The 57,088-nt window shown below is 43.2% G+C and carries 61 protein-coding genes, 1 tRNA gene, 1 other RNA gene, 2 pseudogenes, 1 riboswitch and 1 other annotated feature (2 of these 67 only partly in view); of the genes and pseudogenes, 51 read left to right on the top strand and 14 right to left on the bottom strand.

The features are described 5' to 3' along the window. From ACF1X7_RS02545 to ACF1X7_RS02535, 3 genes are all read left to right on the top strand, one after another. Positions 1–297: the 3' portion of a PqqD family protein gene (locus ACF1X7_RS02545; protein WP_004270588.1), read on the top strand. The gene continues 57 nt to the left of window position 1, outside the view; the window shows 297 of its 354 coding nt (coding positions 58–354); its start codon lies beyond the left edge, outside the window; its stop codon occupies positions 295–297. A gap of 52 nt (positions 298–349) precedes the next feature. Next, the gene (locus ACF1X7_RS02540) at positions 350–1,771 is read left to right on the top strand and encodes a C69 family dipeptidase (RefSeq protein ID WP_039098202.1); all 1,422 of its coding nucleotides are present in this window, start codon (positions 350–352) and stop codon (positions 1,769–1,771) included. Positions 1,772–1,848: 77 nt separating this feature from the next. Continuing rightward, the gene (locus ACF1X7_RS02535) at positions 1,849–2,700 is read left to right on the top strand and encodes a YitT family protein (RefSeq protein WP_107504436.1); all 852 of its coding nucleotides are present in this window, start codon (positions 1,849–1,851) and stop codon (positions 2,698–2,700) included. A 69-nt stretch (positions 2,701–2,769) separates the two neighbouring features. Here the strand turns inward: ACF1X7_RS02535 and ACF1X7_RS02530 are convergent, their stop codons facing one another. Together ACF1X7_RS02530 and ACF1X7_RS02525 are read right to left on the bottom strand one after the other, a co-directional pair. Beyond that, positions 2,770–3,444, bottom strand: coding sequence for an ABC transporter ATP-binding protein (locus ACF1X7_RS02530; protein ID WP_039098203.1), 675 nt, complete (start codon positions 3,442–3,444; stop codon positions 2,770–2,772). A 1-nt stretch (position 3,445) separates the two neighbouring features. Continuing rightward, positions 3,446–4,501, bottom strand: a complete 1,056-nt coding sequence (locus ACF1X7_RS02525) for an ABC transporter permease (RefSeq protein ID WP_411162400.1) — start codon at positions 4,499–4,501, stop codon at positions 3,446–3,448. A 133-nt stretch (positions 4,502–4,634) separates the two neighbouring features. Between ACF1X7_RS02525 and ACF1X7_RS02520 the strand changes: the two genes are divergently transcribed. Continuing rightward, positions 4,635–5,201, top strand: a complete 567-nt coding sequence (locus tag ACF1X7_RS02520; RefSeq protein WP_411162399.1) for a TetR/AcrR family transcriptional regulator — start codon at positions 4,635–4,637, stop codon at positions 5,199–5,201. A gap of 45 nt (positions 5,202–5,246) precedes the next feature. On the opposite strand, the gene ACF1X7_RS02515 is transcribed toward ACF1X7_RS02520, so the two are convergent. Further along, positions 5,247–5,462: a DUF2187 family protein gene (locus tag ACF1X7_RS02515; RefSeq protein ID WP_004270858.1), complete on the bottom strand. Its 216-nt coding sequence runs from the start codon at positions 5,460–5,462 to the stop codon at positions 5,247–5,249. 199 nt (positions 5,463–5,661) lie between these two features. On the opposite strand from ACF1X7_RS02515, the gene ACF1X7_RS02510 reads away from it, so the two are divergent. Both ACF1X7_RS02510 and ACF1X7_RS02505 read left to right on the top strand, forming a co-directional pair. Beyond that, positions 5,662–6,501 carry an HAD family hydrolase gene (locus ACF1X7_RS02510; protein ID WP_411162398.1) on the top strand — a complete coding sequence of 280 codons (840 nt, stop codon included), beginning with the start codon at positions 5,662–5,664 and terminating at the stop codon, positions 6,499–6,501. A gap of 63 nt (positions 6,502–6,564) precedes the next feature. Continuing rightward, positions 6,565–6,637, top strand: a tRNA-Thr gene (locus ACF1X7_RS02505). Between the two features lie 93 nt (positions 6,638–6,730). On the opposite strand, the gene ACF1X7_RS02500 is transcribed toward ACF1X7_RS02505, so the two are convergent. Genes ACF1X7_RS02500 through ACF1X7_RS02490 form a run of 3 tightly spaced genes read right to left on the bottom strand, consistent with a single transcriptional unit; the run spans position 6,731 to position 8,728 of the window. Then, entirely contained in the window at positions 6,731–7,711 is a 981-nt protein-coding gene (locus ACF1X7_RS02500; protein WP_004270857.1) for a polyprenyl synthetase family protein, read from the bottom strand. Positions 7,712–7,729: 18 nt separating this feature from the next. Then, entirely contained in the window at positions 7,730–8,263 is a 534-nt protein-coding gene (locus ACF1X7_RS02495) for a Gx transporter family protein (protein ID WP_056967134.1), read from the bottom strand. An 18-nt stretch (positions 8,264–8,281) separates the two neighbouring features. Further along, a complete protein-coding gene (locus ACF1X7_RS02490) occupies positions 8,282–8,728 on the bottom strand; it encodes a NusG domain II-containing protein (protein ID WP_039098207.1) in 447 nt (148 codons plus the stop codon). A gap of 232 nt (positions 8,729–8,960) precedes the next feature. Between ACF1X7_RS02490 and ACF1X7_RS02485 the strand changes: the two are divergent. The 8 genes and pseudogenes from ACF1X7_RS02485 to rplA form a co-directional block, all read left to right on the top strand. Beyond that, positions 8,961–9,500 (top strand): annotated as a pseudogene (locus ACF1X7_RS02485) (FMN-binding protein); the annotation flags it as partial. Positions 9,501–9,673: 173 nt separating this feature from the next. Continuing rightward, complete coding sequence (locus ACF1X7_RS02480) at positions 9,674–10,570, top strand: UbiA family prenyltransferase (protein WP_411162397.1); 897 nt, start codon at positions 9,674–9,676, stop codon at positions 10,568–10,570. A 75-nt stretch (positions 10,571–10,645) separates the two neighbouring features. Next, positions 10,646–10,795, top strand: a complete 150-nt coding sequence (gene rpmG, locus ACF1X7_RS02475; protein ID WP_004270843.1) for a 50S ribosomal protein L33 — start codon at positions 10,646–10,648, stop codon at positions 10,793–10,795. Positions 10,796–10,810: 15 nt separating this feature from the next. Further along, entirely contained in the window at positions 10,811–10,984 is a 174-nt protein-coding gene (gene secE, locus ACF1X7_RS02470; RefSeq protein WP_004270855.1) for a preprotein translocase subunit SecE, read from the top strand. Positions 10,985–11,082: 98 nt separating this feature from the next. Continuing rightward, positions 11,083–11,631 (top strand): transcription termination/antitermination protein NusG, encoded by a 549-nt coding sequence (gene nusG / locus ACF1X7_RS02465; protein ID WP_004270842.1) that lies wholly within the window; start codon positions 11,083–11,085, stop codon positions 11,629–11,631. A 290-nt stretch (positions 11,632–11,921) separates the two neighbouring features. Beyond that, positions 11,922–12,785, top strand: a complete 864-nt coding sequence (locus ACF1X7_RS02460; protein ID WP_052202662.1) for an alpha/beta fold hydrolase — start codon at positions 11,922–11,924, stop codon at positions 12,783–12,785. A gap of 123 nt (positions 12,786–12,908) precedes the next feature. Then, complete coding sequence (rplK, locus tag ACF1X7_RS02455) at positions 12,909–13,334, top strand: 50S ribosomal protein L11 (RefSeq protein ID WP_004270859.1); 426 nt, start codon at positions 12,909–12,911, stop codon at positions 13,332–13,334. 98 nt (positions 13,335–13,432) lie between these two features. Continuing rightward, entirely contained in the window at positions 13,433–14,122 is a 690-nt protein-coding gene (gene rplA, locus ACF1X7_RS02450) for a 50S ribosomal protein L1 (RefSeq protein WP_004270847.1), read from the top strand. A gap of 57 nt (positions 14,123–14,179) precedes the next feature. Here the strand turns inward: rplA and ACF1X7_RS02445 are convergent, their stop codons facing one another. The 4 genes and pseudogenes from ACF1X7_RS02445 to ACF1X7_RS02430 form a co-directional block, all read right to left on the bottom strand. Then, a complete protein-coding gene (locus ACF1X7_RS02445) occupies positions 14,180–14,269 on the bottom strand; it encodes an adenine deaminase C-terminal domain-containing protein (RefSeq protein ID WP_311732651.1) in 90 nt (29 codons plus the stop codon). Further along, positions 14,232–15,911, bottom strand: a complete 1,680-nt coding sequence (gene ade, locus ACF1X7_RS02440) for an adenine deaminase (RefSeq protein WP_311732652.1) — start codon at positions 15,909–15,911, stop codon at positions 14,232–14,234. Before ade ends, ACF1X7_RS02445 begins: the two co-directional genes overlap by 38 nt. A 12-nt stretch (positions 15,912–15,923) precedes the next feature. After that, positions 15,924–17,281 (bottom strand): annotated as a pseudogene (locus ACF1X7_RS02435) (NCS2 family permease). A 198-nt stretch (positions 17,282–17,479) separates the two neighbouring features. Then, entirely contained in the window at positions 17,480–18,664 is a 1,185-nt protein-coding gene (locus tag ACF1X7_RS02430; protein ID WP_039098209.1) for an acetate/propionate family kinase, read from the bottom strand. A 150-nt stretch (positions 18,665–18,814) separates the two neighbouring features. Next, positions 18,815–18,932, top strand: a sequence feature (ribosomal protein L10 leader region). A gap of 46 nt (positions 18,933–18,978) precedes the next feature. Here ACF1X7_RS02430 and rplJ point away from each other — a divergent pair. The 17 genes from rplJ (at position 18,979) to ACF1X7_RS02345 (ending at position 32,166) form a co-directional block, all read left to right on the top strand. After that, positions 18,979–19,482, top strand: a complete 504-nt coding sequence (gene rplJ, locus ACF1X7_RS02425; RefSeq protein ID WP_411162396.1) for a 50S ribosomal protein L10 — start codon at positions 18,979–18,981, stop codon at positions 19,480–19,482. 63 nt (positions 19,483–19,545) lie between these two features. Beyond that, positions 19,546–19,914, top strand: coding sequence for a 50S ribosomal protein L7/L12 (gene rplL, locus ACF1X7_RS02420; RefSeq protein WP_004270851.1), 369 nt, complete (start codon positions 19,546–19,548; stop codon positions 19,912–19,914). Positions 19,915–20,310: 396 nt separating this feature from the next. Further along, the gene (gene mprF / locus ACF1X7_RS02415; protein ID WP_254671685.1) at positions 20,311–22,923 is read left to right on the top strand and encodes a bifunctional lysylphosphatidylglycerol flippase/synthetase MprF; all 2,613 of its coding nucleotides are present in this window, start codon (positions 20,311–20,313) and stop codon (positions 22,921–22,923) included. A gap of 19 nt (positions 22,924–22,942) precedes the next feature. Then, positions 22,943–23,548, top strand: coding sequence for a class I SAM-dependent methyltransferase (locus tag ACF1X7_RS02410; protein ID WP_039098212.1), 606 nt, complete (start codon positions 22,943–22,945; stop codon positions 23,546–23,548). 73 nt (positions 23,549–23,621) lie between these two features. Beyond that, positions 23,622–23,966, top strand: a complete 345-nt coding sequence (locus ACF1X7_RS02405; protein ID WP_039098213.1) for a hypothetical protein — start codon at positions 23,622–23,624, stop codon at positions 23,964–23,966. A gap of 215 nt (positions 23,967–24,181) precedes the next feature. Continuing rightward, positions 24,182–24,679 (top strand): tRNA adenosine(34) deaminase TadA, encoded by a 498-nt coding sequence (gene tadA, locus ACF1X7_RS02400; RefSeq protein ID WP_039098214.1) that lies wholly within the window; start codon positions 24,182–24,184, stop codon positions 24,677–24,679. A 28-nt stretch (positions 24,680–24,707) separates the two neighbouring features. Then, an RNA gene (ffs, locus tag ACF1X7_RS02395) (signal recognition particle sRNA small type) lies at positions 24,708–24,805 on the top strand. Between the two features lie 145 nt (positions 24,806–24,950). Next, the gene (gene dnaX / locus ACF1X7_RS02390) at positions 24,951–26,669 is read left to right on the top strand and encodes a DNA polymerase III subunit gamma/tau (RefSeq protein ID WP_039098215.1); all 1,719 of its coding nucleotides are present in this window, start codon (positions 24,951–24,953) and stop codon (positions 26,667–26,669) included. Positions 26,670–26,697: 28 nt separating this feature from the next. Continuing rightward, the gene (locus ACF1X7_RS02385) at positions 26,698–27,006 is read left to right on the top strand and encodes a YbaB/EbfC family nucleoid-associated protein (RefSeq protein WP_004270281.1); all 309 of its coding nucleotides are present in this window, start codon (positions 26,698–26,700) and stop codon (positions 27,004–27,006) included. 24 nt (positions 27,007–27,030) lie between these two features. Further along, the gene (recR, locus tag ACF1X7_RS02380) at positions 27,031–27,627 is read left to right on the top strand and encodes a recombination mediator RecR (RefSeq protein WP_039098216.1); all 597 of its coding nucleotides are present in this window, start codon (positions 27,031–27,033) and stop codon (positions 27,625–27,627) included. 16 nt (positions 27,628–27,643) lie between these two features. Continuing rightward, a complete protein-coding gene (locus tag ACF1X7_RS02375; protein WP_004270283.1) occupies positions 27,644–27,898 on the top strand; it encodes a YaaL family protein in 255 nt (84 codons plus the stop codon). A 187-nt stretch (positions 27,899–28,085) separates the two neighbouring features. Beyond that, the gene (gene tmk / locus ACF1X7_RS02370; RefSeq protein ID WP_411162409.1) at positions 28,086–28,730 is read left to right on the top strand and encodes a dTMP kinase; all 645 of its coding nucleotides are present in this window, start codon (positions 28,086–28,088) and stop codon (positions 28,728–28,730) included. A gap of 16 nt (positions 28,731–28,746) precedes the next feature. After that, the gene (locus ACF1X7_RS02365) at positions 28,747–29,076 is read left to right on the top strand and encodes a cyclic-di-AMP receptor (protein ID WP_039098217.1); all 330 of its coding nucleotides are present in this window, start codon (positions 28,747–28,749) and stop codon (positions 29,074–29,076) included. Between the two features lie 3 nt (positions 29,077–29,079). Further along, positions 29,080–30,066: a DNA polymerase III subunit delta' gene (holB, locus tag ACF1X7_RS02360; RefSeq protein ID WP_039098218.1), complete on the top strand. Its 987-nt coding sequence runs from the start codon at positions 29,080–29,082 to the stop codon at positions 30,064–30,066. Positions 30,067–30,103: 37 nt separating this feature from the next. Next, a complete protein-coding gene (locus ACF1X7_RS02355) occupies positions 30,104–30,454 on the top strand; it encodes a DNA replication initiation control protein YabA (protein WP_004270274.1) in 351 nt (116 codons plus the stop codon). A gap of 76 nt (positions 30,455–30,530) precedes the next feature. Then, a complete protein-coding gene (gene rsmI, locus ACF1X7_RS02350) occupies positions 30,531–31,409 on the top strand; it encodes a 16S rRNA (cytidine(1402)-2'-O)-methyltransferase (protein ID WP_411162395.1) in 879 nt (292 codons plus the stop codon). 10 nt (positions 31,410–31,419) lie between these two features. After that, positions 31,420–32,166: an acyl-[acyl-carrier-protein] thioesterase gene (locus tag ACF1X7_RS02345; protein WP_064777475.1), complete on the top strand. Its 747-nt coding sequence runs from the start codon at positions 31,420–31,422 to the stop codon at positions 32,164–32,166. Positions 32,167–32,464: 298 nt separating this feature from the next. Here ACF1X7_RS02345 and ACF1X7_RS02340 read toward each other — a convergent pair whose 3' ends face one another. Further along, on the bottom strand, positions 32,465–33,439 hold the full coding sequence (locus ACF1X7_RS02340; protein WP_064777474.1) for an asparaginase: 975 nt from the start codon (positions 33,437–33,439) through the stop codon (positions 32,465–32,467). Between the two features lie 137 nt (positions 33,440–33,576). Then, positions 33,577–33,674, top strand: a riboswitch (THF riboswitch). A gap of 38 nt (positions 33,675–33,712) precedes the next feature. On the opposite strand from ACF1X7_RS02340, the gene ACF1X7_RS02335 reads away from it, so the two are divergent. The 4 genes from ACF1X7_RS02335 (at position 33,713) to tsaD (ending at position 36,639) form a co-directional block, all read left to right on the top strand. Beyond that, a complete protein-coding gene (locus ACF1X7_RS02335) occupies positions 33,713–34,246 on the top strand; it encodes a folate family ECF transporter S component (RefSeq protein WP_004270284.1) in 534 nt (177 codons plus the stop codon). A 100-nt stretch (positions 34,247–34,346) separates the two neighbouring features. Continuing rightward, positions 34,347–35,072: a tRNA (adenosine(37)-N6)-threonylcarbamoyltransferase complex dimerization subunit type 1 TsaB gene (gene tsaB / locus ACF1X7_RS02330; RefSeq protein ID WP_411162394.1), complete on the top strand. Its 726-nt coding sequence runs from the start codon at positions 34,347–34,349 to the stop codon at positions 35,070–35,072. A gap of 37 nt (positions 35,073–35,109) precedes the next feature. Further along, entirely contained in the window at positions 35,110–35,601 is a 492-nt protein-coding gene (gene rimI, locus ACF1X7_RS02325) for a ribosomal protein S18-alanine N-acetyltransferase (RefSeq protein ID WP_052202664.1), read from the top strand. Between the two features lie 9 nt (positions 35,602–35,610). Next, positions 35,611–36,639, top strand: coding sequence for a tRNA (adenosine(37)-N6)-threonylcarbamoyltransferase complex transferase subunit TsaD (tsaD, locus tag ACF1X7_RS02320; protein WP_064777471.1), 1,029 nt, complete (start codon positions 35,611–35,613; stop codon positions 36,637–36,639). Positions 36,640–36,686: 47 nt separating this feature from the next. On the opposite strand, the gene helD is transcribed toward tsaD, so the two are convergent. Then, on the bottom strand, positions 36,687–38,981 hold the full coding sequence (helD, locus tag ACF1X7_RS02315) for an RNA polymerase recycling motor HelD (RefSeq protein ID WP_039098113.1): 2,295 nt from the start codon (positions 38,979–38,981) through the stop codon (positions 36,687–36,689). A gap of 362 nt (positions 38,982–39,343) precedes the next feature. Here helD and trpS point away from each other — a divergent pair, with 362 nt between their 5' ends. The 3 genes from trpS (at position 39,344) to ACF1X7_RS02300 (ending at position 42,730) form a co-directional block, all read left to right on the top strand. Beyond that, the gene (gene trpS, locus ACF1X7_RS02310) at positions 39,344–40,360 is read left to right on the top strand and encodes a tryptophan--tRNA ligase (RefSeq protein WP_411162393.1); all 1,017 of its coding nucleotides are present in this window, start codon (positions 39,344–39,346) and stop codon (positions 40,358–40,360) included. Positions 40,361–40,569: 209 nt separating this feature from the next. Continuing rightward, a complete protein-coding gene (locus ACF1X7_RS02305; protein WP_004270282.1) occupies positions 40,570–41,931 on the top strand; it encodes an MATE family efflux transporter in 1,362 nt (453 codons plus the stop codon). Next, on the top strand, positions 41,924–42,730 hold the full coding sequence (locus ACF1X7_RS02300) for a DNA/RNA non-specific endonuclease (RefSeq protein ID WP_004270275.1): 807 nt from the start codon (positions 41,924–41,926) through the stop codon (positions 42,728–42,730). The genes ACF1X7_RS02305 and ACF1X7_RS02300 overlap by 8 nt, the downstream gene beginning before the upstream one ends. Before the next feature lie 224 nt (positions 42,731–42,954). On the opposite strand, the gene ACF1X7_RS02295 is transcribed toward ACF1X7_RS02300, so the two are convergent. After that, positions 42,955–43,872 (bottom strand): aldo/keto reductase family oxidoreductase, encoded by a 918-nt coding sequence (locus tag ACF1X7_RS02295; protein ID WP_004270373.1) that lies wholly within the window; start codon positions 43,870–43,872, stop codon positions 42,955–42,957. 138 nt (positions 43,873–44,010) lie between these two features. Between ACF1X7_RS02295 and ACF1X7_RS02290 the strand changes: the two genes are divergently transcribed. Next, on the top strand, positions 44,011–44,646 hold the full coding sequence (locus ACF1X7_RS02290) for a pentapeptide repeat-containing protein (protein WP_004270376.1): 636 nt from the start codon (positions 44,011–44,013) through the stop codon (positions 44,644–44,646). Between the two features lie 221 nt (positions 44,647–44,867). Here ACF1X7_RS02290 and ACF1X7_RS02285 read toward each other — a convergent pair whose 3' ends face one another. After that, entirely contained in the window at positions 44,868–45,407 is a 540-nt protein-coding gene (locus ACF1X7_RS02285; RefSeq protein WP_004270362.1) for a dihydrofolate reductase family protein, read from the bottom strand. A gap of 137 nt (positions 45,408–45,544) precedes the next feature. Here ACF1X7_RS02285 and ACF1X7_RS02280 point away from each other — a divergent pair, with 137 nt between their 5' ends. The 12 genes from ACF1X7_RS02280 to ACF1X7_RS02225 all read left to right on the top strand — a co-directional run. Further along, a complete protein-coding gene (locus ACF1X7_RS02280) occupies positions 45,545–46,510 on the top strand; it encodes a hypothetical protein (RefSeq protein ID WP_065825320.1) in 966 nt (321 codons plus the stop codon). A gap of 252 nt (positions 46,511–46,762) precedes the next feature. After that, positions 46,763–47,461 (top strand): NAD-dependent protein deacylase, encoded by a 699-nt coding sequence (locus ACF1X7_RS02275; RefSeq protein WP_375710860.1) that lies wholly within the window; start codon positions 46,763–46,765, stop codon positions 47,459–47,461. Positions 47,462–47,465: 4 nt separating this feature from the next. Further along, positions 47,466–47,753: a chorismate mutase gene (locus ACF1X7_RS02270; protein ID WP_004270383.1), complete on the top strand. Its 288-nt coding sequence runs from the start codon at positions 47,466–47,468 to the stop codon at positions 47,751–47,753. Between the two features lie 218 nt (positions 47,754–47,971). Further along, positions 47,972–48,484: an NUDIX domain-containing protein gene (locus ACF1X7_RS02265; RefSeq protein ID WP_411162392.1), complete on the top strand. Its 513-nt coding sequence runs from the start codon at positions 47,972–47,974 to the stop codon at positions 48,482–48,484. Then, the gene (locus ACF1X7_RS02260) at positions 48,484–48,804 is read left to right on the top strand and encodes a hypothetical protein (RefSeq protein ID WP_253732384.1); all 321 of its coding nucleotides are present in this window, start codon (positions 48,484–48,486) and stop codon (positions 48,802–48,804) included. Before ACF1X7_RS02265 ends, ACF1X7_RS02260 begins: the two co-directional genes overlap by 1 nt. A 10-nt stretch (positions 48,805–48,814) precedes the next feature. After that, positions 48,815–49,660, top strand: a complete 846-nt coding sequence (locus ACF1X7_RS02255; protein ID WP_065825324.1) for a DUF72 domain-containing protein — start codon at positions 48,815–48,817, stop codon at positions 49,658–49,660. A 130-nt stretch (positions 49,661–49,790) separates the two neighbouring features. Then, entirely contained in the window at positions 49,791–51,836 is a 2,046-nt protein-coding gene (gene metG / locus ACF1X7_RS02250; protein ID WP_004270356.1) for a methionine--tRNA ligase, read from the top strand. A 227-nt stretch (positions 51,837–52,063) separates the two neighbouring features. Continuing rightward, positions 52,064–52,840: a TatD family hydrolase gene (locus ACF1X7_RS02245; protein WP_253732382.1), complete on the top strand. Its 777-nt coding sequence runs from the start codon at positions 52,064–52,066 to the stop codon at positions 52,838–52,840. Then, positions 52,837–53,406, top strand: a complete 570-nt coding sequence (gene rnmV, locus ACF1X7_RS02240; protein ID WP_004270377.1) for a ribonuclease M5 — start codon at positions 52,837–52,839, stop codon at positions 53,404–53,406. The genes ACF1X7_RS02245 and rnmV overlap by 4 nt, the downstream gene beginning before the upstream one ends. A 1-nt stretch (position 53,407) precedes the next feature. After that, positions 53,408–54,301, top strand: a complete 894-nt coding sequence (gene rsmA / locus ACF1X7_RS02235; RefSeq protein WP_039098101.1) for a 16S rRNA (adenine(1518)-N(6)/adenine(1519)-N(6))-dimethyltransferase RsmA — start codon at positions 53,408–53,410, stop codon at positions 54,299–54,301. 84 nt (positions 54,302–54,385) lie between these two features. Next, complete coding sequence (locus ACF1X7_RS02230; RefSeq protein ID WP_004270360.1) at positions 54,386–54,637, top strand: Veg family protein; 252 nt, start codon at positions 54,386–54,388, stop codon at positions 54,635–54,637. Between the two features lie 174 nt (positions 54,638–54,811). After that, a protein-coding gene (locus tag ACF1X7_RS02225) for a YhgE/Pip family protein (RefSeq protein ID WP_411162391.1) crosses the window boundary here: on the top strand, positions 54,812–57,088 show its 5' portion. 648 nt of this gene lie beyond the right edge of the window; 2,277 of the gene's 2,925 nt are visible here — the first part of the coding sequence; the start codon lies at positions 54,812–54,814; its stop codon lies off the right edge, out of view.

Raw genomic sequence — 57,088 nt, 5'->3', positions numbered from 1 at the left:
CAAGTTCAGTTTAAGTTACAAGCTGGCCAGGTCACCATTATTCGGCCGCAGAATCACTGGATTCAACGGACATTACGGCGTTTGCATGTGAAGATTCCGCTAGAAACACAGCTGGAACTTGATGATTATGGTAGTTTTGTCTTTAGGCATGTGAATGGAAAACGTAGTGTCCACCAGATTGGACAAGCACTGGCAGGACAGTATGATGAAGCCGGTGAATACCTGTATGAACGATTACTCGTGTATTTGAATCATCTAGAACACACAGAACATTTGATCCGGCGGGTAACCGACTAAGTTTTATTAATCAATTAGTGAATCACATTTTTAATAAAAAGGAGTTTTTCAAATGACAGACAGAATCGAATTATCAGCATGTACTTCAATGATGGTAGGGAAGAATGCGTCAATTGATGGCTCTACGATGATTTCGCGAAATGAGGATCGCTTCTATGCAATCCATCCTAAACGGTTCTTCGTACAACCAGCAGTTCATGATCGACATGAGACATATGTTTCAAAATATAACGGCTTAACCATGCCGTTACCGACGGACGGTTATCGTTACACATCAACCCCCAACGGCGATTTAAGTGATGGTTTAAATGAAGAAGACGGGATTAATGAAAAAAATGTCGCCCTCTCCGCAACTGAAAGTGTTTATGCCAACGAACGGGTATTAGCTTATGATCCGTTGGTCAAGCAAGGTTTAGCTGAAGATTCAATGTGTACGTTGGTTCTGCCATACATCGATTCTGCACGTCAAGGGGTTCAATTGATGGGGGATTTGATTGCTAAATACGGTTCAGCTGAAGGTAATGGCGTTCAATACAGTGATCAAAATGAAGTTTGGTATCAAGAAATTGTTACTGGGCATCACTGGGTTGCTGTTCGGATTCCGGATGATTGTTATGCAGTTGCCGCTAACCAAATTGCCATCGAAGATGTCGACTTTAATGATCCAGAAAATTACATGTGGTCAGAAGGTATTCAAGAATTCGTCAGTGAAAATCACTTGAATCCGAGTGAAGCTGAATGGAACTTCCGTAAGATTTTTGGGACGGATACTGAATTAGATCGTCACTATAACACACCACGGGTTTGGTATGCACAACGCTATTTGAACCCTGAAATCAAACAAGAACCTGAATCGAGTGACTTGCCTTTCATTCGCAAGGCTAACCGTAAAATAAGTGTGGAAGATGTTCAATATGTGTTAAAATCACATTATAACGAAACTATTTACGACCCACTTGGTAATGGGACAGAAGAACAAAAGACGATTTATCGGTCAATTTCACTTTCACGGACGCAAAACTCACATATCTGTCAGATTAGAAACAATGTGCCAGATGCTGTGCGTGGTGTTCAATGGTTAGGTTTTGGGGTACCAACATTCTGTCCACACGTACCATTCTTTACGAATGCGATGGATACGGATGAAAGTTATCGCGAACTACCAGCGAAGATGCAGTTGAAGAATGCTTACTGGTTATATGAAGCATTAGCAATGATTGTTGAATCACACTACGGGGCCTTTAAGAAAGCTGATATTGACTACCAAAAAGCATTATCAGAATGGGCAAGAACTAAGATTGCTACGGTGGATGCTGCTGTAAAGGCGGAAGCGAATGCCACTGATTTCTTAACCCAGCAAAATCATGAAATTGCTACACATTACCATGAAGCAACAACCGATTTGTTAGCGCAATTGGTGACAGAAGGAACGCAACTTTCTAAGTTGACCTTCGTCATGGATAAGAACCTATAGCCAAGTGCGCACTTTAATCATTTGTCACACTCTTCCAAGGGGGGAGTGTGGCTTTTTTAATCGATGGAGGTGCTACAGTGATTGTTTTAAAAGGAAATTCGAAAAAAATTATTATCGCGATGGTATACGGTTTTTTGGCGGCGGTGAGTGTTAATCTGTTCTTGATTCCGGCGAAGACGTATTCGAGTGGGGTCACGGGGATTGCCCAATTACTAACCTCGTTAGTCAGCTATATGGGCGGCTCATTAAGTGTTGCGATGTTGGTCTTTATTTTGAATGTGCCATTATTGATTCTGGCATGGTTCAAGATTAATCATCAGTACGCGATTTTTAGTATCGTCGCTGTTTTTACGAGTGTTCTTTTCTTGAAGATCATTCCAGTACCTGTTCACCCAATTGTCACCGAACGATTTGCAGGTGCCTTGTTCGGGGGTGCATTGATTGGTTTAGGGGTTGGCTTGTGTTTTAAAGCGGGTTTTTCAACTGGTGGCACGGACGTCATTGTGACGTTAGTTGGGCGCTTAACTGGCAAACGGGTTGGTGTTGTGAATAATATCATCAACGGAATGATCATTCTTGCAGCGGGTATCTTCTTTGGTTGGGGTGCTGCCTTATACAGTATCGTCGAAATCTTTGTTTCAAGCTTGTTGATGGATTATATCTATATTCAACAACAAAAGGTGACTGTGACGATTTTTACCAAGCGACCTGAAGAATTGAAGAAGCGAATGCGTGACTTTATTCATGGTGCGACTGAATTAGATGGAACTGGTCTGTATACCAACCAAGAAACAACAGTGATCATGACAGTTGTTTCAAAATACGATCTAACGGAATTAAAACGGGTCGTTAAGGATGCCGATCCGAATGCCTTTGTTAATATTCAATCCACAATGAACTTGTGGGGTAAATTTGAAAACGTCGAATAATAGTAGCTATCCTCTGGAACTAAAAAACGGTCCTTTCAACAACGCTAAGTTGTGAAAGGGCCGTTTTTTTTATGTGGTTTGGCGAAGTTGACCGTCTTCGATACGCCAAACGTGATCGACGAGATCTAAAACCCGTTCGTCATGTGTTACCATGACAGCTGCGCGTTTTTGTTCATGAACTGCATCGCGAATTAAGTGGACAATTTCACGACCACGTTGCGCATCTAAACTGGCGGTTGGTTCGTCTGCTAAAATGAGTGCAGGTTGATTGATAAGTGCCCGAGCAATGGCAACCCGCTGCTTTTCACCACCAGAAAGCATAGCGGGATAACTATGTAATCGATGGCCTAATCCAAGTTGTGTCAGTAATTGTTCAGCGGCGGATTGATCGCGACGACGGGCGATTTTTTGTAAAAAAGTCAGCTGCTGAGTGACCGTTAGGTAGGGAATTAATTCTGAACTCTGAAAAATAAAACCAATTGATTCGCGGCGGATTTGTGTTTGACGATTACGATTGAGTGTTGCAAGTTCTTGACCGGCCAAGGTAACACGACCGGCTGTGGGTTGCAAGAGCGCGCCCATAATCGTCAACAAAGTACTTTTACCAACACCGCTGGGACCAACGATGGCGCTAAATTCACCTGGCTGAATCGTGAAGGAGACATCTTTTAAAATGTGATTAATTTGATCACCATCGGGATAATCTTTGGTGATGTGTTCGAGTGTTAAAATCGGTGCTGACATATTAATGACCTCCAATAGCTGTGATCGGGTCAATCCGAATCACTTGAATAAGGGATAATAGGGCGCTTAGGATGGCGACGGCTAAAAATAGAACGCTGGTGCCGATGATCGTTGGTGCTGTGAGCATAAACGGCATGCTGGCAGGCATTGACTGGGCGATGACACTAATGATACCGCCAGCCAAAAGAATCGCCACTGCCGTTAACAAGCCAATCTCAGAGATGATGTGCTGGCTGAGATAGCGTGTGGTTGTGCCCAATGCTTTTAAGGCTCCAAAGTCCCGTAATTTCTGTAGGGTAATGATATAAAAGAAAATTGCGAGGACAAACAGTGAAATGACGTATAAAAAGCCGATCATCAAGTACAATGAACTTTGTTCTGCAGAGTAGCCAGGGATGTTATCAATCAAGGTTTGTTTGCTGATCACTTGGTAGTGCTTGTTAACCGACAAGGGCCGTTTGCTAGCAAACGCGTTATAGGTCGTCTTTTGCGTTGGAAAAATGGTTTGCCACTGGTGGTGGTTTAAATAAATAACAGGCGTATGGGCATAAGCCATCTGCTTGCTAAAGCCGCCGATTTTAAATTGCTGACCAGTGGTACTGTCTTTAAAGGTGTCGCCTAATTGGTAACCATTGGCTTGTGATTTGCTGCTGACCACCACTTTTTGGGTGGCTTGGTTGGACAGCTTTTGACCTTGGGTGACTTTGGGTGTCATGAAGCTCGTAGCGTCAACTGCAATGTAGGCAATGTCAGTTTTTGTTTGTTTTTTAGGCCGCTCGATGGTGGCTTGGGTGACGTTGATGGGTGTCAGTGATTGGTGTTTGAGAGCTTGCCAATCAGATTGGGTGAGTGCCGAGCGACTCAACCGACTTTCCGAACCGGCTTGTAAAACAAAATGCGTCGCCGGCGTATTTTTAATAGCCGCGCCACTATCGTTTGCTAAACCGGCAGCTAGTCCAGTGATGAAGAGTACTAGGAAAACGATTAAAAAGATGATAAAACTCAGTGCGCCAAATTTTAACTTATTATGGCGTAATTCTTGGATTGTTAGAAACATATGCCGACCTCCGATGACTTGTTATTAAGGCTACTATAACGATGGTTAGTTGATTCAACAATAATCAATCTAAGTGTTTCTGTGTTATAATGCACACAAGTTAGTCAATTGTGATGTAAATGGAGGCTGAAAGATGGTTAATCTGCAAGACAGACGGGTTAAACGGACACATAAGTTAATTCGCACAAGTTTTATTGAGCTCCTGCTAAAACACCCAATTAATGAGATTACAATTCAGATGATTGCCGACTGGGCTGATATTAATCGGCGGACGTTTTATTTGCATTATACGGATATCTACGATCTTTTAAGCCAGACAGAAGATTTTACCTTAAATGAGTTCAGCCAGTTGCTAGAACGTTTTGAGTTGCCTTCTGAACCACAGATTGTTGGCCAAACTTTCTTTAGATGGGTCTTATCATATGTGCAAGACAACGAGTCTATGTTACGGGTATTGTGTCGTAATCCCGATTCACAGTTAATGAATAAATTAGTTGCGTCGACCGTGACTCACGGCAAGCGGGTGATTCCATTTCAGCAGCCGGAAAACGCTGATTATATTTTGAATTATTGTTGTTGGGGTCTAATCAGTGTTTTGCACACTGCATTGTTTAAACCAGCGTTTGACGCCCAGCAATTGGCGCTCGTTGCTGAACAGTTATTGAATGCTTCTTTACAAGTCAGCGAAATTAAAGCATAGAAAAAAGCCCACCGGTAAATAAATGTCGGTGGGCTTTTTTCTATTTTATTTTGCTTTAGCAGCTTTTAATTGCTTGAGGTTAACAACGATCTTGTTGTTTAATTCCGAAACGTTGGCCTTGTCGGCTGCATCGAAATCCGTAATGCTAATTAAAGCGGAGTTTTCATATACTTTTTCAACAGTTCCTGTAAATGCACCATCTAGGTCTTCGTTCACTTTGCCGGTTACTAAATCACCGATATTGAGATTTTCTTTATCCATAGCCAAAAACTCCTTCAGACATTATTAAAATTACCAAATAAGGTGATAATAAACTATGTCATGGTAAATAGCAAGACTTACTGCTATAAATTAATCGTTTGATTGTGAATGAAACGAAATTGGTTATTTAATTCCCCATCTAAATACGCTAAAACGAAGGAGTGTTACCGGTTACAAATCAAAATTGAGGGGAATTCATATGGAACCTTACTTAGTTTTTTCAAATATTGATGGAACGTTGGTCCTTGACCATCAAATCGTGACACCTTTGACCAAACGCGTGATTCGAACATTACAAAAACGCGATGTGATTTTCTATATTGCCACCGGCCGAATGTACAATCTTGGCCGGGTAATTTCGCGGCAAATTAACGATGATGTCCGGATTGTGGCTTCTAACGGTGCTGTCTTTGAAAATGGCCATCAGATGAACAAGCATTATTTAGGTAAAAAAGCGCTCAAAGCTGCTTACGAAGCATGTTTAGCAGATCCCAATTTATCTGCGCACTTTTTTACCACTGACACAGCTTACTATACCCAAGAAATCCCCAGGTTTGTTGCGCGCGATGCGGGGAATTTATTGTTGAATGCCGATATTGATAATCAACTGGTGACTGATTTAGAAATGTTATTGAATTTAAGTGATCAGATTACTAACGGGATTATCATTGGTTGCGGTCATCCAGAGAGTTTAGCAGCCGCTAAACAACGATTAATGGATCAAGCTGTGATGAGCTTGTCTTCTTCTGGTCCAGACAACATCGAGATGATTTCAACCGGGATTGATAAAGCCACTGCAATTCGCCAGATTCAAATGATTCATGGAATTGATGCCGATCATACAATTGTCTTTGGGGATGGGCAAAATGATTTGGGAATGTTGCAATCAGCGAAGTACAGTGTTGCGATGGACAATGCCTTACCAGAGGTCAAAGCGGTTGCAAATTATGTAACAGAAACGAATACGAATGACGGGGTCGCTAAATTCTTACAACAACATTTTGAATTAGCACTTTCTGATACAGAAGTTGGTCTCTAGGGGCTTGACCCGCTTTTTATTTTTCGATATACTTATATCACGGTTGTTAATCAACCGTGAAATGCTGTTTTAGCTCAGTAGGTAGAGCATCACCATGGTAAGGTGGGGGTCGTCGGTTCAAATCCGATAAACAGCTTAAAAAATTGAGTGTGACTCGAACTGGGTAGGCTTTGAGCATTAAGTCGAGAATAAAAGGCGGACAACATTTCTAACATGTTGTCCGTCTTTTTTAGGCTTTTCTGGTTAATAAACGTTCAGTTAATTGTTGTAGCGTTGTTTTTGCGGGCATGTCGGGTAGTTTCGCAAGACCAGCGAGTGCGCGGTTTGTGTAATCTTGTGCGAGTGCTTGGGCTTTTTCGACACTTCCAGATTGACGGACGATACCTTGAACAGCGTGCACATCGGCATCAGTCATAGCTGCTTGTTTTTCCAAGTAGGGTGCTAATGTTTGGCGATTGGATTGCAGTGCCATGATTAACGGAATCGAGTAGACGCCGCGTCGCATGTCATCGAGAACTGGTTTGCCAAAATCGACATCGGTCTGAGTGTAATCTAAGATATCGTCCAGAATTTGGAAGGCGAGACCGATATTTAAGCCAATTTTCTCGGCTTGGCGGGCAAACTTCAAGCCTTTTTGGCTTTCGTAAGCACCGATGAAGCAACTGAGCGCGAACAGTTGGCCGGTTTTACCGTTAATTTGTTGTAGGTACTGTTCGGGGGTTAAATCGAGATTATATCGGGTTGTCATCTGACTGAGTTCACCGTCAAGAATTTGATCCATCGTTTGGCTGTTAAATTGGATGCTCTTCAAATCGCTCGCATAATTGGCTAGTAACTTGAAGCAGACAACGAATAAGTAATCGCCAGCGTAAACGGCGACATCTTTGCCGAAACGGGCTTGAATCGATTCTTGATGGCGACGTAAATTGGAATTATCAACGATGTCGTCATGAATTAATGTCGCAGTGTGTAGCGTTTCAACAGCGGCGGCTAATGCGATCATCTTCTGTCGATCGACTGCATTAAACTGTGAAAATAATAAGCAGTAAGCAGGACGGAGCAACTTGCCGCCAGCACTAATCATCTTTAAAATGGCGTCGGTGACGGCTTGATTTTTGGTGTGAATGTTGTCTTCAATGAGCGCAAGACTTTGCGCAAGTTCGGTTTCGATTTCTGGATAGTTCTGCCACATGGCATGTACTTTCGCCATAATTAACTCCTTGTTAAATTAAATTTCGTGTTGGGCTTTTAAAAAAGTCAGGGTTTTGACATGTTCGAATAAAAAATTCGCGGCTACGCCGACCGCAATTCCGGCGAGAATACCGAGAAAAGCAAGCACTGGTAGATAGAGGAGGACTTGCCAACTCTGGGCAATGAAACTCGCGACGCAGAGTTGACCGACATTAAAGAGCAGACCACCAGCAGCTGAGATGCCAATCATACTCATAAAGCGGCGGCTAAATTGCTTGAGGAGTACCATGCCAAAGAAACTTAGCGTTGCCCCAGCAATGCTATACATAAAAGTAGAGAGGGTTCCCCCTAGCAAGGCGGATAAAACAGTTCGCATCACCATCAATAAAAAGCAGTCGCTGACCGGTAGGGTAAATAACGAAATGATGGTAATTAAATTGGCTAGTCCCAACTTAGCACCCGGGGCTACGGCAAATGGAAATGGAATCGCGCGTTCGACAAGGCCAATAATAATCCCTTGAGCGCACAAGAGTGCAATATAGATGTATTTACGCGTTTGATCGTTAGTCATCGCTGTACTCCTTTTAAATCAGGCAGAAACCATCCCGCCCGTGTCGGTCCCATCCTTGGCTTTAATTTCAATCAGTAACTTGTGTGGTAAGCAAACAATGGTTTGGCCTGGCTTAGAAATTTTGCCACGCTTAACATCAATCTGATTGAAGCAATTGGCTTCAGTGACCTCAATGGCATGATCGGTTACCTTAATTTTGTTGTAATCACCGCCGGCATCGCGATAAGTGAAGTGGCTATCACCATGGTGGGTGGTTAGGTTCACTTTGTAGACGGTTTTGCCATCGTGTTTGACGTAGGCCGTCAATACCTGCGCGTTTGAATCCGCTGCTTGCGTCGTTTGCCATTCGTGCCAACTAAAAACAGCAACTGGGGCAAACGATAGAATAAACAGGCCGATGACTACTATTATATCACCAGGGCGAATCATTTTGATGTAACGGTTAGCGCGAATTTGTTTAAACATAGGCGTCAGTTTTTCTCTCTAAAATAGCAATAAAAGGGGTTATGACAAAAGCCTGTCTGTCATAACCCCCTCCTTTTGATAGCTGTGAATTGCTTTTATAATGTGCTTTCAAAAGCATTCTATTGCGTTTAGCACTATTAGCCAAACAACTAGCTACGCTAGTTATTCGTCTAATTTTGCTAATCCGCATAGAATAAACGCTTTTGACGCACTCAGTTTTATAACGTGCTTTGAAGTTAACTTTCTGCGTTTAGCGCAAGGTGCAGATGTTTCAAGCATCGAAGTTGTATCAGGCGCAACTCATAGCTCAAATTCATTTAAGAATTACGCACAACAATTAGTGCAAGCTGCTCAAGCTGGCAACACTGAAACAATCGAAATCGACAATGGTGCTAAGATGCAAGATGGCACATATAAGTTAGAAGAAAAGAATTATAGCCATGATTATCGAACAGTCTTCACAATGGTGGTTAAAGACGGTAAAATCACTGAATCTAAATTTGATAACATTAATAAAGATGGCAAGTCAAAAGCTGACGATGCTGCATACAACAAACAAATGAAGAAGATTGCTAAGACTGATCCTAAGGAATACATCGCTAAGTTGAATTCTGAATTCGTCAAAGCACAAGAACCAGGCAAAGTAGATGTTGTTTCTGGTGCAACAGAATCATCACACAGCTTCGTCAACTATGCTGAACAATTAGTCAATGCTGCACAAAAAGAAAATACAGCAACGATTACAGTTGATAACATCGTTTACGGTGAATAAAACGGGACTTCGGCAGTCAGCTGCCAATGAATTAATGGGTAACTGTCTGCTAGAAGGTACGATGAAGCTAGGACAAGTCAATTTGTCCTAGCTTTTTTAATGGAAGGAAGTCCGAGATATCTTTTAAAACGTTTTTAGAATTTGTCCGGATTGAGGTCAAGACGGCGAGTGTCTTGCCCTTAATCTTAGGGATTGTTTATTGTTGGTACGTTAATGGCCAGCTGAATCCAGTGACGACAATTGTTTATTTTGTCGCCCAGTTTTCGATTGTATTATTTGTGACTGGCTTTAATAATGTGATGGATTACTACAAAGCAGTTGATCTGGATTATCGGGCACAGACGAATATCATTGGGCGCAAACATTTGTCGCCAACCAAGGCACTGCATTTAATGCTCTATTTTTTATTGTTCAGCATGGCGGCTGGAATTTGGTTGGTTTGGCAAACGAACATTTTATTACTATTAATCGGTGGCGCCTGTATTTTTGTGGCCGTCTTTTACACGTTCGGGCCAGTTCCGCTATCGCGGATGCCGGTTCGTGAATTGTTGAGTGGTGTGACAGAATCATTTGGTGCATTTTTTATCATGGTCTATGTCAACGTACCAAGCGATAGCATCATGGCGCTCCATTTTGATTGGCCGACGTTTACCCTTAAAGGTCAATTACCAACATTGCTTAGTTTATGCCTAATCGGTGTGATTATTGCAATCCCCACTTCGAACATTATGTTGGCGGATAATATCTGTGATCTAGATCAAGATCGGCGCAATGAACGTTATACACTGCCGCATTATTTAGGAACAACCTGGGCGTTGCGGTTGTATAATACGTTGATTTGGTTCTCACTAGTGGCCGTTGTTGTGGCAGTGATTACGAAGGTCTTACCGATTGAATCGTTACTATTGTTATTATTGATTCCTGTCATTTTGCGCAATAATCGCCGGTTTAATACACGGCAACTGAAGGATGTCACCTTTATTACCGCGATTCAAAATGCGATGGCGATCAATATTAGCTTGATTGTCAGCTTGTTATTAGCGATTGTCCGCACGACCTGGTGGGGATAATCCACCACATTGACAGTTTGGTCAACACATGATAAAATAAATAGGGTAAACGTCAATTAGAGAGGGGCTTTTCATATGGGTGTTAAGAAAGTCGCCTTAGCCTGTACTGTCTGTGGCTCACGTAACTACTATGTTGCTGAGAACAAGAATCGGACAGAACGTCTAGAGTTAAACAAATTCTGTAAACATTGTGGGCAATACTCACAACACAAAGAAACGCGCTAATTAGGAGGAAATAAGATGATTAAGTTTTTTAAGAGTGTTGGTCAGGAAATGAAAACTGTTAGTTGGCCAGATGCCAAACAAACACGTAAAGATACATCAACAGTCGTCATGACCTCCGTTTTATTCGCCATTTTCTTTGGCGTTGTTGATTTTGCAATCTTAAAAGTACTACAATTATTTATCTTTTAGAACTGGCTTAATTAAGTCGGATTTGCTATACTGATGGCAAGCAAAAAACTTCGCGTGGTCGGAGTTTTTTTATTTTGGTATTTAAAAGGAGAATTCACATGGTTGAATCAATCGAAAAAAGTTGGTATGTCTTACACACATATTCAGGTTACGAAAATAAAGTGAAGGCAAACTTGGAATCGCGTGCCCAATCAATGGGGATGGAGAACAATGTTTTCCGCGTTGTGGTGCCTGAAGAAGAAGAACATGAAATCAAAAACGGTAAGGACAAAGTCGACATGAAGAAGACTTTCCCAGGCTATGTTTTGGTTGAAATGGTGATGTCAGACGAAGCTTGGTTCGTTGTGCGGAATACACCAGGTGTGACAGGCTTCGTTGGTTCACACGGTGCCGGCAGTAAACCAGCCCCATTATTAGACGATGAAATCACACAAATCTTGCGTCAACTTGGCATGAGCACCCGTCATTTGGATGTTGAGTTCAAAGTCGGCGAATCTGTGAAGATTATCGAAGGGGCTTTCGCTGGCCTTGTTGGTCAAATTACAGAAGTTGACGACGAAAAGATGAAATTAAAGGTTAACATCGACATGTTCGGTCGTGAAACAGCAACAGAATTAGACTACGACCAAGTAGACGAACTAGTTTAGAGTGCGACTTCAGGCGGGATGACTGAAGGAGCACGTTTCGAAAAAAGAGTGCGTTTGAAACGGATTGACTCTGAGCATTAACCTAATTTGGCGAATTGGTGCTACAAGCGCCGATTTGACAAATGTAGTTAAGCGCAAGAGTCAGTTTCAAAAAGCACGTTTCAACAATTAAAGTAGGGGGCTAGGATTTGTCCCAAGCCCCAACAAGATAGGCGGCTGAGACGAAAGATGATTTGTCTCAGCCGCTTTTTTTGAACAATCGATAGTGTCTATTTCGAAAGAATGATGTGATGACGATGTGGTATATCATTGATCAAATATTAATTGCAGTGGGCTTAGTCATTTTTTTGTTAGTCTTACTGGCAGGACTGGATTTTTACAAATTAATCCGGGTTTCGGCACATTGGCGGCCGCGCGCACGTTTATATACAAAACAACCAACGCTATTCATTCATGGCTATCGGGGGAATCGCTATTCATTCGGTCACTTACTCGGGCGCCTACAAAAAGCCGGAATTGCTAAGAAGAGCATGGTCATTTGGGTGGGCAGAAACGGTCGATTGCATGTGGATGGAGACGCAGCGTTGCAGGCTAATAACCCAACGATTCAAGTCTTATTTGCTAATAACCGCGCCGATGTGCAAGATCAAGTCCGTTGGTTAGCTACGATTATTGAACACCTAAAAGAAGCGTATGGCGTTACGCAAGTTAATTTAGTAGGGCATTCGATGGGCGCAATTACGGTGTTGCGTTATTTGTTGACATCAGACCATGCCGTGGTGGACAAAGTGATATTGTTGGCAGCGCCAGTTAATGATCCATCAATTGGTCCGGATACACCACTTGTTTTTTGGAGCGAGTTAACCAGTCGTGGACCAGTTAAACGAACACGTAATTATAATTATTTAGCCGTGCGGGCCAAGTATTTTCCAACTGCGATCAGTGTCTTAAACATTGCTGGCGAGTTACTAGGAACTAATCGACACGATGGTTCGGTAGCAGTCGATAGTAGTTTTGCATTGCGTAGCCTATTAAAAGGACACGTGTGCCATTACCAGGAGATGTTAGTTCGTGGACCGGGTGGAGCACATAGCATGTTGCACGAAAATCGTTTAGTTGATCAAGCCATTGATGATTTCTTGTGGCGCGATTAATGGAATCACCTTGCTTTTTCGGCAATTGCTTGGTATATTATTAAGGTATGTTTTCATACACTAGTGGGAGACCAAATATAATGGCCATCTTAACCACATCACGGACTTAAGGAGGTATGTTTCGTGGCTAAAAAAGTAGCAAACATCGTTAAACTTCAAATTCCTGCAGGTAAAGCAACTCCAGCACCACCAGTAGGTCCAGCTTTAGGTCAAGCTGGTATTAACATTATGGGCTTTACAAAGGACTTTAACGCTCGTACAGCTGACCAAGCTGGTTTATTAATTCCAGTTGTGATCACTGTTTATGAAGATCGTTCATTCGACTTTGTAACAAAGACACCACCAGCAGCAGTTCTCTTGAAGAAAGCTGCCGGTGTTCAAAAAGGTTCTGGCGAACCAAACACTAAGAAGGTTGCAACTGTAACTAAAGCTCAAGTGCAAGAAATCGCTGAAACTAAAATGCAAGACCTAAACGCTGCAGACGTTGAAGCTGCTATGCGCATGGTTGAAGGTACTGCAAGAAGCATGGGATTCACTGTCGAAGGTTAATTCATGCTTGACACTTTCAGTCGGATTTTCAATGAAAGTTGAAAAATCAAGTGGGAGGTCAAAAACCGTTCACCACAATTGCAAGGAGGAAAACCCTAATGGCTAAAAAAGGTAAAAATTATTTAGAAGCTGCAAAACAAGTTGATGCTACTAAAGCATACACTGTTGAAGAAGCAATCGACTTAGTAAAGAAAGTTGATTTTGCAAAATTCGATGCATCTCTTGAAGTTGCATATCGTTTAAACGTTGATCCTAAACAAGCAGATCAACAAATTCGTGGTGCTGTCGTACTACCAAATGGTACAGGTAAGACACAACGCGTGATTGTTTTCGCTCAAGGCGAACAAGCAAAACAAGCTGAAGCTGCTGGTGCTGACGTTGTCGGCGCAGAAGATTTAGTTGAAAAGATCCAAGGCGGCTGGTTAGACTTTGACGTTGCCGTTGCTACACCACCAATGATGGCTCAAGTAGGTCGTTTAGGCCGTGTCTTGGGACCTAAAGGCTTAATGCCTAATCCTAAGACTGGTACAGTTACAATGGACGTTACTAAAGCAGTTAACGACATTAAAGCTGGTCAAGTGGCATACCGTGTTGATAAAGCTGGTATCGTTCACGCACCAATCGGTAAGGTATCATTCGATGCTGCTAAATTAGTAGAAAACTTTAAAGCGATGCAAGACGTGATTATCAAAGCTCGTCCTGCTTCAGCTAAAGGTCAATACATTACAAGTTTATCAGTTAGCTCAACATTTGGCCCTGGTGTCAAAGTTGACGTTGCTAGCTTCTAAGTTGGTAATGCAAAAAGCGCTCATCCTTTTGGATGAGCGCTTTTTTTGTTGCTATAATTAAGCATTAATGTCGATAATTTCGAATTTTGTGACATCCACTAAACCTTTGTCAGTAATCCGCAAGTTCGGGATGACGTTGAGTGGCATTGCGCCGAGCTTCATAGTGAGCGGTGACGTGGAGTTTATCGTGGCAAATAGCATTGAAGGCCTTTTGATGTTCAATTAAAGTGTCGATGGGTTCGTTACTCATTAAGCCGCCGATGACAAATGGTAATGTCGCGATGATTTGGCCATCCTGAACAGCAACGCCACCGCCTTGGCTTTCTTTGAGCGCTTCGATGGCAACGACCATGTCAGTGTCGTTGGTGCCGACTACTACGAGGTTGTGACTATCGTGGCCGATGCTGGTGGCAATCGCACCGTTCTTGATGCCAAAGCCGTTAAGCAGGCCAACGCCGACATTACCAGTGAGATGATGTCGTTCAACTACGGCCACTTTAGCGATGTCTTCGTCAGGATGATATTGGAAATCACCGTCTGCAGTGTGAGCGACTGGTAAGACGAGATTTTGCGTCCGACTGATGCTTTGTAAGCCGATCACGTGGGTTTTATCGCTTGTGAGGTTGAGTTTTAATTGGTGAGCGGTGAATGTATCGAGGTGTACGGTTTGTAACAAGTCATCAAAACCAGTAACTGAATCTTCAGTTGTTAGTAGGTATTCGCCGCTGGCAACAACTTTTTGACCATTGATAAAGGTTTGATTCACACTGAATTGTTCGAGATCATCAACCAATAGGAAATCGGCCTTCAAACCAGGTGCAATCCCGCCGCGGTCAGCTAAGCCGGTACATTGGGCAGTGTTGATGGTGGCCATTTGGATTGCCATGATGGGGTCAATCCCGTTTGCGATAGCAACGCGGATACTTTCATCCAAGTGGCCAGTTTCACGGAGGGTTACGGATTGTAAGTCGTCACCGCAGAGACAACAGAAACGTGCGTTTTGCGGCGTCACGCCTTTCAAAAGGGTTGGCATATTCTTAGAGACGGTGCCGTAGCGGAGATAAACATACATACCGCGACTGATGCGATCGAGCATTTCATCGACTTGGGTACATTCGTGATCGTTACGAATACCAGCAGCGGCGTATGCGTTTAAGCCTTGTTCTTTTAAAGCGGGTGAGTGACCGTCGATGAGTTTATTTGCGTTGAGTGAAACGAGTAATTCGTCTAAAACGCCATCATCAGCATTGACAACACCGGGATAATTCATGAATTCGGCAAGGCCGTAAGTGAGGCCTTGGTCATAAGATTGTTGAATCTCATCAGCGGTAATCACAGCACCAGATGTTTCGAGGTTTGGATTAGCAGCAGGCACACACGAGGGCATGGTGTACTTGATATCAAGTGCTGTTTTTTTGGCAGATGCGACCATGTATTCAAGCCCCCGCATGCCAGCGACGTTCACGATTTCGTGTGGGTCGGCCAAGATCGTCGTTGTGCCATGTGGTGTTACAAGTGATCCGAAGACAGCGGGTGAGACATTGGCAGATTCGATATGAATATGCGGATCAATCAAACCTGGCACAACATATTGGCCGCGTGCATCGATAACTTTTGGTGCAAGGTAGTCGTCGCTGATACCGAGGAAGCGACCATTACCAATTGCGAGTGTGCCTTCAATAATGCGGCCATTATAGACATCGACGACCTTTGCATTTTTAATGACCATGTCGGCAGCTTGACGGCCGGCAGCTTGATCAATTAGTTGTTTTAAAGTTGGTTTATCCATGAGTAATCTCCTTTATTTAGCAGGTAATTCGTGCATTGTGAAGAGTAATAATAGGAATAAGAGCGCAGCGACATACATAATCGGATGCACTTTTTACCTTTGCCAGCAGCAATCATGGTGATGGTGTAAGTGATCAGCCCGAATGCTAAATCGTATGAGATATTATAGGTTAATGGGACGCACAGAATAATCATGAAGGCTGCAAAAGAAATTTCGAATTCTGACCAGTCGATGTTGGCAATTGACTTCATCATGAATGAGCCCACGATGATTAAGATTGGGGCAGTCACTTGCGACGTCACAACGGCCAGTAAAGGTGAGAAGAATAAGCTTAAGACGAACATGATGGCGACGACCACGGCGGTGAAATCAGTCCGACCCCCAGCAGCAATCCCAGTTGATGATTCGATGTAACAAGCAGTTGGGGTTGAACCGAAAACGGAACCGGCAATCATTGAGGTTGAATCGGCGAAAAGGGCTTTGCCGACTTCCTTAGGCATCTTGTTGTCCTTGATGAAACCAGCTTGTTGAGCAAGTCCGATTACCGTTCCAGTTGTATCGAAGAAGACGCTGAAGAAAAAGACGAGAATTACGACGGCCATTTGAACATTGAAGACGTTGTGGATGTTCATAATTGAGACGCCGAAAGTGGGTGCTAAGCTTGGAATTGAAGCGATGATGCTGTGAGGCATTGCGATTAGACCAGTCACGACTCCCATGATGGCTGTGGCCGCCAAACCGATGAATAAAGCGCCAGGGACTTTGCGGGCTAATAAAACAATGGTGACGATTAAACCGAAGACGGTCAACCAAACGTGCGGATCTGACCAACTCGTAATGGTGACGAATGATTTAGCACTACCGACGACGATGCCCCCTTGTTTTAACCCGGTAAAGGCGATGAATAACCCAATCCCAACGGCCATGGCGGCTTTTAAATTAGCGGGAATCGCGTTAATCACGACTTCGCGGACTTTTAAGACCGTGACAAGCATGAAAAGGAGGGAAGCGACGAAAACACCGGCAAGTGCTGTTTGCCAAGGAATTCCCATGCCTAAAACGACGGAATAGGCGAAGAAAGCATTGCTGCCGAGTCCGGGTGCAACGGCGATTGGGTAGTTAGCGATGAAGGCCATGGCTAAACAGCCGACCACTCCAGTTAATGCGGTGGCGACAAAGACGGCCCCCTTATCTAGGCCGGCGTCGCCTAATATAGTTGGGTTGACGAATAAAATGTATGACATCGCAATAAAAGTGGTAATTCCGGCGATGATTTCGGTTTTAATGGTCGACCCACTTGCCTTAATTTTGAATTGACGTTCGAACCAGTTCGTTCGTTTTTCTGTTGCAATATCAATATTCTTATCCATTATGCACTTCTGAATTAGTATTTTAAGAACCTTGGCATTATTGTACAACAAAACAATCGTGTTTTTAAGAAGAATATGAAAAATGTTTATTATTTTGTAAATATTGTTCGTGATTTGGTGATGAAAAGGGTTTATTTTATCAAAAAAGAGCCATTAGCGTGAAAAACGCTAATGACTCTCTCATAATTCGCGATTAATTTAGATGGTTGTTAGGACGTGATTAGCAATTGCTAATTCTTCGTTGGTTGGGATCATCAAGACTTTGATGGCTGAATCAGGGGTACTGATTTGACGGGCACCTGAGCCGTTTTCGTTCAATTCAGGATTGATTTGAACACCTAAAACAGCCAGCTTGGCACAGATATCAGCACGTAAACGGGCGTCGTTTTCACCGATGCCGGCTGTGAAAGTGATGACGTTCGCACCACCGAGTTCAACGTGGTAGCTCGCGATGAACTTCACAGCAGAAGTGATGAACATGTCGTAGGCGAGTTTAGCCCGTGGATTGGTAGCGCGTGTTGATTGAATATCGCGCATGTCAGCGGAAACGCCTGAAACGCCGAGAATCCCTGATTTGGCGTTCAAAAGCGTGATGACGTCATCGGCACTCTTATCCAATTCGTTCATTAAGAATGGGACGATGGCCGCATCTAATGAACCAGCACGAGTGCCCATTGGAACGCCTTCTAACGGTGTGAAGCCCATTGATGTATCGACAGGCTTACCATTTTGGCTGGCCGTAATTGAAGAACCGCCACCCAAATGAAGTGTAATTAATTTTAAATCGGCAACGGGTTCTTTCAAAAAGTCAGCTGTTGCTTGTAAGATATAGCTGTGACTAATGCCGTGTTCGCCATACTTTCGGATTTGATAGTCTTGGCTGTATTCATAAGGTAAGCCATAAAAACTAGTTTCATCTGGCATATCGAGATAGAATTGACTATCAAAGACAGCCACTTGAGGGACATTAGTTGGTAAAATATGCATCAAGGTTTCAATGCAGTCAACTTGCACGGGATTGTGTAAAGGTGCATACTTGTCGAGTTGTTTTAATGTATCTAAGTTGGTGCGATCAATAATGGTTGGTTTTTCGAACGTGGTAGCACCGGCAACGACCCGGTGGCCGACTGCAATGATGTCTGCGGGTGAATGAATGATGCCGTTGTCTTCAAGTTGTTTCAAAAGTCGAAGAACACCATCTTCATAGGAAAGATTAGCAATGGCGACTTGTTCTTTTTGACCTTGGAACTTGAAGGTGAAGCTAGCTTCTGGTGTGTTCATGCGTTCCATGAGCCCGCTTGCCAGTAAGGTTAAATCAGATTGTTGGAATAGTTGCCATTTCAATGATGAACTACCCGCGTTAACGACTAAAATATTATTCAAAAAACTGCACCTCTTACGATTAATTTTCTTGATAGTCTCAATTTTAAACCGTTTTTTCAGAAAAATAAAATAAGTAAAACATAATGCTAGGATAACTAAAATTAAGTGCCGATAATGATTGACGCTTTATGGAATCCATGCTATATTTGTAGTTGGTTATTTATGCTACCGAAGACTCAGGTGCCAATAGGCTTAATATCCTGCCGAGGAAGATACGTTGAAATCCCTCTCTATGTCTTGGTGGACATGGAGTTTTTTATTTTTATAAGGAACTCTTGACCACAAGTTTTACAAATCTAATGGAGGTGAATCAATTGAGCGAAACAATCATTGCAAAAAAAGCACAAATTGTTGACACAGTTGTTGAAAAATTCAATAGTGCTGTTTCTATCGTCGTTATGGATTACCGTGGCTTAACAGTAGAACAAGTAACTGAATTACGTAAACAATTACGTGAAGCTGGCGTACAAATGGAAGTTGTTAAAAACACTTACTTGCGTCGTGCAGCAGACAAAGCTGGTTACGAAGGTTTGGATGATACATTCACAGGCCCTACAGCAGTTGCATTTTCTAACGAAGATGTTGTTGCACCAGCTAAGATCATCGCTAACTTTGCTAAGAGTGCTGATGCACTTGAAATCAAAGGTGGTATGATTGAAGGTAAAGTGGCAACACTTGATGAAATCAATGCCCTGGCTACAGTGCCAAGTCGCGACGGTTTATTATCAATGTTACTTTCTGTATTACAAGCACCAGTCCGCAATGTCGCATATGCTGTTAAAGCAGTTGCCGACAGCAAAGACGAACCAGCTGCATAATTTAAAATTGTGTAGTTAAAAGTGTTATCAAAAAATATTACCCACAAAATGGAGGAAACAAAAATGGCATTAGACGTAAATGCAATTGTTGATCAATTAAAAGAATCATCAATCTTAGAATTAAACGACTTAGTTAAAGCAATCGAAGAAGAATTCGGTGTTTCTGCAGCAGCTCCAGTAGCAGCAGCAGGTGCAGCTGGCGCAGACGCAGCAGCTGAAAAAGACAGCTTTACTGTTGAATTATCAGAAATCGGCCAAGAAAAGGTTAAAGTTATCAAAGCCGTTCGTGAAATCACAGGCTTAGGCTTGAAAGATGCTAAGGGCTTAGTTGATAACGCTCCTTCAGCTCTTAAAGAAGACGTTGCTAAAGACGAAGCAGAAGAAATGAAAGCTAAATTAGAAGAAGTTGGCGCTGTCGTTAACTTGAAATAATTTAAGAGTGCGTCATTAACGGGTTGCATTTGAGCATTTGACTGATGTAGCAAAGCGCAGAAAGCAGTTAATGAAAGCACGTTTTATTTCTAAAAGAACCCCACTAATGTGGGGTTCTTTTTTTACATATTTTTTTGTAAAACATAAATGGCGAGTTGCACAAAATAACACGATGCTAAATATGGATTCCATATCTTAAGCGACAGCCATTGCTGTTGAGAACTAAAAAGGCAATCAGAGGATATTGATTGTCGGGTGAACGGGAATCGGATTGTGCTCCGGGTAAGTAATAAGCGAAAATCATAATCTAACAGCCATCTAACATAATTGTCATTTTACTGTGTTTTGCCTTGGGATAGCTTATAATTAAATTAATTAAGTTAAGGAGCGGTTGATATGCGAAAATGGGGCAAACACATATATGAAGGAATTCAGCGACACCTAACGTTGTTAAAAGGCATCTTCATCCTTTCGGTGATGGTCTTTGTTATCCTAGAAGTCGGCCGGATTTTCCGGGACTTGAACGGGGAACAATTGAAAGCGAGTTTAACGACACAAAGTCCGTGGACCTTGCTAGCGATGCTGGTGATTGGGTTTGTGGCGGTCTTGCCAATGCTCAATTATGATTTCGTGATTGCGGAGTTGCTGCCGGAGGACTATTCATTCTGGTATAAAGTCAAATCTGGTTGGATCGTCAATACGTTTACGAACATTGCCGGATTCGGGGGCTTCTTAGGTGCGAGTTTACGGGCCAATTTCTATGGTAAAAAAGCGTCACAAAAAGAAATCTTAATTGCGATTTCAAAAATTGCGCTGTTCTTATTAGCCGGCCTGTCAATCTGGTGTCTGATTAGTGTCGTTTTGATCTTTGGCTTTGGTATTGGTGGGATGTATGCCAACTACTGGTTATGGCTAGTGGGCGGTTCGTTGTATTTCCCTGGTCTGATGATTAGTACGCGCTTTAAAAATGCGGCCTTTTTCAAAGATCTTTCGATGCAACGCGTTTTACGCCTAACATTAGGGTCTTTCTTAGAATGGGGTTTTGCGGGCGGCTTTTTCTTAACGATTGGTTATTTCTTAGAGATTAAGGGTGACTTATTACAAGTCTTACCACTTTTCATGATTGCCAACATCATTGGTGTTATTTCGATGGTACCAGGGGGCTTAGGAACGTTTGATTTGTTCATGATCTTTGGTCTGAGTGCAGTCGGCGTTCAAAATGCGGACGCCGTTGTCTGGTTGTCATTTTACCGAGTCTTTTATTACATCGTGCCGTTTTTAGTCGGCGTTGGTTTATTTACTCACGATGCAGGCAGCCGGTTAAATCATTATTTACAGGGCTTACCTCGGCAGGTGATGCAAAAAATCGCTCATCACTTCATTGTTTTCTTCCTTTATATTTCAAGCATCATTCTATTATTAGTAGCAACTGTCCCGAACTTTGCGATTACCAACACAGTGATTGGACAGCTCTACCCATACACGTTCTTCTTCTTAGATCGTGTGACAAACATCATTGTAGCGTTTGTCATGTTGGCCTTAGCCCGCGGCGTTGCCAACCGCGTTCAAAAAGTTTTCTGGCCGTTGATGGTGCTATTGGTGATTGCGATTGCCAATACACTATGGCGGGATTTCTCAATCAAACTCGCTGTCTTTTTAACTTTTGTGCTCGTAGCTAGTTTCTTATTGAAACGCGAATTATACCGTGAACGGATCGAATTTTCATGGAATGATCGGATTGTGGATGGTGTACTTTTCGTGGGCGCCTTCTTGTTATACGGCTTTGTTGGGATTGCCAATTCGCCACACTTACGGCATCGCAAACCCGTACCAACAGCGCTTTTATTTCCATCCGAAAGAGTCTGGTTGGCTGGTTTTATCGGGATGTTGGTTGCCGCAGGGACCTTATATCTCGTCTACCGTTATCTCAGTCGAGGGGGCCGTTCAATAGCAGCGCCATATGATGAAGCACGAATTGCTAACGTGATTAACACTTATGGCGGCAATGAGGTCAGTCATTTGGCATACTTACGGGATAAATCAGTTTATTTCTATCAGGAAGAAGGAGAAGATCAGGTATTCTTGCTTTATCGTAAAAAAGCGGATCGCTTAATTGTAATGGGTGAACCAGTCGGAAATCCGGCTAAAATTTTACCGGCAATTGAACAGATGATGCACGACGCTGATTTGATTGATTGTCATTTAGCGTTCTACGAAATTTCAAGTGAATTAACGATGCAACTGCATGAAATCGGGTTTGACTTTATCAAGTTTGGTGAAGAAGGCTACGTCCGTTTGGCGGACTTCACGATGACTGGTAAGAAACGGCGGGCTGAACGCGCCTTAATGAATAAGTTTGAACGTGAAGGCTATCAATTTGAAATTTTAAACCCACCATTTAGTGCCGAATTAATGGCAGAACTCAAAGCGGTTTCTGATGATTGGTTGGGTAGTCGCGTTGAAAAAGGCTTCTCGTTAGGCTTTTTCGATGAAGCATACCTCCAAAAAGCCCCAATTGCAGTTGTCTATAATGCCGATCACCAATTAATTGCTTTCGCTAACGAAATGCCAACAGGAACCAAAGAAGTCGCAAGTATTGATCTAATGCGTCACAGACAAGATGCGCCATCTGGTATAATGGATGAGATCTTTATTAATCTCTTTGAACAAAATCGAACGGATGGCTACACGTACTTCAACCTCGGCATGGCGCCTCTTGCAAATGTAGGGACTTCCGAGTTTAGCTTTATTGAAGAACGAATTGCTCATCTGATCTATGAATACGGCTATCACTTCTACGGATTCCAGGGATTACGGACCTATAAGAAGAAATATACGACGGAATGGCGTTCGAAATATATCGCTTATCAAAAACGGACCTCATTAATTTTCACGATGGTTCAAGTTTTAATGGTCGTTAATCAACGGGTTGCGGATCAACCGCATCCTGGTGGCTTGCTAGGTCGTTTGATGAAGTCAGTTCAAATTGGGAAATTTTCAGATAACTAACGACAAATGAGGAAAAAAGATGACAGAGTATTACTATTCTAAAAATCCAGACGTTGAACACGCTGAGCGGCAATGGACGTTTGAATTACGCGGCTTTAATTTTAAATTTACAACGGATAACGGGGTATTCTCTAAAAGCACTGTTGATTACGGTTCACGGGCATTGCTAGCAGCGGTCGATCTGAGTGAAGCGCCAGCTGGTCCAGTGCTTGATATGGGGTGTGGATACGGGCCAATCGGGATGACGATTGCTAAGCTCGCACCAGAGCGCCGAATCGACATGGTCGATGTGAATGAACGGGCATTGGATTTGGCACGTAAGAACAGTGAATTGAATCAGATTACCAACGTTACTGTATTCGAATCAGCTGAATATCAAAACGTAACGGATCAATACGCCGCCATCTTCACCAACCCACCAATCAGAGCGGGAAAAGATGTGGTGCAAAATATTTTGACTGGTGCCTATGCTCACTTATTACCAGATGGTGAATTGAACGTTGTGATCCAAAAGAAACAAGGTGCCCCATCAGCGAAGAAAACGATGATGAGCATTTTTGGCAACGTGCAAATTATTCATAAGGATAAGGGGTATTACATTCTCCAAAGTATTAAATTAAAGTAAGGCCCGGGGTTGAAAGCGGTAAATTCAGGCGAATTGTGCTAAACTATGGTTAAAGTACAAGGAGGTTGATACGATGAAAACCAGATATAAAATTTTAATCGGCGTAGGGGTGACTGCAGCAGTTGGCGCAACGACCGCTTTTGTCGGTTCTAAGGCAGTAATCGATAAAGTATCGCGCTATCGCAAACGATTAGCAGTTAAAAGTTTTGTAAAAGACAAATTACATGGTAATCAAAAGGCGTTAGAGTTGGTCGATCAACTCTCCGATGCGGATGTGAATAACTTGTTGATTGCGGCAGACAGGTTAACCCAATTAAAAGATAAGCTCGGAGAACATGCAGACAATCTACCAGATATGATGGATGATTTGCGCCAAACACTAATGGCTTACGCAACAAAGGTGAAAGAAAAACTATAGAGTGCGACTCGAGTTGGTCAGGCTTTGAGCATTAACAGTGAAATGAGCATTATGGCAGTCCTTGCCATAATGCTCATTTTGCAGTTAAACAGAAGAGGATGGCTTATGGAGCAATTAAAAATGGTATCGACAATCCGTCGGCACCATTTTTAATTGCTCGACTAGCGCGACTGTGTTTTAATAGTTGAGAAGTAAAATAAAGGGGCGACTAACGCGTGAGTGAAACACAACAAGAGATCGATCAATGGATGCAAGCCGCCATCGATGAAGCTAACCAAGCACGCATTATTGGCGAGGTACCGATTGGCGCCGTGATTGTTAAAGACGGACAAATTATTGGACGGGGGCATAACATTCGCGAACACGCGCAAGATGCGACGTTCCATGCTGAAATTCTCGCGATTCAAGAAGCCTGTATGGTTGAAAAGAGTTGGCGTCTGGAAGATACCGCGATTTATGTCACGTTAGAACCATGCCCAATGTGTGCAGGCGCGATTATCAATAGCCGGATTCCCAAAGTTTATTTTGGCGCGAGTGATCCTAAGGCTGGTGTGACCGGCACGTTGATGAATTTATTAACTGACAAACGGTTCAATCACCAAGCTGAAGTGGTTGGCGGGGTGCGAGAAGCTGAATGTGCGAGTTTATTGCAGACTTTTTTTAGAAAGATTCGCGAAAATCGCCGTAAAAAAAAGAAAATGGCTGGTAATTAATGCTTGAATCAGGTAGAATAGGAATTGCCAAAAGGCCTTGAGACAATGATGAGCCTACGAATCGTGTCAGGTTCGGAAGAAAGCAGCACTAAGTTTGTTTTATCATGTGTCTTAAGTTTTGTGAAAATTAACCAGACCCAACGGACAATTAATTTTGTCGGTTGGGTCTTTTTTCATGCAACGCAATCAAAATTGACGGTAAAATATGCTAAAATGGAACAAGTAGTTTTAAATGAATCGGACTTTAAATTGCAAAGGTGGAGGTCATTAAATGAGCTATCAAGCTTTATACCGGGTTTGGCGCCCGCAGCGTTTCGATGACGTGATTGGGCAAGAAACAATGACCCAAACATTGAAAAATGCCATTATGACGCACCAAACAAGTCATGCTTATTTATTTACAGGCCCACGTGGAACAGGGAAAACATCGGCTGCCAAGATTTTTGCCAAGGCAATTAACTGTCATTATCAAAAAGATGGCGAACCATGTAATGAATGTGAGACATGTCGGGCCATTACGGCTGGCGCCCTCAATGATGTGATTGAAATTGATGCGGCGTCTAATAATGGGGTCGAAGAGATTCGTGATATTCGGGATAAGGCCAAATATGCGCCGACCCAAGCTGATTATAAAATTTACATCATTGATGAAGTCCACATGTTATCCACTGGTGCGTTCAATGCACTGTTGAAGACGTTGGAAGAACCACCAACAAATGTGGTATTCATCCTCGCAACAACGGAAGTTCACAAGGTGCCAGCAACCATCATTTCGCGGACGCAACGCTTTAATTTTAAGCGGATCACGGCCGCTGATTTATTTAAGCGAATGGCTTATATTTTAGATCAAAAGGAAATGACCTATGATCCAGCAGCTCTGAAAGTGATTGCCAAAGCTGCTGAAGGTGGGATGCGGGATGCTTTAAGTATTCTCGATCAAGTGTTATCCTTTAGCGACAATCACGTCACGTTGGATAATGCGTTGGATGTGACAGGCAGCTTAACCGAAGCGTTGTTGGCGGATTATGTTCAAACAATTCAGGATAATGCGCCTAAACAAGCGTTGCAATTGTTGCAACAGATTTTGGCTGAAGGTAAAGATGCCCAACGTTTTGTGGAAGACTTAATTGAATATGTGCGCGACTTACTGTTGTATCAACAAGCACCCGAATTAGTCGCCGCAAGTGAAATGGATCTATTGGATGAACACTTCAAAGCGCTCAGTGCAGCGATGCCGGCTGACCGTTTGTACGGGGTGATTGATATCCTGAATGAAACGCAACAGCAATTGCGTTTCACGAACCATCCAGAAATCTATCTGGAAGTCGCAACGGTCCGCTTGACGCAAGTCCAGACAGCCCAAGTAACGACTACGATGGGTGCCGCACCAGCTGCTGATAATGAACAAGTCGCAGCGTTGAGTCAACAAGTTGCACAATTACAAGCGGCGTTACAAAAATTGGAAGCGGCGGGACCAGTGAGTGCTCCAGCTGCCAAGCCAAAGGCCAAACCTGCTAAGAAGATTAGTAAAAAGGTCAACCGTAAGGCGATTTATCCGGTATTGACAGATGCGACGCGGACCAATTTGGAGAATCTCAAAGAAGTCTGGCCGGATCTGTTGAATATGTTGGACGTTACCAAGCGCGCCGTGATGAAGGTTTCCGAACCGGTTGCAGCGAGTCAAAGTGGCGTTGTCGTCGCGTTTAACTACGCGATTTTATTCGAGCGAGCTAGCAATGATCAAGACCTTTTGAACATTTTAGAAAACGGCTTGAATCGTTTGACTGGCAACCCCTTCAAGGTAGTTTTAGTGCCCCACGATGTTTGGCCAGAAATTCGCCAGGAATATTTACAGAATCACGCAGTACCAAGTCAACAGGTAACAACTGATGACGAAGCAGAAGCAACGCCGAAACCAGAACAAAAACCGGCCGTTGTCGAACAAGCACAAGCTTTGTTTGGCGATGCGGTGGTTGTTAAAAAAGATTAACGTTTAAATTTGAAAGGAAGTAATGAAGATGCGCGGAATGGGTAATATGCAAGGTATGATGAAACAAATGCAAAAGATGCAAAAAGAAATGGGGCAAACACAAGAAGCCCTCAACAATACAGAATTTGTCGGCAAAGCAGCCAACGATTTAGTCGTGGTCACAATGACTGGCGACAAGAAGATGAAAGACATTGCCATTAAACCAGAGGCCATCGATCCAGATGATGTTGATATGTTACAAGACCTCATTATCATGGCAACTAACGAAGCGATGACTGAAATCGATAAACAAACACAAGCCCAAATGGGTAAATTTACTAAAGGCCTCCCATTTTAAGTGAGACATTAAGGAAGTGCATTGATGCAATATCCAGAACCAATTGCGAAGCTGATCGAAAGCTACATGAAGTTACCTGGGATTGGGAACAAGACCGCAACCCGATTAGCTTTTTACACGATTGATATGAATGAAGACGATGTGACGAATTTCGCCAAGAACTTAATTTCGGCACGTCGTGATCTGCATTATTGTAGTGTCTGTGGCAACATTACGGATGAAGACCCGTGCGAAATTTGTCGCGATACAACGCGGAGTCAAGACATGATCTTAGTGGTTGAACAACCGAAAGATGTCATGTCGATGGAACGGATGAATGATTATCATGGGCTCTACCATGTCTTGCATGGGGTGTTATCACCGATTGAAGGCAAGGGACCCGATGATATTAACATCGCCAACTTGATTAAACGATTGCAAAAAACACCGGCTAAAGAAGTTATCATTGCTACTAATGCAACACCGGAAGGGGAAGCAACGGCAATGTATATTTCGCGGTTGATTAAACCAGCTGGGATTAAAGTGACGCGTTTGGCGCACGGTTTATCAGTCGGTAGCGATATTGAATACGCAGATGAAATGACGTTGTTAAAAGCGGTTGAAGGGCGTCAAGAAATTTAAGAATGGTGGGTTTGCGATGTTTGGTAGAAAAAAACCGACATTAAAACAATTAGGTGATCAAGCCTTATTGGATTTAGTGTACCAAGTCAAAGATAAGTGGCAGATGGCCCAAAAGACGCAAGACAACGTCCGCGGACTCGATGACCAATTAGAGATGGAAAGTAAGATTCAACAAGCAAAGTTTGAATTCTTATTCCGCCAAGCCCGCCAACGTAAAGTAGCAGGTGAAGCAGTTTCGAAAGAAGCAGCAACTAGAAATACATTTAGATAGCGCGGGCATTCAGATGACAGCCGCAGCGTGAAGACAAGGTCGAGTGACTTTGTCTTTTTTTATTTCAAACGTCTGCTGTCGCACGCTAAACGCAAGAACATAACCGCCGGATACGCACTCTTCCCTTTACGTCTTTTGTTGAATCAAGTAAAATGGAAGTAACTCTATGGATGAAGAAGGTTGTTTTGTGGTAGGAAAATTAATTACGTTTGAAGGGCCGGATGGTGCTGGTAAGACAAGTGCGTTGATGGCTGTTGTACCGCTACTTGAATCCAAGTGCAACCAAGACATCATTGTTACGCGCGAACCAGGTGGCAATCCGATTGCCGAAAAGATTCGCAATGTCATTTTAGATGTTGAAAATACGGCAATGGATGACCGCACCGAAGCACTGTTATACGCTGCCGCTAGGCGACAACACATTGTTGAAAAGATTGAACCAGCGTTGGCTGATAACAAAATCGTGATTTGTGATCGATTTGTGGATAGTTCAATCGCTTATCAAGGGGTAGGTCGTGGCATCGGTGAGGAAGCCGTTGCGCAAATGAACTTATTTGCCACTAATGGATTAGCGCCCGATTTAACGTTATACCTTGATGTACCATCTGAAGTCGGTTTACAACGGATTAAACAGAATCGACAGGATCAATATGATCGATTGGACCAAGAGAAGTTGGCTTTTCACCAAAAAGTTCGGCAATCCTACTTACAACTTGCGCAAGATAATCCAGAGCGGATTCAAACGATTGATGCGACCGCAGACTTAGACACAGTTGTTGCCAAATGTCTGCAAGTGATTGAACAACGATATCCAGACTTATTCACAGCATAGAAAAGGGGAGATTGAAATGAAATTACTTTTAGCAATTGTTCAAGATAAAGATAGCAACTTATTAAGCAGCGAATTAATCGATGCCAACATTCGGGCAACCAAGTTGTCAACGACTGGTGGCTTCTTAAAATCTGGGAATACAACGTTTATCGTCGGAATTGAAGACGAACGGGTTCCTGAAGCGCTTAAGATTATTGAAAAAACGTGTCAGGCACGCGAACAATTCATGATACCGCCTGTTAATATGGATGCCACGATGGATAGCTCAATGTCATATCCGATTGAAGTGCAAGTCGGTGGGGCAACCGTCTTTGTGATGCCGATTGAACAGTTCCACCGCTTCTAATCGATGGCCAGTTTAACAATTGAACAGCTTCAACCCAAACTTGTGGCCCAGTTTGCCCAGATTATCGCGCGTGGACAGATGGCGCATGGTTATCTATTAGCTGGTGCACAGGGATTGGGGAAGACACAATTGGCACAGTGGTTGGCACTGCGTCTGTTCTGTCAACAAGTGACACCAGATGGGCAACCTTGTCGGACATGTCCGGAATGTCAGCGGATTTTGACGCATAATCATCCGGATGTCATTGAAATTAAGCCGGAAGGTAAGAGTATTAAGATTGCCGATATTCGCTATTTGAAACAAGAAGTGGCTAAGAGCGGGATGGAATCCAGTCAACGCTTATTCATTATTGAAGCTGCTGAAACGTTAACCGCCAGCGCGGCTAATAGTTTGTTGAAGTTCTTGGAAGAACCGGCGCAAAATGTTTACGCGATTTTATGTACGAGTAATAAAAATCAAATGCTCCCCACGATTTTATCACGGCTTCAAGTGATTGATCTGGCAGCATTGGCACCACAAATGGTGCAACAACAGTTTGAAGCAGCTGGTATTTTGCCACAACAAGCGCAGTTATTGGTGCATTTGACGAGTGACTTAGCTGAAGCACAGACCTTATTGGCGGATGATTGGCTATTACAAGTCAGTGCGAAGCTTGCCGCGTGGGCACAAAAAGTTGAACAACGTGATTTAGAAGCATTTGTGCAGATTCAGACGCAAATTTTACCAGTATTAGTTGATCGCCAACAGCAGAAGACCTTTTTAACTTTGGTGGGCTTATGGTATCAAGATTTATTGAATTGCCGCTATGAATTAGGCGTCACACCTTGTTTTGGTACGTACGAAAGCCAGTTAAATCAGGCCAGCGCCGCGTTGACTACCACGCAGTTGGTCGCTCAGACGGAATATGCTTTACAAGCACAACGCATTTTTGAACAAAATATTAGTTGCCAAAACGTCTTAGAGAGTTTAACGTTAAAGTTAATTGCATAGTAAAACGCATAACCAGCGTATCGGGAGGATATCAACGGTGAGTAAAGACTTATATGAACAGTTATCAGACATTGAACAGCAAGCTAAATTGACGTTTGAGGGGCTCAGTGAAATGAAAGCAGTCCTTGCCGAAGTCCTTGAGAAAAACGCTGAATTAAAGATTGAAAACAAGCACTTGCGGGAACATTTGCAAGAATTGGAACCATCAGCCACCCCGCAAACGGGTAAGGAAGGGGCTCAAGCCCTTTCGAAATCAAAACAAAACTTACAGAATCTTTACGAAGAAGGCTTCCATATCTGCCCGTACTTTTATGGGTCACGACGCGAAAATAACGAGCCTTGCGCATTTTGTAATGATGTCATCTACGGCGAACGAACAAACGATTAAAAAAGGCAGGGCAAAAGGGATGCTTACTTTTGGCCTGTCTTTATGTCATTATTGATGGATCTTGAAAGGATAGAACATGCAAACACAATCAAGTTTTAAAACGACGGAAACGGGAACTTTATTTTTAGTACCAACCCCCATCGGTAACTTAGGCGATATGACCTACCGGGCAATCGATACATTGAAATCGGTCGCACTGATTGCTGCTGAAGATACACGGAATACGCAGAAGTTATTGAACCACTTTGAGATTGAAACGAAACAAATTAGTTTCCACGAACACAATACGCAACAACGGATTGAAACGCTGATTGAAAAATTAGAAGCCGGTGACGATATTGCGCAAGTTAGTGATGCGGGGATGCCATCGATTAGTGATCCCGGTCATGAGCTCGTTAAAGCTTGTATTGAAGCGGGCATTTCAGTGGTGCCGTTACCTGGAGCCAATGCTGGGATTACAGCGTTGATTGCTTCGGGCATCACACCACAACCGTTTACGTTCTACGGTTTTTTGCCCCGTAAAGGCAAGGAGTTAACGGAAGCCGTAACGACGTTGGCACAAAAGCCAGAAGCACTTATCTTCTATGAAGCACCGCATCGTTTGAAAAAGACGTTGCAAGCTTTGCTCAGTACGTTTGGCGTCGATCGTAAAGTCACCTTGGGGCGCGAACTCACGAAGAAGTTCGAAGAATTCATTCGTGGCGACCTAGAAGAAGTGCTTGCTTGGACGACTGAAACAGAATTACGTGGTGAATTTGTGATGATAGTTGCTGGAAATCCAGCGCCAGATGCAACGGTCAGTGCAGTTGCAACGGAATCGCTATCCCTTCCTGAACAAGTGGAAGCCCAGATTCAACAAGGAGCCAGCCCCAACGTGGCGATTAAGACGGTCGCTAAGGCAAATGGCTTGAAAAAACAAGTCGTTTATAATGCCTACCACGAATTAACAGAATAGAGGTCACGCCATGCCAGGAAAGCAATATTCAGAAAACTATCAAATTCCGTATTTCGAAACGGATATCAAGGGCGAATTAACGCTCGCATCCTTAGTGAACATTTTAATTTTAGCATCAGAGCATCAACTCAATGCGCTCAACGTCGGTGAAGCGACAATGCATGCGCTCAATCTTGGTTGGGTGGTCACGCAGTATCAAATGAAGATTACGCGGATGCCGAAGGTGGATGAAAAAGTTAGAATTGTGACTGAAGCTGAGAGTTACAACAAGTATTTCTGTTACCGGAATTTCTGGTTATATGATGAAGCCGGCAACGAATGCGTCTTCGTCCAAAGCATCTTCGTGATGATGTCGTATGAAACACGGAGTATGGTGCAAGTTGTGCCGGAAATCATGGTACCATTCGAGTCAAGTGAGATTAAAGGCAGCAAACGATTCCCACGGATTAAGAAGATTGATCCCGAACAAGTGACGACCAAAGAATATCGTGTGCGTTATTTCGATATTGATGGTAATCAACACGTTAATAACGTCCATTATTTTGAATGGATGTTGGATGCGCTCGATTATGACTTCTTGACGACGCACCGCGTATCAAGTGTCAACATCCGCTACGGCCACGAAATTCAATACGGTCAAATGACCCAAAGCATGGTCGAACAACTCATAGTTGATGATATAATCACAACACGGCATAAAGTCGCCGTGGATGACCTAAGTGCAGCAGAAGCAGAGATTACGTGGAAAGAGTGCTGAGTCGAACGGGTTGGCTTTGAGGATTAACTGAATAATTGGGATTATGGCGGGTCTTAGCCATAATCCCAATTATTCAGTTAACCGGAAAAGGCAGTTCGAGGAAGCGCGTTTAAACGAAAGAAAGCCCCATTCACAGATAAAGTTGTGATGGGACTTTCTTTTGTTATCTTCGAATATTTATTGAAACGTGCTTTTTGAAACAGCTCCCTGCGCTTAACCCAATTTACCAAATCGGCGATTTCATCGCCAATTCGGCAAATCCAGTTAATGCTCAGAAGCTAACCGTTTTAAACGCACTCTATGATGTTGCGTTGCTGACAAATTCTTTTAATGCTGCGCCTGTTTTGCCTGCGCTGAGGCCGACTTGTAGTTTGAGGCGTGCTTTTGGTCCATTGAGGCCTTGGCAGAAGGTGACGCCCATCTGTTTAAGCTTTACACCGCCGCCTTGGTAATCGTAGACGTCTTCGGCAATCCCATTGAAACAGCGAGAAACAAGTACGATGGGGATGTTGCGATCTAATAGCGCTTGAACAGCGGGTAAGGTTGCTGGTGGTAAGTTACCAGCCCCGAGTGCTTCGATAACGAGCCCTTTGGTGTTGGGTTGGTTGATGGCGTCGAATAAAGTCCCATCCATGCCAGCGTATACTTTTAAAAGATAAACAGGTTCGACAAGGGTTTTGATGTCGCAAATTTCAGAACGAATTAATTCTTGGAAGAAATTCGCATTGTGTTTGCTGACCAAACCGATGGGACCGAAAGTTGGCGTTCTAAAGGTTGCGACGTTCGTCGTGTGCGTCTTCGTGACATACCGTGCTGTGTGAATCTCATCGTTCATCACGACTAGCACACCTTTATCATGGGCATCGTTAGAAGCAGCTGTCCAAACGGCACTAATCAAGTTGTGTAATCCGTCTGCGCCGATTTCATTCGACGAGCGCATCGCACCAGTCACGACGACGGGGATATTGTTGGGAAGTGTCAAGTCTAAGAAATAGGCGGTCTCTTCGAGGGTATCCGTTCCGTGTGTGACAACAACGCCATCAATCCCGTCTTCTTCAGCTTGTTGGATTCGATTCTTAAGGTTTAACATCACAGCGGGTGTGATGTGTGGTGAAGGAAGATTGGCGAACTCTTCACTTTCAATGATTAATTGATTATCGAACAGCTTTTCAAAGCCGGCCATTGGATTTTGATCTGTGGGTGCAACCGCGCCATCTTCGTCCGCAGACATTGCGATTGTGCCACCAGTATGGAGGACTAAAATTTTCTTCATGTTTAATGAACACCTTTCTTTAAATCCGAATTACTCATCTGTAAGTATAGCAAATTTTCTGTAAGAGTTGCTGAAAAACGAAAATCAATTGCTTGTAATTAAATAACGTTAGTGATACATTTAAGAGGTTCTAAAAATTCGGAGTAGGACTGAAGCGTTAAGTGCTGGTGGAACGGAATGTGAACACCAGACGAAAAGCAGCAATGCTTGCGATTTCAGTACCGCATTCGCCGCAGTATTATTTGTGGCAGCTCCAAAAGGGAGATGCTTTTTATGGTTAATGGTCAGATTTTTGGTGTTAAGCTAGACACTAGACGCGTTGTTTTACTAGCTGTTTTAATTGCTTTACAATTGGTGGTTGCACGCTTTGCAATTTCACTAACGATTTTCAGAATTAGTTTTGGATTCATCGTTACTGCCTTAATGGGGTGGTGGTTTGGCCCAGTATGGGCGGGACTTGCCGCCGTCATTGGCGACCTCATCAATAGTTTGATGATTGGGGTTCCAGGTGGTTATTTCCCAGGCTTCACACTTTCAGCGTTTCTAGGGGCTTTCATCTATGGGTGTTACTTCTACCGGCAAAAGATTACATGGTGGCGAGTGATTGCCGCCGTTGTGACAGTTGTGCTGATCGTTAACCTCGGTTTGAATTCATGGTGGGTGTCGATTATTAGTCATACACCATTTGGTTTTCACTTTACGGCACGGGCCATTGGGGAAGCTGCCACATTAGTGATTCATCCGATTATTTTATACATCGTGATGCATTTCGAACCGATTATTAGATTAAAAGATAGAGTATTATAAATGAGTAGGTGTTATCTATTTGAAGATAACGCCTTTTTTTGTGGAAACCGGCTTTTTATGCTAGAATAACAAGGATTATAAGCAGAAGAAGGATGAAATAATGAAGCTATTGGCAATGGATACCTCGAATCAAGCGGTGAGTGTGGCACTCCTTGAAGATCATCAAATTTTAGGCGAAATGACTGTTAATATTCGTCAAACACATAGTCAGACGTTACTTCCAATAATTGATCAACTATTAAAACAAACAAAAACCACCATTGAAGATATCGATCGCTTTGTCGTTGCAGAAGGTCCGGGTTCATACACGGGATTGCGGATTGCGGTGACAACGGCTAAATCTTTTGCTTGGACGCTTAATAAGTCATTGGTCGGGATTTCGAGTTTAGCATTGCTAGCGGCCAATGTGATGGATACGACCGCCTTGATTGTACCGCTGTTTGATGCACGCCGCGACAATGTTTTCGCGGGGGTCTATCAGTGGCAAAATGGGACATTGCAAACCGTTGTGGCCGATCAACACGTTTCACTAGAAGCACTACTGGCACAATTACAATTATTGGCAGAACCCGTTTATTTTGTGGGGAATGACGTTGCGTACTTTAACGAACAGATTCAAGCTGCATTAGGAAGTAACGCGCATTTCGTGTCCGCCAACCATAATTTACCGCATGCCAGCGTCTTGGGTGAATTAGGCTTGATGGCTGAACCTATCGCGGATATCCATGGCTTCGGACCCGTTTATTTACGCAAGACGGAAGCAGAAGTTAACTGGGCAAAAACGCATGATGAGCGAGGCGCTGATTCGTATGTGGAACAAGTTTAGGGAATACCTCAGACCCCAGATTTGGATCAAGAAAGAAATGCCTTACACAACTCGGCGCGTTGAAATTGATGAGACGACATTTTACTTAGCACGCGCGAGTCAAAATGATATTACGGCATTGTTGGACATTGAACGGTCGGTCTATGCCGGTCAGACGCCGTGGGATCGTTGGGCCTTCACTAGTGAGTTGAGCAAGCGCAAGACATCGTTGTATCTGGTTTTATGCCAAGGGACTGAAGTCGTAGCGTTTGTCGGTGCATGGTTTTCAACCAATGAAGCTCATATTACGAATATCGCGGTGCGGCCAAGTTATCAAAAACGTGGTATTGGACACTTTTTGGTGCACGAAATGGTTAGTTTAGCCCACGATTATCCCAGTCAAAAAATTACACTAGAAGTACGCGCCAGCAACACAAGCGCTCAAGCTGTTTATCAGCGGTTGGGTTTTACAGTGGTGCGGACGCGTCCCAATTATTACATTCAGGAAAAAGAAGATGCATTCAGTATGTGTCGGATATTGAGTCAATAGGAGTCAGTCATGTCGGAAAAACGAGAATTAATTTTAGCATTTGAATCTAGTTGTGATGAAACGAGTGTGGCCGTCATCGAAGACGGCCATGTTATTTTAAGCAACATCATTGCTACCCAAATTAAGAGTCATCAACGTTTCGGTGGGGTGGTACCCGAAGTGGCCAGTCGCCATCACGTTGAACAAATCACAGTTTGTACACAAGCGGCTTTAGAAGAGGCCGAGGTCACTTACGCTGATTTAACAGCGGTTGCAGTCACTTATGGACCCGGATTAGTCGGCGCCTTATTAATTGGCGTGACAGCTGCCAAAGCGATTGCTTACGCACACCACTTACCATTGATTCCAGTCAATCATATGGCGGGGCATATTTACGCGGCGCGGTTTGTTAAACCTTTAGAATACCCATTGTTGGCTTTACTGGTTTCAGGTGGTCATACTGAATTGGTGTACATGCCAGCCGCCGGCGAATTCGAAATTATCGGTGATACACGGGATGACGCAGCAGGTGAGGCCTACGATAAAATTGGTCGCGTCCTCGGGGTTCAATACCCAGCCGGTAAAGAAATCGATCGGCTTGCCCACTTAGGTCAAGATACATTTAAATTCCCACGTGCGATGCTCAAGGAAGATAATCTTGACTTCAGCTTTAGTGGTTTGAAGAGTGCCTTTATCAATACAGTGCATCATGCCGATCAAATCGGTGAGACGCTGAACCACGAAGACTTAGCCGCTAGTTTCCAAGCGAGTGTGGTCGAAGTGCTCACCACTAAAACGATGTACGCTGCGCGTCAATTAAACGTGCGCCAACTCGTTGTGGCCGGTGGGGTGGCTGCCAATCAAGGTTTACGTGAAGGTTTAGCAACAGCTATTAAGGCATCCGGAATGGATTTAGACCTCATCATGCCACCGCTTCGATTATGCGGCGATAACGGCGCCATGATTGGGGCCGCAGCGCATATCGAATTACAAAAACAACAATTTTCTGATCTAAGTTTAAATGCAGTCCCTGGTTTGGATTTTCCATACGGTGCATAAAATACGAATTCAAAAAGCCTGTCGATAATTTCGACAGGCTTTTTTGCTTAAATGGATTGCTTAGTTGATTGTAAGGTAGTATATATATCCGTCGGCAGTGCTACTATCAACGGACTGAGCTGATCCACGCCAATCAGTGTTAAATCGTGCATAGCACGTGTGACGAGTGTGTAGAGGAGATCTACGTCTGATTGGGCACCGAAGGTCTTCCTGGAGATGTCGTAGCCAATCACAGCGTCGAACTCGAGCCCTTTGGCTAAGTATAATGGAAGGATTAGGATGCCTTTGGGTAAACTACGGGTTGTTTCACTGATGAGTGTGACGTGTTCATCGAGTGTTAAGCTAGCGTAGAGTTGGTGGGCGACTTGTTGGTTCTTGGTGAGAATCGCAACGGTCGCGTGTTCTGCCTGGAGATGGCGGATTTCTTGGGTCAGTGTAGCTAGCGCTTGGTCGTTTGGCGTCTCAATGACGCGCGGTAGGCGCCCGTCACGGCTGAAGGCCTGGAGGGCTATTTCTTTTGGCAAGAGTGCCTTGGCGAAGTTGGTGATTGGGGCGGTCGCACGGTAACTCTTGGTTAAGCTAATTTGGTTAATTTTTAAGCGGGGAAAAGCGGCGGTCAGTTGATCGATGAAGTGGCCGGTTTGGTAGGTCGCCGTGAAGACATCCTGTGCGTAATCGCCGAGCACGGTTAATTTCGCGTTGGGAAAGGCGTGGTGGATGTAAACGAATTGAGCGATGCTGTAATCCTGCATTTCATCGATGAAGAGGTATTGAATGCCGTGATTTTGGCCGCTGTCGGTTAATAAGTCGCGCAGGTATAGAATTGGGCTGGCATCACTGAGCCCGACGATGTGGCGTTCATTGTTATCCGCGACTTGGCGAATCATGGCGTCCCAAACTTTCGTAGGGATGTCGGCAGGGCAAGCACCACTTAAGAAGTGTTGATATTCTGTGGATTCATCTAGGAAATAATCATTGTAGATTGATTCATAGAGTGGGGCGAAATAACTTTGAACGATTTCACGAGCGATGAAAGCTTGTTCATCATCGCCAGAATCGAATTCGCGGTCACCGACAATCGTCCGGTAAGCATCATCGGTTAAGGTATCGATTTTTTCAGCGACCCAGTCGAGATGAACTTCGAGGTTGATTTGGCGTTTAAGCCGTTTGATGAGCGTGTTTTTAGTGGCGAGGAATTTGTTGCCGGGTAACATATTTGCGGGGAGCGCGAGATAAATTTGATTCATCTGATCCTTAGTAAAAAATGGGCGGTCTTCGAAGTATAGATCGTTGAATGCCAACGGTTGGGTTGAGGCTTGTTTAACGTAAGCTTCAATCGCGTGCATAAACGCTGCGCTTTCTTTATACCGGCGCATGGCTTGCGTCATTTCAGGAAAACTGGTTTGATCTTTTTCGAAGCGGTCAAAGAGGTTCTCAACCTGTAAACCCGAGAAGCGATGACTTAAGAACTCGGCCATCGTCACTTGGCGCATGTTTTTCTCGCCTAAACTAGGCAGGACTTCTGAAATATAATGGCTAAATAAACGGTTGGGTGAGAAGAGCACCATTTGGTCGGCTTCGAGCTGACTGCGGCTGTGATAGAGTAAAAAGGCGATGCGTTGCAAGACAGCTGAGGTTTTACCACTACCGGCGACTCCTTGGACGATCAGTAAGTCAGCGGTTGTATCGCGAATGATATCATTTTGTTCTTTTTGAATCGTGGCAACGATGTTTTGCATGTATTCGTCACTTTGTTCACCGAGGACGGATTGTAAGAGTTCATCACCGACAGTTTCGTTCGTATCAAAGACGTGTTCGATTTGACCGTTTTGAATCTTGAATTGGCGTTTGAGTTTGAGGTCAACTTTGACAGGGCCATTTGGCGTCTCGTAAGTCACTGGACCGAGTGTCCCATTATAGTAGATACTCGAAACAGGGGCGCGCCAGTCGTAGATTAAGAAGTTGTCTTGGTCGTCGATAAAAGTGGCGGTCCCAATGTAGAGTGATTCCGTTTCACCATCTTCGGTGATGTCAATCCGACCGAAGTAAGGAGAGTTGACGAGATCGGTCAGGCGTGCTTGTTGGCTAGTCAGTAATTTTTCGTTTTCGACAGCGGCGGCGACCAATTGTTTTTGTTGTTGGACCGCGGCGTTGGTTTCCATGCGGTCATCGACTTCGGTAATGTTGACTTTCGTATTGTCGCCGTAACGTTGTTCGATGTCTTTGGTTTCATTGTAGGCGTTGGCCAATTGTTGGTTAATCACTGTGAGACGTTTGTCGACCTGTGTAACTGTGCGGTCAACGCGCGCTTGTTCTTGTTGTTTTGTGTCTTCGTGTAACATAGCAGCCTCCAATTGTTAGTTGTTATATTATAAGCGTCTTGGGGTAAAAAAGCGACCGATTGACATTCATTTTAAAATCCGTTAGTATGACAGTAATTCAACAGACAAAGTGAAGGATAAGTAGCAACTGATATTTTCTTGAACAGGAAGCGGCGGAACTGAGAAGTCGTCAAGAAGTTGGTTGTGAATTGGGCCTTCAATCGGGAATTAGTGAGTAACTAATTCGGGTAGCACCCTTATCGCGTGAGTGGCACGGATGATTTTCGTGCAATTTAGGTGGTACCACGTAGAAGCGTCCTAATTGTTTAATCACAATTAGGACGCTTTTTTTGAGTTGATAGATGAAATTGGAGGGTATTATTATGAACAAAAAAATTATCTTAACCGGCGATCGACCAACCGGTAAATTACACATTGGGCATTACATTGGTTCATTACGCAACCGGGTAGCGATGCAAGATTCAGGCGAATACGAAACATTTATCATGGTTGCCGATCAACAAGCTTTAACGGATAACGCACGCGATCCTGAAAAAATCCGGAACAGTCTCTTCCAAGTGGCTTTGGATTATTTATCAGTTGGGATTGATCCCGCTAAAACAACCGTCTTCGTGCAATCACAAATTCCTGCTTTGAGTGAATTAACGATGCATTATTTGAACCTTGTGACGGTTTCGCGTTTACAACGCAATCCAACCGTTAAAGCTGAAATCCAACAAAAGAATTTTGAACAAAGTATTCCAGCGGGCTTTTTAATTTATCCAGTCAGCCAAGCTGCTGATATCACGGCGTTCAAAGCAACGACAGTTCCTGTTGGTGATGATCAAGAACCAATGTTGGAACAAACCCGTGAAATCGTACGGACGTTTAACAACGTTTACGGACAAGAAATTTTAGTTGAACCAGAAGGGGTCTTCCCACCAAAAGGCGAAGGACGCCTACCTGGTTTAGATGGGAACGCCAAGATGAGTAAGTCATTAGGCAATGCGATTTACCTATCAGACGATGCCCAAACGCTTGAAAAGAAAGTGATGTCAATGTACACTGATCCATTGCATATCAAAGTAACCGATCCTGGTCACATTGAAGGCAACACAGTCTTTACCTATTTAGATGCCTTCGATGATGATCGTGAAAAAGTGGCTGAACTCAAAGCGCAATATCAAGCTGGTGGTTTGGGTGATGTGAAGATCAAACGTTACTTGAACGAAGTCTTGCAAGCGAAGTTCGCACCCATTCGTGAACGTCGTGCTGAATTTGAAAAGAATCCAGAAGCCGTTTATAAAATGTTAGAAGAAGGTAGCAAGAAGGCCAATGCTGTTGCAGAACAAACCCTTAAAGAAGTGCGGGATGCAATGGGGATTAATTACTTTAACTAATCCTATTCAAATTAAAAAAACAGTTAAACAAGTCGCTGAATGACTTGTTTAACTGTTTTTTTATAGACTAATATAGTGGGATAATAGATGCTTTTTGATGGTACTTTAAAGGTGAATATGAGAGACTTAATTCAATTTAAGACAGATGTAAACGCTGTTTTTGGTGTATAATTTGAGAAGTTATCAACATGGAGCAAAGGAGAATTGATATGCATGATTTAACTAAAGGTAATCCGTTGAAATTAATTATCTTATTTACCGGCCCATTATTGATTGGGAATATTTTTCAGCAACTCTATAGTGTCATCGATACCTTAATCGTTGGGCGGACAATTGGTGTTAATGCGTTAGCAGCAGTTGGCTCAACGGGTGGATTGAACATGCTGATTATCGGTTTTTGTACAGGGACCACGGCTGGGTTGTCCATCTTGACAGCCCAACGCTATGGTGCTCAAGACTATCGCGGCGTTAAGCGCAGCTTTGCGACGAGCATTCTGATTAGTTTGGTGATAACCATCATTTTGACAGTTATTAGTCTATTATTTGCTCGACATATTTTGGTCATGATGAAGACGCCGGCCAGCATCATTGTTGATGCTCAACGGTTTATTATGATTATCTTTGGTGGGATTTTTGCCTCGATGGCGTTTAACTTACTTTCGAATATCATTCGCGCACTTGGGGATAGTCGAACCCCCCTCTTTTTCTTAGTAATTGGGGTCATTGTGAATATTGTGTTAGATTTTATTTTTATTTTAGGCTTTCATATGGGCGTTGAAGGGGCCGGGTTTGCGACGGTCTCTGCACAAATAATTGCGGCTGTGTTATGCTTACTATATATTTATCGCCGCATTCCGGTCCTCGTTTTACGGCCGAAGGATTTTCGCGTGACGCGCAAAGATGTCATGGATCATCTCAAGGTTGGATTACCGATGGGCTTTCAATCGTCAATTATTGCAATTGGCTCAATCGTGATCCAAATCATGTTGAATACATTGGGTGCTAGCGCGGTTGCTGCTTACACAGCGGCTGGGAAGATTGATCAATTAGCAACTCAAGTTGGGAATTCATTTGGGATTACCTTGGCGACATATTCCGCACAAAATTACGGTGCACGTGAATTTGGACGAATCAGTAAAGGGGTCCGCCAGACACTAATGGTGTCAATCATCTTTAGTTTAGTGATGGGCGCGTTGATCATTGCCTTTGGACGACCACTGGTTAACCTGTTTATCGGGAACAATCAACCGCACGTGACGGATTTAGCACAAATCTACTTCCGCTTTAACAGTAGTTGTTACTTTATTTTGGCAATCTTATTTGCCATTCGCTACACCTTGCAAGGTTTGGGGCAGAGCTTTATTCCAACCTTAGCGGGGATTGCGGAGTTGTTCATGCGGATTTTTGCCGGGATCTTCCTCGTGCAGCAATTCGGCTTCATGGGCGCAAGTTTAGCCAACCCACTCGCTTGGATTGGTTCATGTTTGGTGCTATTGAGTTCCTATTTCAAGACAATGCACCAACTGAAGCGTCGTGAAGCAGGTAAGAATAGGGAGGAACAGGATGTTTAAAAAGTATTTATTGGTCGGCTTATCGTTGACCATGTTGGCGTTGGGTGGCTGTCAGGCGACACAATCTAGTCAACCAACGCACGAGAATGCACCAACAATTGCAAATAAAAAACAAGTTAAAAAAACAACGGCAATCTTGGCTGAGAAGACCTTTAAGTCAGGCGACAATGCCTATTTAGAAGTGAACCATAATAAATCAACGTTGGATGTCCGTCAATGGCAAACCGAACGGATCAAGTATGGTGCGTTGGATGGTTTAAATCGGACAACGACTAATACGGCTTTCTTATCGAAAGAGACGTTAGGCCGTTCAAACACACGCCATCGTCAAACGTGGCAACCAACCGGCTGGCATAATCAACCCGTGATGATTGATGGCCAACGGGTCTTTCCTGAAAGTCGCGGCCATTTGATTGCATACGCGATTTCGTTTAATTTCAACCGAGATGGTGTTTTCCAAAAAGGGGAACTCGGCAGTAGCAATAATCCGAAGAACTTAGCGACACAAACGGTCTTCAGCAATCAACGTACCATGCAGATTTTTGAAGACCAGGTTCGCCAAGCACTAACGCAAAATAAAAAGGTGATTTACCAAGTGACAACTGTGTTCCGTGGAGATGAATTGATGCCCCGCGGTTACTGGGTTCAAGCAATCTCAACAGATAAGAAGTTGAACTTTAATGCGTATGTTTGGAATGTACAACCTAAGATGCAATTTGACTATGCAACCGGTCGCGGCCATTACGATGGATCGATGGCGGTGGTGGATCAGTATGCAGGCAATCCTTATCAGAATTAAGTAGAACCAAAAAAAGCGCCGTCTCAAGATTAATTGAGACGGCGCTTTTTTTGCTTAATGCACAATTACTACTTACTTAGAAACTAACCGTTTTAAACGTACTTTAAACATGCTTCGATAGCCATAACCTTCCGGTTCACTACACAACAAAAATCATGGCCGGAAACCACCATAATTCCTGGTGATAGGCTAATCTTCAAGTGATAAACGGCTATCTCAGCACTTTATGGCAGGTCATTGCCTGCTGCCAAGTATAGGTCGTACCATTCTCTTCTGGTGAGGGTGACTTTGTCTGCTTCGCAGATTTGTGCTAGGCGGCCGGGGTTCATTGTGCCGACAACGACTTGCATGCTGGCTGGAATTCTGAGGAGCCATGCGCTAGCAATTGCGTTGACGTTGGTGTCATGTGCCTTGGCAACTGATTGGAGTGCTGCGTTTAATTCTGGAAATTTCGGATTATCGATGAAGACCCCTTCAAACATGCCGTATTGATAAGGACTCCATGCTTGAATGGTCATATTCGTGAGGCGTGAGTATTCTAATAAACCACCATCGTGATGAATGCTGCGCGCGTCTTGCATATTGGTATGCACGCCGGCATCAATCATACCAGTGTGCATCAAACTGAATTGGAGTTGATTAGCAATCAATGCTTGCGGCACTGCTTGTTGGAGTAAGTCGACTTGACCGGGATTGAAGTTGCTGACCCCGAATTGGCGGACTTTACCACTATTTTGCAATTTTAAGAAGGCTTCAGCGATTTCATCCGGTTCCATGAGTGGATCAGGTCGGTGGAGCAGTAAGGTGTCAACATGATCAAGTTGTAATCGGTTGAGGCTGGCTTCAACACCTTCGATGATGTGTTCCTTTGAAAAGTCGTACATTTTTTTGCCGATGCCGACTTTGGTTTGAACGAGCACTTGATCACGGTCAATATGACTGGCCTTAAGGGCGTTCCCGAATTTAATTTCGGAAGCACCATCGCCGTAAATATCAGCGTTATCAAAGTAATTAATTCCATGTTCATAGGCGGTTTCGAGCATTGTCAGGGCTTCTTGGTCGCTCAGTTGTGGGATGCGCATGACACCCCAGACAATTGGCGAAGCCATTAAGCCGCTGCCACCAACATTGATTTTTTGCACTATCAATCACTCCTTTTATTTGATGCTTTTAACCTACCACAAAGTACCATTAATGAAAAGAAAAGGCTTTCCTGAATTTCAGGTCGTCACTGGCGACAATTTTCGGTATACTAATCACAATAGACAGGAGACAGTTAGATGACAGATAAGAAAGCACAGGCACCGCGGCTAAATCCACAACTTGAGACGGTACAGCTTACTGCGTTTGAACCAGATGAGACTTATGAAGGTTTGTTTTTCGAAGAACTAACGTTGAAGCAAACCGAAGTTGAGATGTTATTCTTTAAAGGCTGTTTATTTAAAAATTGTCAGTTTGAACAAGTCGACTTTAATAACTGTGATTTTCAAGATGTGCAATTCGAACACTGCGCGTTGTTAAACTGTTCGTTGACGAATGATCCCTTCCAACGAGTCGCGTTTAATGGTTGCCAGTTGATTGGTTCCGATTTTGCAGAGGCTGGTCTGAATGATGTCACGTTCGACACTTGCCAAGCGGATTACACCGGCTTTAACTTTGCGCGGATGCGGCATGTCGACTTTAAAGATTGCAGTATGCAAGAAGTCTCACTCGGGCAAGTTGATTGGCAGTGGCTAACAATGATCGGGAATCGTTTGAACGGCATGGATATGACTGGCACGAATTTGAAGAATCTCGATATCAGTCAGAATCAATTCGAAAAAGCGACTTTCACGCTCGAATTATTACGTGGGGCGACCATCAGCACAGAACAGACGCTCGTGATTATGAGCGCGTTGCGAATTAACGTCCGCTAGCTTGCCGGTTTTTAAAGGCAATTATCAGACAACTGATTGTTGCGATGAGCATCACAAGCACAGCGAAGAAATCTTGGTGCAACAGCTGGCAGAGGCCGCTGATACATAAAGCGATGAATAAAATAAGTGGGATTTTAAGGTTGGCTTTCATTGGTCATTCCCCCGTACTTTAATCTGAAAAGGCAGCGACAAAATATTGTGGCTGCCTTTTCGTTTGATTTTTAATAATTAATCTTGTATGTCAATTCAACAAAATGACCGATTTGACGGCTATTGATAAGTTCCAATGGCATATCGGTTAAGTGCGTGCTGACCAGTGAAATGCCGTCACCCAGGAGAACTGGCGCAATGGTGATGATGAGTTCATCGACTAACTGGGCTTTAAGCAATTCGGTAAAGATTTCTGCACCACCCACAAGCCAGATATTGCCGCCATCTTCTTTTTTTAATTGACGCATGAACTCAGGAATATTCCCAGCAACGACATGTGTTCGATCTTCTGTATCATGTAACGTTTTCGAGAAGACATAGCCGTTTTTATCTTGGTAAGGATAGGTGCCGGCTAATTTAAGACTTTGTTCATATGTCTTACGCCCCATCACAACGGTATCGACGGTGCGTTGGAAAGCTTGAATTGCAGCGTCTGATTCGGATGAATCGAGTGCAGCTAACCAAGCAGTACTACCATCTTTTTCAGCGATGAAGCCATCTAGACTCTGAGCAAGGTATAAAATTACTTTTCGCGAATTTGGTTCTGTCATAGTCAACACGTCCTTTAAATTAAGATTACCTTTATTATAACAGTTTTAACCGCTTTCATACATTCTAAACCGTTGGTAATTTAACTGGATTTGGCTTATCATGAAAAGCAAAGCTGTTTACTAAAAGGAGACCAAAAATGACAACTACTGAATTTTCCCCAGAAATCCAAAGTTTAATTGACCAGGTTCAAAAGAATTATCCTCAACCCATTAAGATCCGGGTCGCAGATGCAGCGTCTGGGATGTTAAAACATGATCAGGCACAACGCGTTTTAAATAACGATGGCAGCTTGGCAATCTTAATTACCGATGCGACAGCGGCCGATTATGCTTTATCACACGAATTATTGCACTTACTATTATTATCAATCGGTTTTCCACAAATCATGACCGATGTCACCACGCAGGATGCGCAACTCGATGAACAATTGGTTGCGACCGGCACAACTTTGTACAATGCCGCTGTGCACATGGTGATTCAAAAAGAACAAGAATCCCATGGCTTTGTGGATGTTGAAACTAAACAAGCCTACCTTGAAGGTCTACGAGATAATCTGACCCCGGAAAAAGACGATCCCGAAAATAGATGGGTGATTTTCCGCGTATTAACGCTGTTAGATGCCCTCGTCTTCTTTGATGGTGGCAACCAACAACTGTTAAAACAGTGGACGGCTGATTATCCGATTGCGTTTGCCCAAGCCGAAATTCTCTATCATGTGTTGGCACGCAAAACAATTGATTCACCATTCACATTACGGCGGGCTGTGATTAACTTGTGGGTTGCGTTTGATCGCGTGTTATCAACCCTAGGATTTGCTGAAACGAACCTCCAACAACTCTTGACATTGACGCCGGTATTAAGTGAACGGCAACTACGATTAGAAGTGCGCCAAGTCTACGATATTTTACATTCCGAAAATCTATTTGCGACCGCAACGAACCAAAAAGCGTATGTTGGAATTGGTAAGAGTGATCAACAAAATGCTTTTGTCTTAGGGATTCCAGAAGACAAGGCAACACCGGAATATTTCAAACGATTGTATGATTTATCAGTGCAAACCTTCTTAGATGAAATTGGAATGCCGTATTCATTAAGAAAATGAGTGCGTTCAAGCTGGTCAACTTTTGAGCATTAGCACAGGGAAGCGAATTAGCGACGCAGTCGATGATTTGATTCACAGTGCTAAGCACAGAAAGTTAGCTTGAAAAGCACGTTAAAGAACAGAGTGCGTTAATTCGCGGTTAGCTTTTGAGCACTTGCCTAATCAGACGGATAAGCGCCAAAGGCGATTGGCCGACTGATGTAGCAAAGCGCAGAAAGCTGCGAATTAAAAGCACGTTAAAAAGGAGTGATGGTGATGACTTTTAAATCAATGTTGCATGCGGCACAGCATGTTGTTTTCTTGACGGGTGCGGGCGTGTCAACGGCTTCTGGCATTCCAGATTATCGATCGAAAACGGGGTTGTATCATCAGCAAGCCAATCCAGAATATTTATTAAGTCACACGAATTTAATCACCAATCCAGCCAGTTTTTATGAATTTGTCACGCAGCAGATGTATTTTCCTGAAGCAAACCCAAATGTCATTCACCAAGTGATGGCGACGATTGCGAATCAAAAGGGGCAGATTATCACCCAAAATGTTGATGGGTTGCACACAAAAGCAGGCGCGCGGGATGTGATTGAATTTCATGGTAGTTTATACCGTGTCAGCTGCCAAAAGTGTGGCCAAGCAGTGCCTTATCAGGCCTATTTAAAGGATATGCATCATCAAGATTGTGGTGGGATTTTGCGACCAAATATCGTTTTATATGAAGAACCGATTGATCCGACGGTGATTGAACGGTCGATTCAGGCGATTGAAGCGGCGGATTTAATTGTCGTGGTCGGGACGTCATTTCGTGTGTACCCATTTGCAAGTTTAATTGAATATCGCCGTCCAGATGCCCAATTAGTAGCGATTAATCAAGAGGCATTACAATTTGAAATGCCAGTCACTATGATACAAGCGGATGCGACACCCGTTTTTGCCGCACTAGCAACTAAGGAGTGAGCCCATGTTAACTGAACACTATCAAAAAATTGATGCAATTGATGCCCAATTGGCGGTTTTATTTGAAGAACGCATGCAAGTCACCAAGCAAATTGCAACAATCAAGCATGAACAAAAAATCGGCTTGACGGACATCCAACGCGAAAAAGCGGTGATGGATGCGCGCCTTGCTGCGGTTAAAGATCCAGCACTCGCAGATTACGTAAGGGATTTATACCAAACGTTAATTTTAATTTCGAAACAATATCAAGTAAAATTGATGAAGGCGATGAAAGAAGCAGAAGAAAAATAATGTGGAAAGAGCGAAACGGAGACGGAGCGCTCTTTTTTGATTGAAACGTGCCGATTCGAACTGCCTTTTCCGGTTAACCTAAAAATGGCAATCATGGCTGAAGGGCGCCATAATCCCTATTTTTGAATTAATGCTCAATTACTAACCGCGACAGTCAGCACTCTTTTGCTTAATATGCTAAAATGAAACTAATTTATGAGATGTGAGGCTATTGAACTGTGACTAAACGACGCTATAATTTAGCGGTAATTCGCTATCGCGGGACTTTACTATTATTGAATCGGATTAAGCCCCCATTTGCTGGGCTTTGGAATGGCATTGGTGGCAAAACAGAACCCGATGAGACGCCAATCAGTGGTATGCAACGGGAGTTATTTGAAGAAACGGGTTTACAAACCAACCAATACACACTCCAAAATGCGGGGTGGATTGATTGGCACATCGACGGTGAAACGATTGCACCGATTGACATTTTTTTAGTCGATATTTTACCAACGGTGCAACTACCACTTTATCCGGTCGGAATGCGCGAAGGCGTGCTTCAATTATTTGAACCAGAATGGGCACAAGCTGCTAATAATCAAGGAATTGTGGCAGACTTACAGGCCATTTTACCAACTGTTTTAAGCGGTCAGCTCAATCGGTATGACACGGATTTTCATGCAGATCAGATGATTTTTTTTGAAGCAATTCCCATTACTGAACCAAGAGAAGGAGAGGAAGCACTATGATGACAAAGGACCAAACGATGATGGTCTTGATGGTTTTAAAGAAGAAGTTGCAAGGGATTCGTTTTTTTAGAGTCGTCGAAGAACTGTTCTCGTTATACATTATTTTTAAATTCTTAACTGCAACGGGCAAGGTACAGCTTTTAGGGGTGGCGTTTTCTGAGGGGCGCGCCATTAGCTTAATGTTGCTGCTGCTAGTCATCGACTTTAGCCTATCGCGGATTCGGTTAAATTATAAACGCATGGGACAACAATTAATTGTCACATTGAAGGATTTAACGGAACAAGAAGCTTTGTTCATTCAACAATTCCAACGGTTCTAGAGGTGTGGATATGATAACAATTGGATTAACTACTTGGTCAGAACATCAGTCATTAATGCCCAGCAAAAAGCAGTTAACATTAAACGACTACGCGCAATTTCTGCCAGTGGTGGAGGTCGATAGTTTTTATTACGGCTTACGCGCACCAACCGTCAGCGCAAACTGGTTGACGCAAGTACCAGCCAGTTTTCAGTTCATTGTTAAAGCACACCAAGCAATGACCCGCCAAGAAGACTACGCCGAGTTTACGAGTACTGAAAAAGAATTGTTTGTGCGGTATCGCCAATCAATTGAACCGCTAATTAAGGCCGGCCAATTACAGGCGGTCTTATTTCAGTTTCCGCCATTTTTTCAACTGAATCAGGAAAATAGTCAATATTTACGACAAATTCGCGCGTGGTTACCGGATGTGCCAATTGCTGTCGAATTCCGGCATCAATCCTGGTACGATGACGCTTTTAAGCAACAGATGTACGCCTTTTTGAAGCAGCTAAACATGACACACGTCATCACAGACGAAGCACAAACACCGACGAACAGTGTGCCGTTTGAACCGGTTGTCACCAATCCGGCGTTTGCGATGTTGCGCCTGCATGGTCGTAATATGGCCGGGTGGCAGAATCCGGGTGCCCAATGGCGGAAGCAACGAACATTGTATCGCTATGATCAAGATGAATTACAATTTTTTGCGGATGCTGTGCGGCAGATTAAAAATCAAGCGGAACAAGTTGCCGTGATTTTTAACAATAATTCTGGTGGGGATGCTGCGGATAATGCTTTGCAATTACAACAATTACTTGGGCTAGAATTTCCTGATTTAGCCCCGAAAGCGCCTGAACAGATTGATTTATTTTAATGAAGGCTTAGTGTGAGTTGTCGTTTAAATGACTGCTCTTTTGTGCTATACTTTGATTACTTATATGGCATTATTTAAGCAAGTCGAGAATTGTTAAGATTCTCGTTTTTTTAATTAAGGAGCGAACCTAATGGCAGAGACAAAACCAACATTTTACGTAACGACCCCAATCTATTATCCATCTGGTAAATTAACGATTGGTAACTCATATACAACAATCGCCGCCGATGTCATCGCGCGTTATAAACGCTTGATGGGCTTTGATGTCTTCTTCTTGACGGGGACGGACGAACACGGCTTGAAACTCGAACAAAAAGCAGCTGAAAAGCATTTAGCCCCACAAGAATATGTTGATGGCATGGCTAAAGACATCAAGGCATTATGGCAAACTCTTGAAATTTCAAATGACAAATTTATTCGGACAACGGATGAATACCATGTCAAAGCGGTTCAAAAAATCTTCGACAAGTTATTAGCGCAAGGCGATATCTATCTTGGTAAATACGAAGGTTGGTATTCTGTTTCTGATGAAGAATACTTCACTGAATCACAATTAGCAGAAGTTTATAAAGACGACGATGGCAATGTGATCGGTGGGAAAGCCCCATCTGGTCATGAAGTTCAACGGGTCGCTGAAGAAACTTACAAGTTTAAGATGAGCAAGTATGCTGATCGCTTATTGGCTTATTATGAAGAACACCCAGATTTCATCGAACCGGCGTCACGGCGTAATGAAATGATCAATAACTTTATCAAACCTGGTTTGGAAGACTTATCGGTTTCTCGAATCTCATTTGACTGGGGAATTCACGTTTCAAGTAATCCGAAGCACGTGGTTTACGTGTGGTTAGATGCGTTATCAAACTATATCACAGCGCTTGGGTACGGTTCAGACAACGACGAATTGTTTAATAAATACTGGCCTGCTGATGTGCATCTAGTTGGGAAAGAAATCGTACGATTCCATACGATTTATTGGCCAATCTTCTTGATGGCTCTAGACTTGCCATTACCAAAACAAATTTTTGGTCATGGTTGGTTGTTGATGAAAGACGGTAAAATGTCTAAATCAAAAGGCAACGTAGTTTATCCTGAAATGTTAGTGGAACGTTATGGTCTAGATGCTTTACGTTACTATTTAATGCGCGCGATTCCATTTGGTAATGATGGGACATTTACACCGGAAGACTTTGTCAGCCGGATTAACTACGATCTTGCCAACGATTTAGGCAACTTATTGAACCGGACCGTTGCAATGATTAACAAGTATGATAATGGGGCAGTGCCAGCGTATCAAGCTGACGTGACACCATTTGATGCAGACTTACAAAAGACAGCTACAGAAACAATCGAACAATATACCAGCTTAATGGATCAATTGAAGTTCTCTGATGCCTTAGATACCGTTTGGCAATTAATCAGCCGGGCGAATAAGTACATCGATGAAACAGAACCATGGGTCTTGGCAAAAGATGACAGCCGCAAAGCGGAACTCGATAGTGTCTTAGCCCACTTGGCTGAGAGTTTACGGATTGTTGCGCTCTTATTACAACCTGTGATGACGCATGCACCACGCGATATGTTTGCACAATTAGGGCTTGATTTCGATCAAGTTGCGCAACGTGAATTGGTTTATGGGACATTCCCAGCCAATATTCAAGTGGTTGCTAAAGGGACCCCAATCTTCCCACGTTTAGACTTGGATGAAGAAGTCGCATATATTAAGGATCAAATGGGTCAAGCGCAAAAAGCGGGCTTAGTGAACGAAAAAGTGAAGGCTAAGCAACAAGCAGCTGAAGCCAAAGCTGAATTCGATCCAAAAGCAACAACATTAGTCAGTGAAAAGGACGCCATCAAGTTTGAAGATTTCGATCAAACCGAAATTCGCGTTGCTGAAATTAAGGCAGTTGCCAAGGTTGAAGGCGCTGATAAACTATTGAAATTCCGTCTAGATGCTGGGGATCAAGGTGATCGCCAAATCGTTTCCGGCATTGCTGAATTCTATCCAGACTATGAAGCGTTAGTCGGTAAGAAAGTCTTAGCCGTCACGAACTTGAAACCACGTAAATTGCGTGGCGAATTGAGCCAAGGGATGTTGTTATCAGCAGAACATGACGGACAAGTTGAATTAGCAGTTGTGCCAAACAACTTGGTGAACGGCTCACAAATCGGTTAATTTAAAATAACAGAAACGTCAAAAGGGCTAAAAGGCATTTACATTCTGTAGGCCTTTTAGCCTTTTTAATGGAAAAGAGTGTGTTGCCAGTGGTTAGCTTTTGAGCATTTGTCTAACTTGGCGAATTGGCGATGGAATCGCCGGTTTGAAAGTGTAACAAAGCGCAGAAAGCTACTGGCAAGAGCACGTTTTAACTGTCAGAATGAGGACACTAAAAGGAGATTGAAATGCAAATTTTTGATTCACATACGCATTTGAATGATACCCCATATGCAGGGCAAGAAGCTGATTTTATCGCGCAAGCCGCTGAACTCGGTGTTGTTGAAATGGCGATTGTTGGTTCAGATACAGTATTAAATGAGGGCGCTTTGCGCTTAGCAGCGCAATATGAACCTTTATCAGCCATTATCGGTTGGCACCCTGAATCAGCCAAAGATTATCACAAGGCAGAAGAAACCGTGCTGACTGACCAATTACAACGACCAGAAGTAGTGGCGCTAGGTGAAATTGGTTTGGATTATCATTGGGATACTTCGCCACGCGATGTGCAACAAACCGTTTTTGCACGGCAAATCGAGATTGCTAAATCCTTGCATATACCAATTTCAGTGCACACGCGGGACGCGTTAGAAGATACGTACAAGATTCTAAAAGAAACAGATGTCCGTGATTGTGGGGGGATTATCCACAGTTTTAATGGCGATGTTGAATGGATGAAACGGTTTATGGATCTTGGCATGCAGATTTCGTTCAGCGGTGTGGTCAGTTTTAAAAATGCGCATGAAGTCCATGAAGCAGCTAAAGCATGTCCATTGGACGTGATGTTGGTTGAAACGGACGCACCTTATTTAACGCCGACGCCTTATCGTGGTAAGCAGAATCAACCAGGCTACACACGGTATGTGGTAGAAGCGATTGCTAAACTCAGAGATGTGGCACCAGAAGAAATTGCGGCAGCGACGTATGCGAATGCCCACCGGATTTTTAAGTTAGGAGCACTATGAAAAAAACAATTCAAGAAGTGATTGTTGTTGAAGGGCGCGACGATACGAAGCGATTACGGGAAGTTTTCCCAGATGTTTCGACAATCGAAACGCGCGGTTCAGCAATCAATGAAGAAATTATCGAAAAAATTGCGCTCGCTCAAGAAAAACGCGGGGTCATTGTCTTTACCGATCCCGATTTTCATGGCGAGAAGATTCGTAAAATCATTTCTCAAAATGTACCGGGCGTCGAACACGCCTTTTTACCACGGACAGAAGCACGTCCGGAAAAAGCAGGTGGCAGTTTAGGCATTGAACACGCAAAACCAGCGGCGATTGTCCAAGCACTTGAGCATCTATTAACACAAGATGAAGAAGCAGACGAACAAATCAGTCAATCGGATTTATTAACGGCGGGCTTGATTGCGGGGGCTGATTCAAAGCGGCGGCGCGAATTACTCGGCGAAATTTTGCACATCGGTTACACCAACAGCAAACAACTTTACAAGCGCCTCAAGATGTTCCAAGTGACGCAAGCTGAATTTGGCGCTGCACTATTACAAATTAAACAGGAATTAGGAGATTAATATGGAAGATATTGCAAATCCCGAGCGTACCCGGAAAATTCTCAAACGTTACGGCTTTAAGTTTAAAAAGAGCTTAGGCCAAAACTTCTTAACCAACATCACCATTTTGAAACAAATTGTTGAAGCTGGTGATATCACCAAAGATGACGATGTGATTGAAATTGGCCCCGGGATCGGTTCTTTAACGGAACAAATTGCCAGAAAAGCGCATCAAGTATTAAGTTTTGAAATTGATGAACGGTTAATGCCGGTCTTAAAAGATACTTTGAATCACTACCATAACGTCACGATTTTAAACCAAGATATTCTTGAAGCGGATTTAAAAACAATTATCGCTGAACAATTCGATGGTAAGCATAATCTAAAAATCGTTGCGAACTTACCTTATTACATTACGACGCCAATCATGTTGCACTTACTTGAAGCAGGATTGCCAATTGATCGTATGGTCTTAATGATGCAAAAAGAAGTTGCTGAACGGATTAATGCCGAACCAGGTTCAAAGGCATACGGCTCATTAAGTATCGCCGTTCAACTTCATTCAGAAGTGAACTTAGCCTTTATTGTGCCCAAGACAGCCTTTATGCCACAACCCAATGTTGATTCAGCGATTGTTGAATTAGTGGGGCGCAAAGCACCGCTTGTAACAGTTGCTAATCAAACCTTATTTGATCAATTGGTTCGTGGCGCATTTGCACAACGCCGAAAGACATTATGGAATAACTTGCAAAATCAATTTGGTAAACAAGATGAAGTCAAAGTAGCTTTAACAACAGCCTTAGAAGCAGTCGAGATTGCACCGAGCGCTCGTGCTGAACAATTGAGTATCCAACAATTTGCCCAATTAAGCGATGCGCTGAATAATCAGCCAATTTTTGCTAAAAAAGCTAAGTAAGTAATTGCCAAATCGTTGGTACAATGGTATAATTGCAAATTTTTCGTTTATATGGTATACTATCCCTCGAAGAGGTGAAGCATAATGCCAACCACACTTGCCAATATTAAGAACGGTCTCGATGGGCATATCGGAGACAAGTTAATGGTTGTCGCTCAAGCTGGGCGCAAAAAAGTTACAAAGCGAAAGGGAATTCTTAAAGAAACCTTTCCAGCAGTATTTGTAGTCGATTTAGATCAGGATGAAAATGCTTTTGAACGTGTTTCATACAGCTATGCTGATTTGTTAACGAAATCGATTGAGATTGAGTTTGATGAAGAACCAATTGTCCTATAGTTTAAAATAGAAGAATAGAGTAGCACTCAACCAACGGGTTGAGTGCTTTTTTTTGTTCAAAAGGCAGATTGACGAATCGCCATATACTTCACGTGGTTGATTAGTTGTTGACATTCGTTTGATAAAACAATATCATATAGAATGTTTATGTCGTATACAAAAGGGAGAAAGAATATGTTTGGCAATTGGAGAGAGAACAAAGTGAAGTTAGGTGGGTTCATTATTATGATCTGCTTAATTCCGATTTTACTATTACTAATCACATTTAATTTTATTAAGTACGAACAGACCACTAATATTAAACATATGAAAGTCGCGGTTGTGAATCAAGATCAATCCGCAACATTTAAAGGGAAAAAGGTGGCAGTTGGGCAACAGGTACTAAAAACGTTGCGTAATGATCACCAGGTCGATTGGCAATTTGTCAGTGCTAAGGATGCAAAAGCGAACTTAGCTAGCGGCCGATACGCGATGCAGGTTGTCTTACCGAAAGACTTTTCTAAAAATGCGACAACCGCATTAGATAAGTCACCTAAAGTCAGCTTGTTAAAAGTTGAAACGTCTAAGAAAAATAACTACATGGCTGGCATGATTACAACCCAAGTCGTGAACCAAATGAAGGGCAGTGTCGTTCAAAAAATTCAAGAAGCTTATAATCAAGCCTTGCTTGGTGCAATCGGCACGCTAGGCAGTGGCGTACAAGAAGCTAGCAATGGCGTTAAAAAGTTAGACACAGCAGCTGGTCAATTATCAAATGGGAGCCAACAAATCTATGATAATTTAAATGTGTTGCATAGTGGGACACAACAATTGGCAGATGGTAGTGCGCCATTGGCAAGTGGCGTGCAACAATTAACAACTGGATCAGGTCAGCTTTCAGATGGCTTACAACAATTATCTGACAAAACCGGATCTGGTGTCCAACAACTTGTTACTGGTTCAGGACAACTTTCAGGTGGCTTACAACAATTAGCTGGCAAAACAGCCCCACTTCAAAGTGGAGTCCAACAATTAACGACGGGTGCTGGGCAACTTTCAACTGGGCTTGGAAATTATACAGCTGGAGCAGGTCAAATTAATGCTGGTTTAAACCAATTAGCAGCCAATAACCAAACAATTTTAGCTGGTGGGCAACAAATCAATGGCGGTGTCGACCAATTAACTGATGGCACCAAGCAGTTGAGCGAAAAGTTGACTGCGGCAGCTGATGAAATCGAAGCGAGTCTTGATGGTAATAAAGAACAATTAACACAATTGAAGGCTGGTTTAGGCGCTTTAAATGCTGGTATTCAAGAGTTAGATCAAAAAGTGAATCATTCCAATAATGATAATTCCGAAATTATCAATGCAGACTTATTAAAGATTGCGGATAATACAAAAAATACAGGGGATTTGTTACAAGATAGTGGGTCTAATCTAAGTCAAGTTAACGATAAGGTTTACAATACCGCTAAAACGGATAGTGTCGCGAGCAGCTTACAAGATGCTGGTGCACAATTACAGAAGTTAAACGATCTAGCCGAAAACAATCCGACATTTAAAACATTCTTGGCTGATAACCCTTCTATCGCGTTGAGAGTAATAATGATTGGCGGTGCAGCTAAAAAAGACTTACTCAATGCTGGTAGCCAATTAGAATCTTCAGGAAAGAACATGCAAGCCATTCAAGCCAACTTAGGCATGATGGGCAATAATATGAGTGATACCGGCGTTCAATTACAAGCAGTATCCGATGAATTAACGAAGACCGCTGATAATATGGCGCAATTAAAAGCAGGCATTGCCAAGATGGCAAGCGAAGATCAAGCGCCATTAGCGCTAAATGGTGCCACACGGGCCATTGATACCTTAACATCGGGATTAGCTAAAGTTGATACTGGGTTAAAACAAAAAGGAAATACGCCTGATACAATGGGCGGGATTCAAGCCGCTGACATGATTCATGATGGATTAGTTCAAATCCAGGAAGGATTAAAAGGTAAGGTAGGACAACCTGGATTGATGCCGGGCTTGACAACTTATCTGAATGGCGTTTCAACCGCAGCTACGGGGAGCAATCAATTAGTTGCTAATAACAATCAACTTAACAATGGTGGTCAACAATTAAAAGCTGGTCTACAAACATTAAATGGGCAAACACCAGCTTTGGCAAGTGGTGTGCAACAACTCAATGATGGTGGCCAACAATTGAATAATGGATTGCAAACACTACAAAGTCAACTTGGTAGTGGCGTCCAACAGCTCAACAATGGTAGCCATCAATTAACGAATGGTTTACAAGAATTAAATCAAAAGGCACCAACGCTTGTTTCTGGCATTACACAAATTAACGAGGGTTCAGGCTTATTGGCAGATGGTGCTGGACAATTAACGACTGGCTTAGGCCAAGCAGGTGCTGGGATTAGCTTATTAAACGTCAAGTTAATCGATGGTAGCAAGCAAGTTGCCAAT

Origin of the sequence: Latilactobacillus sp. VITA-14 (assembly GCF_046580785.1) — a bacterium.
Classification (GTDB): Bacteria; Bacillota; Bacilli; order Lactobacillales; family Lactobacillaceae; genus Latilactobacillus; species Latilactobacillus curvatus.
Note: the sequence above shows the minus strand (reverse complement) of the source record. Positions and strands in the feature narration are given on the sequence as shown.

Bases quoted from the DNA above. Each gene is read 5' to 3' on its own strand.
- ACF1X7_RS02540 (WP_039098202.1), top strand. From the start codon at position 350: ATGACAGACAGAATCGAATTATCAGCATGTACTTCAATGATGGTAGGG.
- ACF1X7_RS02530 (WP_039098203.1), bottom strand. From the start codon at position 3,444: ATGTCAGCACCGATTTTAACACTCGAACACATCACCAAAGATTATCCC.
- ACF1X7_RS02525 (WP_411162400.1), bottom strand. From the start codon at position 4,501: ATGTTTCTAACAATCCAAGAATTACGCCATAATAAGTTAAAATTTGGC.
- ACF1X7_RS02520 (WP_411162399.1), top strand. From the start codon at position 4,635: ATGGTTAATCTGCAAGACAGACGGGTTAAACGGACACATAAGTTAATT.
- ACF1X7_RS02515 (WP_004270858.1), bottom strand. From the start codon at position 5,462: ATGGATAAAGAAAATCTCAATATCGGTGATTTAGTAACCGGCAAAGTG.
- ACF1X7_RS02510 (WP_411162398.1), top strand. From the start codon at position 5,662: ATGGAACCTTACTTAGTTTTTTCAAATATTGATGGAACGTTGGTCCTT.
- ACF1X7_RS02500 (WP_004270857.1), bottom strand. From the start codon at position 7,711: ATGGCGAAAGTACATGCCATGTGGCAGAACTATCCAGAAATCGAAACC.
- ACF1X7_RS02495 (WP_056967134.1), bottom strand. From the start codon at position 8,263: ATGACTAACGATCAAACGCGTAAATACATCTATATTGCACTCTTGTGC.
- ACF1X7_RS02490 (WP_039098207.1), bottom strand. From the start codon at position 8,728: ATGTTTAAACAAATTCGCGCTAACCGTTACATCAAAATGATTCGCCCT.
- rpmG (WP_004270843.1), top strand. From the start codon at position 10,646: ATGGGTGTTAAGAAAGTCGCCTTAGCCTGTACTGTCTGTGGCTCACGT.
- secE (WP_004270855.1), top strand. From the start codon at position 10,811: ATGATTAAGTTTTTTAAGAGTGTTGGTCAGGAAATGAAAACTGTTAGT.
- nusG (WP_004270842.1), top strand. From the start codon at position 11,083: ATGGTTGAATCAATCGAAAAAAGTTGGTATGTCTTACACACATATTCA.
- ACF1X7_RS02460 (WP_052202662.1), top strand. From the start codon at position 11,922: ATGACGATGTGGTATATCATTGATCAAATATTAATTGCAGTGGGCTTA.
- rplA (WP_004270847.1), top strand. From the start codon at position 13,433: ATGGCTAAAAAAGGTAAAAATTATTTAGAAGCTGCAAAACAAGTTGAT.
- ACF1X7_RS02445 (WP_311732651.1), bottom strand. From the start codon at position 14,269: ATGCCACTCAACGTCATCCCGAACTTGCGGATTACTGACAAAGGTTTA.
- ade (WP_311732652.1), bottom strand. From the start codon at position 15,911: ATGGATAAACCAACTTTAAAACAACTAATTGATCAAGCTGCCGGCCGT.
- rplL (WP_004270851.1), top strand. From the start codon at position 19,546: ATGGCATTAGACGTAAATGCAATTGTTGATCAATTAAAAGAATCATCA.
- mprF (WP_254671685.1), top strand. From the start codon at position 20,311: ATGCGAAAATGGGGCAAACACATATATGAAGGAATTCAGCGACACCTA.
- ACF1X7_RS02410 (WP_039098212.1), top strand. From the start codon at position 22,943: ATGACAGAGTATTACTATTCTAAAAATCCAGACGTTGAACACGCTGAG.
- ACF1X7_RS02405 (WP_039098213.1), top strand. From the start codon at position 23,622: ATGAAAACCAGATATAAAATTTTAATCGGCGTAGGGGTGACTGCAGCA.
- dnaX (WP_039098215.1), top strand. From the start codon at position 24,951: ATGAGCTATCAAGCTTTATACCGGGTTTGGCGCCCGCAGCGTTTCGAT.
- ACF1X7_RS02385 (WP_004270281.1), top strand. From the start codon at position 26,698: ATGCGCGGAATGGGTAATATGCAAGGTATGATGAAACAAATGCAAAAG.
- recR (WP_039098216.1), top strand. From the start codon at position 27,031: ATGCAATATCCAGAACCAATTGCGAAGCTGATCGAAAGCTACATGAAG.
- ACF1X7_RS02375 (WP_004270283.1), top strand. From the start codon at position 27,644: ATGTTTGGTAGAAAAAAACCGACATTAAAACAATTAGGTGATCAAGCC.
- ACF1X7_RS02365 (WP_039098217.1), top strand. From the start codon at position 28,747: ATGAAATTACTTTTAGCAATTGTTCAAGATAAAGATAGCAACTTATTA.
- holB (WP_039098218.1), top strand. From the start codon at position 29,080: ATGGCCAGTTTAACAATTGAACAGCTTCAACCCAAACTTGTGGCCCAG.
- rsmI (WP_411162395.1), top strand. From the start codon at position 30,531: ATGCAAACACAATCAAGTTTTAAAACGACGGAAACGGGAACTTTATTT.
- ACF1X7_RS02345 (WP_064777475.1), top strand. From the start codon at position 31,420: ATGCCAGGAAAGCAATATTCAGAAAACTATCAAATTCCGTATTTCGAA.
- ACF1X7_RS02340 (WP_064777474.1), bottom strand. From the start codon at position 33,439: ATGAAGAAAATTTTAGTCCTCCATACTGGTGGCACAATCGCAATGTCT.
- ACF1X7_RS02335 (WP_004270284.1), top strand. From the start codon at position 33,713: ATGGTTAATGGTCAGATTTTTGGTGTTAAGCTAGACACTAGACGCGTT.
- tsaB (WP_411162394.1), top strand. From the start codon at position 34,347: ATGAAGCTATTGGCAATGGATACCTCGAATCAAGCGGTGAGTGTGGCA.
- rimI (WP_052202664.1), top strand. From the start codon at position 35,110: ATGCCTTACACAACTCGGCGCGTTGAAATTGATGAGACGACATTTTAC.
- tsaD (WP_064777471.1), top strand. From the start codon at position 35,611: ATGTCGGAAAAACGAGAATTAATTTTAGCATTTGAATCTAGTTGTGAT.
- helD (WP_039098113.1), bottom strand. From the start codon at position 38,981: ATGTTACACGAAGACACAAAACAACAAGAACAAGCGCGCGTTGACCGC.
- trpS (WP_411162393.1), top strand. From the start codon at position 39,344: ATGAACAAAAAAATTATCTTAACCGGCGATCGACCAACCGGTAAATTA.
- ACF1X7_RS02305 (WP_004270282.1), top strand. From the start codon at position 40,570: ATGCATGATTTAACTAAAGGTAATCCGTTGAAATTAATTATCTTATTT.
- ACF1X7_RS02300 (WP_004270275.1), top strand. From the start codon at position 41,924: ATGTTTAAAAAGTATTTATTGGTCGGCTTATCGTTGACCATGTTGGCG.
- ACF1X7_RS02290 (WP_004270376.1), top strand. From the start codon at position 44,011: ATGACAGATAAGAAAGCACAGGCACCGCGGCTAAATCCACAACTTGAG.
- ACF1X7_RS02285 (WP_004270362.1), bottom strand. From the start codon at position 45,407: ATGACAGAACCAAATTCGCGAAAAGTAATTTTATACCTTGCTCAGAGT.
- ACF1X7_RS02280 (WP_065825320.1), top strand. From the start codon at position 45,545: ATGACAACTACTGAATTTTCCCCAGAAATCCAAAGTTTAATTGACCAG.
- ACF1X7_RS02270 (WP_004270383.1), top strand. From the start codon at position 47,466: ATGTTAACTGAACACTATCAAAAAATTGATGCAATTGATGCCCAATTG.
- ACF1X7_RS02260 (WP_253732384.1), top strand. From the start codon at position 48,484: ATGACAAAGGACCAAACGATGATGGTCTTGATGGTTTTAAAGAAGAAG.
- ACF1X7_RS02255 (WP_065825324.1), top strand. From the start codon at position 48,815: ATGATAACAATTGGATTAACTACTTGGTCAGAACATCAGTCATTAATG.
- metG (WP_004270356.1), top strand. From the start codon at position 49,791: ATGGCAGAGACAAAACCAACATTTTACGTAACGACCCCAATCTATTAT.
- ACF1X7_RS02245 (WP_253732382.1), top strand. From the start codon at position 52,064: ATGCAAATTTTTGATTCACATACGCATTTGAATGATACCCCATATGCA.
- rnmV (WP_004270377.1), top strand. From the start codon at position 52,837: ATGAAAAAAACAATTCAAGAAGTGATTGTTGTTGAAGGGCGCGACGAT.
- rsmA (WP_039098101.1), top strand. From the start codon at position 53,408: ATGGAAGATATTGCAAATCCCGAGCGTACCCGGAAAATTCTCAAACGT.
- ACF1X7_RS02230 (WP_004270360.1), top strand. From the start codon at position 54,386: ATGCCAACCACACTTGCCAATATTAAGAACGGTCTCGATGGGCATATC.